Below are 56,145 nucleotides of genomic sequence, written 5' to 3'. Positions count from 1 at the left end.
CGGCCGCCTCGTCCTCCCAGTACCGGATGGTGCCCGGGGAGTCCACCTTCCAGTCGGGCGGCACGTCGAAGGCGAGGTACCGCTTGGCGCTCGTGACCACCTGCCAGTCGTCCGCGACCACGGGATCCGGCATGTTCTGGATGCCCCGCCGCGGATCCCGTGGGTCACCACCGCTGCCCTTCTCGTCCCCGCCGTCCCCGTCCTGGTCCGACGTGGGGCCGGCGGCGGGCTCGGACGTCTCCCCGGTTCGAGGAGCCCTGTCGTCACCGCCACCGAGGAGCACGACGCCAACAGCTGCGGCTGCGGAGACCAGCACCGCGGCGGCGACGATCGCGATCACGGTCCGGGCTCCTCCCCGGCCGTTGGGCGGGGGCCCGGCTGGAGGTTGCCCCCAGCCGGCAGCGGTCTGCTGGTAGGGATTCGCCTGCTGATATCCCGGCTGCTGGTAGGGATTCGACCACTGAGGCTGCTGCTGGCCGTCCCCCGGCTGCGCTCCTGGCTGCATGGCCCAAGAGCTTAGCCGCCGACGACGCTCCGGTGCCGGGAACGGTGAAGTGCACGTGTTCGGCGCCCGGCCCCGTGCGTCCACCCCACGCCCTCAGGCCTGCTGCTCCTGAGCGGCCGCGCCCCCGTCCTGGCCCGCCGCCGCGGAGTCGTCGAAGGACAGGGTATGACCGATGCGGGCCAGCCGTGCGCTGTAGGCATCGATGTGCGTGATGGTGGGGGTGGCGACGGTGAGGTACACGCAGTACTCGCGGGGTGCGGGAACGATCAGTTGGAGCGACGCCACACCGAGCACCGGGGGAGGAGCCTCCCCCGGTGCGCCCCGGAAGGTCATCGACCGGAGGGAGATGGAGGTCACCCCCGGCCCGCAGGGAAGCCTGGTGGCAAGCAGCAGATCCTGTCGGCCCTGGACTCCTTTGGCGTTTTCCCGGTCGACCTCGACGAGTTCCTCGTCCTCGGTGAAGAACGACTTCTTCTTCGCCCGGAAGATCCCCTCGGCGGCGACCAGCGCGCTCTCGTGGCCCGACCGTTGCAGCGAGACCGTCAGGATGCCGATGCTGAGGGAGTCGTTCTCGATACCGGCGCACAGAGCTGTGCGGATGGTGTCGGCATGGGACATCGCGGGGAGGGTGCGGCGCATCTGTTCTGCCGCGTCGTGCAGTTGCTGCTCCTCCGCTCCCGGCATGAGCGTGCTGAGCGCCTCGTACCACTCCTCGGCGGACGAGGCGTCCGGAAGCGGAACGAACTCCGGAGGGACCTCGGCGGTGAAGGCGTAGTCCACCTCGACGGCCTGAAGGTCTCCGCCCGGCTCCGGGCGGAGACCCGGCCGGCCGGTCACGCGGCGACTCCCATGTCTTCGGCTTCCAGGGTGTTGACGAAGGAGTCTCCCGCCCCCGCGAGCATCTGTGAGGTGTCGACGGGAGAGCCGGAGGCATCGCCCGGCGCCCCCTGATCGTCCTCCGAGGGCCGCCACTGGGTCAGCTCACCGATGGGACCGATGATCGGAATGTCCTTCCAGGAGGGGCCGCCGTCGATGACACGATCGGCCTGGCCGACCGCAGCTCCGGCATTCCCCGTACCCAGCCCCAGATAGTCGAGGAAACGGCCGGTGGCGATCAGCATCCAGCCCTTCATCCGGGGGCCGATACTGCGGAAGAAGTTCTTGACGCCGCCGGCGGCGCGGATGGCCCGGCCCGCGGCGAGGGTAGCCATGCCGGCCTTGGCAATCGAGCCGCCGATCAGGCCGATACCGCCCGAGATGAACCCCACCAGGTCAAAGGCCAGGGTCTTCCAGCTGACGCCCTCCGCGCCCCCGGCCATGGCCATGCCGTGGAAGAGCAGGGCCCCGCCGGCAGCGAGGAAGCCGGCCCACACGAGCCAGCCGGCCGGACCGGAGAAGAAGATGACGGCTATCAGACAGATGACGCCGATGATCATCGCGATGTCGGAGAGGAGGTCTCCGATGAGTTTCCAGACGTTGGGGTCGGTGAGGAACTCCACCACTCCGGAGAGAAAGTCCCCCACCTTGTCCCAGAAACCGGGAGCGGCGGGTGCGTCGTCCGCCGCGTTCGCCAGCTGGCGGGCTGTCTCGTCCGCGGCCAGCAGAAACTCGCTGTTGAGGTTCTCGGCACGGGTTCGCACACTGGTGAGGCCCTCGTTGGCGGCGGTGAGCGCCGCCTTGCGCTCCTCCTCGTCATCGTCGTCGTCGGTGAGGTCGTCGAGAGCCGTCTGCGCCGTATTGACGGCCTGCTGAGCGGTGGCGGCTTCCTCCTCCAGCGCATTCGCCCGTGACTTGAAGCCGGCCAGGCTCTCGGACCAGTTCTCCAGCGCGCGAGCGGCGGCGTCCAGGGCGGTGGTGGCACGCTCCAAGTAGGGCGGCACCTCGTCGAACGACTCACTGAAGGCGTCGGCGGAGCGTCCGACCCAGATGCCGTTGGAGGTGCTGATGCCGGCCATGGTGGTATGTGTGGTGGAACTCTGGCCGGCGATGTCCCGGATCGTCCCGGCGATCTCGTCGGTGCCCTCCAGATCTCCGGGTACCGGGTCGAAGCCGAGGTGCGGGTAGGCGTCGCTGCTCATCCCAGCCCGCCCTTCCGCGCGACCGAGCGGCTGCTCCGGCGCGGCACGCGAGGCGCTGTGCTGCGCGGGATACTGACGACGTTCATCCTCTCCCCCATGTCTTTCGTCAACGTGTTGTGCGGGTGGTTCACCTGGTGCGCGCGGCCTGCGGGAAGTTACTCACCGGTCCGGCCGGATCACCAGCGCGATCGCCAGGACGGCGACCGTGGCGGCCGCCAGCCTGAGCACTCCGGAGCCGACATGCCGCCAGTAGAACCTCCGAAGCGCCGATGACCCGTCGGGAAGCCCGCGCAGGACGGCAGCGGGTGACCGGCCTCCCCTCCCCATCAGAACCCACAGTCGCTGCGTGCGCAGTGCCGGGAAGCGCCAGGGCTCTGCGCCCCCCTGCACCAGCCGGTGCTGGATATAGCCCAGTTCGCGCTCCCAGCCCCGCCTGACCGTGCGTGTGACCCGCCGTGGACCCCGCCACTTCAGGGCACACACGCGCAGCACCATGACCCAGCCGGCGGTCAGCACGAGCCCCATGAACATCACCGACCACATCGTGGGGTCGGCCAGCGGGACCACGACCACGAGGACGACGAACGCGACGAACGTCGGCATGGCGACGGCGAAGGTGGCAACCGTCCAACGGGCGTTGCGGAAGGCGGCACGGTGGGCTTGGGCTCGTGCGTCCTGGGCGGAGCCGCTCCGCTCCGCTTCGTCAGCCCCTTCGATCCCGCCGAGCAGCCGGTCTCTCAGGTCCCATGCCCGGCTCGCACCGGTGGCGCTGCCACCGGGCGGCAGGGCGTACAAGTCGGCCGTGACGCGGCTTAGTTCTCGCCGGATCTCGCGATGGTCGGCGCGCAACGGGCCGTAGGGAGCCAGCAGCCGTCGTATCACCGACCAGGCCAGGAACAGCACCAGGCCAAGGCCAGGCACGCCGGGCAGCAGCACCCATCGGTACTCCTCCTCCACTGCCGGCACGGAGACCAGCGGCACCGCGGCGAGTCCGGCCACCAGGGTGACGAGCACCGCGAGCACCAACAGGCCCGGGCCGGTCCGCCGCAGGTGCTCCTGCTCCACCTCCGCCAAGCGGGCATGGAGGGAGCGCATCCGCTCCAGCAGGACGTCCTCCTGTCCAGCCGGGCTCATGCCTGGCCCGCCTGCCGCAGGGCCTCTTCGAGTTCCTTGTCGGTGAGGCCGAACGCCTCGGCGGCATTGTCCGCGTACTCGGCGACTCCCTTCGTCAATTCGGACAGCTTGCCGAACCCGTAGTCCCAGGAGTCCGCGAAGTCCTCGCACGCCCGGGCCAGCGCCTGAGTGCCGACTCTGGTGGCGTCCGCTTCCGCGAGGCTCTTGGAGGCATTGCTCATGTCCTCGCCGCTGCTCTCCAGCTTGCCGGCCAGTTCGCGCACTTCATCGTTCAGAAATCTCAGGAAGGACATGTCAGCGGGCTCCTCCGGGTCCGGGGTCCATGCCTGGGGTGCGCGATGCCGGGGCTCACCGGCCGGTGAACCTCCGGCACCGGACGGCCGAGGGAGGCCCGGCTCACTCCCCGCGGGCGGCAGCTGCCAGATCGATGTCCTGTTCCTCGAAGCCGTCGGCCGCGGTGTGCAGGAAGTTGCCCATCCCCTGCATGCCTTCGAGGACTTGCTTGACTCCGGTGGTGAACTCCTCGTAGGACTCGTGGAACGCCTTGGAGGATGCCGACGTCACGTATCCGTCCTCGACCAGGTTGTCGACGTACGCCTTGAGGTCGTCGAGTTCCTTCTCGATCCGCTCGTGTTCCTCGATCAGATGGTCCCCGGCGTCGTGCATGTCCTGATATGTGACATCGACGCCGTCGCCGCTTCCGCTCATGGCGCGCCCCCTTCGTGAGCTGGGGGACATTCCCCCCAGACGATGCGGATGTGTGTCCCCCCGGCAGCCTGCGGCCACCGGGGCTGCCTCAGCCTAAGTGAGCCGCCCGGAGCGAGGAAGCACTGCCCGGCCCGGTGGTACACCTCTGTGACACAGTGCTGACGAACCGCCACTTGAGACGGCGCGGCCGGTGCATGAGAGTGGGAGGCCGACCGTCCTGTCCGGAGGATTGAGCGTGCGTCTCAGCTTGACCGTAGTCGACCCGCAGCGCGGCATACACGCCGACGCGGTGCTTGACGCCGACCCCGCCACGCCGGTCGGCGACATCGTTCCGGAGCTGACGGCGCTGCTCGGCAGCCGCTTCACTCCCCGGCACGCGGCGTCCACCGCCGGGTTGCCCGGTCCCGATGCCGCGGCCCCGTCCGTCTTCGTCGACGGAGTTCAGGTGGATCCGGCCGTGTCTCTCGGCTCATCGCCGCTGCGTGAGGGCGTGGTGGTGAGCCTGTACCGCGCCGACGGCTGCCCGCCGGGTGAGCCGCACGGTTTCGTGGAGCTCCGGGTGGCCGGCGGCCCGGGTGCCGGCGCGGTGCACCGGCTGGGAGTGGGCCGGGTGGACATCGGCAGCGGGAACCAGGTCCGGGTCCGGATCGCCGATCCCGCTCTGGCCCCCCGCGCTCTGACGTTGCGGGTGAGAGCCGACGGCACGTGCACGGTCACCGTGCACGGAGGGACGACCGTCCTCATCGACGGGGAGGGGTCCGAAGACGCGGAGAGCTCCGAAGAGCCGGTGGACTGGCCCCTGGGCGCTCAGGCGGCTATCGGGGACAGCCTGCTCGAGCTGGCTCCCTACAGCCCTCCGGACGCGGCCCTGCGCCCGTCCGAAGACGGAGCCGGCCTGGACTACAACCGCCCGCCCCGGCTCGTGCCTCCCAAGCACCCCACGCACTTCCGGCTGCCCAAGGAGCCGGAGGAGCCGGACAAACGCCCTGTTCCGTGGATCATGGCCTTCCTGCCGCTGGTCGGCGCCGTCACCATGGCCTTGCTTCTGAACCGCTGGATCTTCCTGATCATGGCGGTTCTGACACCGATCATGCTGTTCTCCAACTACTTCCTGTCGAAGAAGCGCGGCCGGGAGAAGTACGCGGACAAGCTGAAGGCCTACCGGGAGACCAAGGACCGTATCGAGAAGGACGCCAGGGACGCCCTGGCGGTGGAGCGCTTCACCCGCCGGCACGCGGCGCCCGACCCGGGCACCGTGCTCAACGCCGCCACCGGCCCGCGCACCCGGCTGTGGGAGCGCCGGCGCACCGACGAGGACCACCTGCTGCTGCGGGTCGGCACGTGTTCCATCGATTCCGAAGTCGAACTCACCGACCCCGAGCAGGACGACCACAAGCGGAAAGTCCTGTGGAAGGTGCCGGACGCGCCGGTCACCATTCCGCTGCAGCGGCACGGAGTCGTGGGTTTCGCAGCGCCGGGCGACATGGCCAGGGCGCTGGGCCGGTGGGCGGTCGCCCAGCTGGCGGTTCTGCACAGCCCCAATGACGTGCAGGTCTGTGTACTCACCGACGCGGGCGGCCAGGAGAGCTGGGAGTGGCTTCGCTGGCTGCCGCACGTCCGCCCGACCTCCGAGCAGGACACCAACATCATGATCGGGACGGACGCCGAAACGGTGGCGGCCCGTCTGGCCGAGCTCACCGTGATCCTGGACAGCAGGCTGGACGCCGTGAAGAAGGCACGGTCCCGCGGTGTGGAGTTCACCGAACCCGACGTTGTGATCGTCTTCGACGGGTCACGCCGCATGCGTACGCTGCCCGGCGTCATCCGGCTGCTGAAGGAAGGGCCGGCGGTCTCGGTCTACTCGCTCTGTCTGGATCACGAGGAGCGCTTCCTGCCCGGCGAGTGCCAGGCCGTCGCGGTGGCGGAATCCGTGGCCGACACCGGGTCCGGGTCGTGGCGGCAGTTCAGGCCCGGATTCGCTCCCGCCGAACTCACGGCTTTCGGAGCTCCGTCGGCCGGTGCCCCCGGTCCCGGTGCCGCGGGGCCCGGCCACGGAGACATCGCCGCCGCCGGTTCCTGTCCGCGGCTGCGAGTGGAACAGCGGGACACCGACCCGCTGCGTGGGGTGCTCCCCGACCTGGTGACCCCGGTGTGGTGCGGTCTGGTGTCCCGGTCGGTCTCCGCGCTGCGGGACATCAGCGGTGAGGCCGAGGCAATGGGAATCCCCGTGGCCAGCCGGCTCCTCGACGTCCTTGATCTCGAACCTCCCACCGCTGCGGCGGTCATGGCGAGGTGGCGGCAGGCGGAAAGGTCCACCACGGTGGTGCTGGGAGAGTCCTACGACGGGCCCTTCTCGGTTGACCTCCGCAGGGACGGACCGCACGGGCTCATCGCCGGCACCACCGGATCGGGGAAGTCGGAACTGCTGCAGACCATCGTGGCGTCCCTCGCCGTGGCGAACACGCCGGAGAACATGACCTTCGTTCTCATCGACTACAAGGGCGGCTCCGCGTTCAAGGACTGCGTGCAGTTGCCCCACACGGTCGGCATGGTCACCGACCTGGACAACCATCTGGTCGAGCGGGCACTCCGTTCACTGGGAGCCGAGCTCACCCGCCGCGAGCACGTCCTGGCGGCGGTGGGGGCCAAGGACATCGAGGACTACCAGGACCTGCACGGACGCGAGCCGGGCCGTCACCACCCGATGCCCCGTCTGCTCATCGTGATCGACGAGTTCGCGTCCCTGGCCAGGGAACTCCCGGACTTCGTCAAAGGGCTGGTCAACATCGCTCAGCGTGGCCGGTCCCTCGGAATCCACTTGCTGCTCGCCACCCAGCGTCCGTCGGGTGTCGTCTCCCCGGAGATCCGGGCCAACACCAATCTCCGGATCGCCCTGCGGGTCACGGACACCGGCGAATCCAACGACGTTCTCGACGCCCCGGACGCCAGTCTCATCACCAAGGCCACCCCGGGGCGCGCCTACGTGCGCCTCGGCGCCGCGTCCCTGGTGCCGTTCCAGTCCGGCCGGGTCGGCGGCCACCGACCCGGCACGGTGGACCCGGCGGTGTCCAGGCCCTGGGCCGGGCTTCTGGGATGGAAGGAACTCGGGCGGGCGGAGGTGAAGCGACCTGCGGGAACCCAGCGGGAGGACGACGACAACACCGATCTGCGGGTGCTGGTCGACTCGGTCATCAGGGCGGTCGGTGAGCTGGGACTGCCTGCCCAGCCCAGCCCCTGGCTCCCGCCCCTGCCCGAACTGGTGCTTCTGGCCGACCTCCCGGTGCCGCAGGCGGCCGGTGCTCTGCCACCGGCTCCCTTCGGTGTCGAGGATGTTCCCGATCAGCAGGCCCGGCGGCCGCTGGCAGTGGACTTCGCCGCCTTCGGACACCTGCTGGTCGCCGGGGCACCGCGGACCGGAAGGTCTCAGTTGCTTCGGACACTCGCGGGTTCCCTGGCCCGGACGCATTCCAGTGACGATCTCCATCTGTACGGGTTCGACTGCGGTAACGGGGCGCTGAACATCCTGACCAGGCTTCCGCATTGCGGTGCGGTCGTCGGACGGAACCAGGTCGACAGGGCCAAGCGGCTTCTCAAGCGTCTCAGTGACGAGATCGGCAGACGGCAGGAGCTGCTCTCCCGCGACACCCTGGCCGACATCGGGGAACAGCGAGCCGGCGCGCCCCCCGGCGAACGGCTGCCGCACATCGTCGTCCTCGTGGACCGCTGGGAGGGATGGACGCCCACCCTTGGAGAGATCGACAACGGCGCCTTGACGGACGAGATGTTCTTCATCATGCGGGAGGGCGTCAGTGTCGGCGTGCACGTCGTCGTCACCGGGGACCAGAGGGTGATGACCGGGCGCATCAGCAGTCTGAGCGAGGACAAGTTCACTTTCCGTCTCCAGGACCGCACCGATTACGCGGCGGCCGGACTGCGCGCCCGGGAACTGCCGGAGGAGATCGGCCCGGGCCGGATGTTCCGGGCTCAGTCGGGGAGTGAGGTGCAGATAGCCGTTCTGGGGCCGGAACTCACCGGTCAGGGACAGGCGGCGGCGCTGGCCGGGATCGCGGACGAGGCCAGGGAGCGGGATGCGGGCGTGCCTCGCTCCCGCCGGCCGTTCCGGGTGGATGTGCTGCCCGCCAACCTCACCTTCGAGGACGCCTGGGAGATGCGGGACCCGGAGACATCCGGCTCTGCTCTGTGGAGCCTGGTGGGGGTCGGGGGCGACGAACTCACCGCCTACGGCCCGGACATGGCTACCGGCATCCGGTCCTTCGTGGTCGCGGGGCCGGCCAAGTCGGGACGCAGCACTGTCCTCATGCACATGGCGCGATCCTTCCTGCGCAACGGTGTCCGTCTGGTGGTGTCCACTCCTCGTGTGTCGCCGCTGCGGGAACTGGAGGGGGAGACAGGCGTCCTGCACCTTCTCACCGGCACGAAGCTCACCAACGAACAGGTGGCCGAGGCGCTCGGCACCGCTTCGCCGGACGACCCGATCGTCTTCCTCATGGACGACGCGGAGGACCTGCGCCGCTGCAAGGAGGCCGATGACGAACTGCGGGCCGTGGTCATCCGAGGGGCGGAGCGGGGGGTCTCCGTGGTGATCGGCGGGGACGCGGCGGATGTCTGCAGTGGCTTCAGCGGCTGGCAGTCGGAGGTGAAGAAGGCCCGCCGGGGCGTCCTGCTGTCTCCCCAGACCCATCGGCACGGCGAGTTGATCGGCGCCAAGCTGGCCCGCAGCGTCGCGGTGGAGCGCCCGCAGCCGGGGAACGGCATCCTGCATCTGGGGGACGGCCGCCCCATGACGGTCAAGCTGCCCGTCCCGCCCTGACCCGCTGGAAACCGCGGATCGGGCTATCTGTTCGAAGACGTGGCGGTGGGTGATGTCGGGTGATGTCTCCCCCGCCTCACAGAGGAAGAGTGGGTTGTACGTGAAGCTGCCGAAGCAGATGCGTGGACTGGGTGACTCCGCGCAGAAGGTTGGCGAGGCATCCGGTGAGTGGATGCGCACGGCTGTGACCGCGGTGCCGGGGCCTCCCGAGGGGCCGGCGACGGAACAGTGGGAGTTCTCCGTGGGCAGCCTCATCTCCAGCCTTCCGAAGGTGCCGCCTGGTGCCGCCAAGGCTCTGGGAGTCCTCGACCGGCTCGGTTCGGTCCGGTTCGGTCCCGAGTCGGTGGGTTTCGACGGGGAGGAGATCGCCTGGAAGGATGTCCTGCGGATCCAGCAGCACAACGGGGCCGATGTACTGGCGGGGAACTCGATCGAGGCGGAGTTCGAGCGGCTGCGCGGCCTGCTGCCTCCGGTACCGGGACGCAAGTGGGCCGTCGGCAAAGCCGCCGGCGGGTTGACCACCGTGGTGGGGGAGCTGCGTGACCGGGTGCTCAGCGACCCGGGAGGTGCCTACGACATCGCTTGCGAGATCGTCCACCGGGGCCGGTTCGGCCGGGAGAAGAGTCTGCACGCCTGCATGTACAGCACGGCGGTCCTGACGTTGCGACCCGACTTCTCGGCAGGTCTGATCGCCACCGCGCGAGCGCACGGTGTCCAGGTCCTGCCGGCCGAGACCCGGGCGGACGACGCCGCCCGGGCCGAGAGCATGAAGAGCTTGTGGAAGCGAACGCGGGATGCCTCGCCTCAGGGGGATCCGCAGGACGGCTGACCGCGGCCGGGGGCCGTGCGGGGAGTCGCCGGTGCTGTTGCACAGCGGTGACAGCGCTGTCGTTGTTCGGCCGTTCCGGCGGCTGATAGCGTGCCTGCGACTTGACAATCATTCCGCCCTTCTGCATGTGTGCGGACGGGCAGTCAGAATGGCGAGAGAGCGGTATGCGGCGCTCAACCACAGCGGGGGTGGCGGCTTGAGGACCCATGATCGGGCATCTGCGGCTGCAAAGAAGTCGATTGCGGTCGGTCCGGTGGCGGGCGACCGGCTGCCCGCGCCGCCGCGCGAGCGCAAGCCGGCGCTCGCCGCGCTTGCGGCGCTGCTGGTCCTGGTCGGTGCGCTGGGCACGACCGTGCTGGTGATGCAGGCCGGGGACAGGATCGAGGTCATCCGGATCACCGAGCGGGTGCCGCAGGGGCAGCAGATCCCGGAGTCGGCCATGGCGCCCGTTCTGGTCGCCGAGGCCGACGGCGTCAACTACGTGCCCTGGTCGCAGCGGGCCACCGTGCGCGAGGAGTTGCGGGCCGGCACCGACCTGGTGGCGGGAGCCGTCCTGGTCGGCGAGATGCTCACCGGTGAGGAGACCCTGGGCCGCAACGAGGTCATCGTCGGACTCTCCCTGCAGCCCGGCCAGTTCCCCTCCGGGCTGGAGCCCGGCGACAGCGTCGCGGCCTACTGGGTGGGCAAGCCCTCCGGCGGCGAGCAGGAGGACGGCGGGGCCATGCGGTCCGTCCTCGTCGAGCGGGCCCGCGTGGAGGCCATCCACAGCGACGACGGGGCGCTGGGCAACAGCAGCCTTCCGGTCACCTTGCGGGTGAACCGCTCGGACGCGCCGGGGCTGGCCCGGGCCGCCTCCGACGGGGACGTGACCCTGGTCATCGTCCCCGCCGGGGACACCGGCAGCGACGACTAGCCGGTACGGACGAGCTGAGGGGCAGCACACAGATGGCGCTGATCGCACTGGCCGCGGACAAGGGGTCCCCCGGTGTCACCACCGCGGCGGTCGCCCTGGCCGCGCTGTGGCCGCGGCGGGCCCTGCTCGCCGAGACCGACCCGGCCGGCGGTGACCTGATCTACCGTTCGGTGGGCATCGACCACCGGCCGCTGGATCCCGGCACGGGCATCCTGTCGCTGGCCGCCACCGCCCGCCGCGGCATCGCCGCCGAGCAGCTGTGGGACCACGCGCAGCGGCTCTCGGGCGGACTGGACGTGCTGGTCGGGCTGGCCGCCGCCGAGCAGGCCGCCGGTCTCACCGGACAATGGGGGGCGCTGGGGAAGGCGTTCGGCGAACTCGCCCGCTCCCCGCACCAGGAGGCCGCCGCCGACGTGCTGGCCGACTGCGGGCGGCTCGGCCCCGATTCCCCCGCGCAGGCGCTGCTGCCGCACGCCGCGCTGGTGCTGCTGCTGACCCGCACCCAGCCGGAGAACATCGCCCACGTCCGGGACCGCGCCGCCGCCCTGCACTCCCGGCTGCACGGCCAGCAGCGAGGCGCCCAGCCCGGCCGGACCGCGGTCGGGGTGCTGCTGGTCGCCGACGCGCAGCGCGGCGCCAAGGTGGCCGCCCAGGTCGACGAGATGCTGATCGCTTCGGGAAGCGGCGCCAGGGTGGCCGGCGTGCTCGCCGACGATCCCGCCGGCGCCGAGCAGCTGGCCGGGCGCCGCCGCGGCCGGCTGGACAAGTCGCTGCTGGTCCGGTCCGCGCGCAGGGTCGTCGCCGATCTGCACCAGAACTACCGCGCCGAGCTGAGTCCTTCGGGCGGGGCCGGCCAGGACCGGGTGCAGCCTCCCGCCCCGGGTGCGCCCGGGACGCCCGGTGCCCCGGCCCCGCCCGGCGGCGCGCCGCCGCCCGCCGGCTACGGTCCGCCCGCGCCGTCGCCGACGGTGCCGCCCCAGCACCGCCGTCCGCCCGCGCAGCCCCACGGACCGGGCGGCGCGCGATGAGCGAGGTCAATCACCAGCTGGTGAAGCGGTTCCGCCAGGAGGCGGGCGACCGGATAGCCGAGCAGCGCCGCATCGACGCGGCCGGCGGCGTCCGCCCGATGACGGCCGAGGACGAACGGCACTACGCCCGGGCGGTCATCGCCCAGGTGCTGGAGGAGTACGTCAGGGCGGAGATATCCGAGGGCCGGGCCCCGCTGGACGCGCAGTCGGAGGAGGCGTACGCGTCCGCCGTGCACGCCGCGCTGTTCGGCGTCGGCCGGCTCCAGCCGCTGCTGGACGACCCCGAGGTCGAGAACATCGACATCAACGGCTGCGACCAGGTCTTCATCGGCTACGCCGACGGCCGGGAGGTCCGCGGCGATCCGGTCGCGGAGAGCGACGAGGAACTGGTCGAACTGATCCAGATCCTCGGCGCCTACTCGGGCCTGTCCTCGCGTCCCTTCGACTCCGCCAACCCGCAGCTGGACCTGCGGCTGCCCGACGGCTCCCGGCTGTCGGCCGTGATGGACGTGACCCGCCGCCCGGCGCTGTCCATCCGCCGGGCCCGGCTCGGGAAGGTCTTCCTCGCCGACCTCGTCGGCAACGGCACCCTCACCCCTGAGCTGGGCAGCTTCCTGTCCGCCGCGGTGCGGGCCCGCAAGAACATCATGATCGCCGGCTCCACCAACGCCGGGAAGACGACGCTGCTGCGTGCCCTGGCCAACGAGATCCCGCCCGAGGAGCGGCTGATCACCGTGGAGCGGGCGCTGGAGCTGGGCCTGGACCAGTTCTCCGAACTCCACCCCAACGTGGTGGCGTTCGAGGAGCGGCTGCCCAACTCCGAGGGCCACGGGGCGATCAGCATGGCCGAGCTGGTCCGGCGCTCGCTGCGGATGAACCCCTCCCGGGTGATCGTCGGCGAGGTGCTGGGGGACGAGATCGTCACCATGCTCAACGCCATGTCGCAGGGCAACGACGGCTCGCTGTCCACGATCCACGCCAACAGCAGCCAGGAGGTGTTCAACCGCATCTCCACCTACGCGCTGCAGGCCGCCGAACGGCTGCCGATCGAGGCCAGCCAGATGCTGATCGCGGGCGCGGTCAACTTCGTCGTCTTCATCGAGCGGCGCAACACCTACGCCCAGGGCGGGAAGCTGCACCGGCTGGTCAGTTCGGTGCGGGAGGTCAACGGCGTGGACGGCAGGGTGCTGTCCAGCGAGGTGTTCGCCGAAGGGCCCGACGGGGTGCCGCGCCCGCACGCGGCGCTGAGCTGCGCGGCCGAGCTGGCGCAGCACGGCTACCGGGGAAGCTGGGGGTGAGCCGCCGATGCCGCAGATGACCGGGCTGTTCTCGCCGACCGTGCTGTACGCGCTGCTGAGCGGCGTGGCGGTGGGAGGCGGGCTGGCCCTGCTGATCGCCGCCGTCCGCGGTTTCCCGCCGCGCACCGCCGAGGAGCGGGCCCGGGCCGCCCGGCGCGCCTCGGACCTGGCCCGGTTCGTGGGCCGCCGCGGCACCCTGGCCGTCGCCGCGGGGCTCGTGGTGCTGCTGTACACCCGCTGGCCGGTCGCCGCGCTGGCCACCGTGCTGCTGGTGTTCACCTGGGACCGTCTGTTCGGCGGGGCCGCCGAGGAGCGGGCGGCGATGCGGCGGGTGGAGGCGCTGGCGGGCTGGACGGAGTCGCTGCGCGACACGATCGCCGGTGCCGTGGGCCTGGAGCAGGCCATTCCGGCCTCCGCCCGGGCCGCCGCCCCGGCGCTGCGCGGACCGCTGGAGAACCTGGTGGACCGGCTGCGCTCCCGGATGCCGCTCCCGGAGGCGTTGCAGGAGTTCGCCGAGGAACTGGACGACTCCTCCGCCGACATCATCATCGCCTCGCTGATTCTCAACGCCCGGCTGCGCGGCCCCGGTCTGCGCGAGGTGCTGGGCGCGCTGGCCAAGTCCGCCCGTGAGGAAGTGGACATGCGGCAGCGGGTGATGGCGCAGCGGGCCGCCACCCGGCGCAGCGTGCAGATCGTCGTGGGGGTGAGCGTGGCGTTCCCGCTCGGACTGGCCTTCTTCAACCCGTCCTTCGTCGAGCCCTACGGCTCGACGCTGGGCCAGGCCGTCCTCCTCGTGGTGTGCCTGCTGTTCGGCCTCGGCTTCTGGTGGATGCGCAAGCTGGCCCGCATCGAGGTGCCCGAGCGCTTCATGGCCCGCACCGAGGTGTCCGAGCAGTTGCGGCCGCGTGCGGAAGGGGCGGGAATCGAGCAGCCGGGAGAGGGGGTTCGCGGATGAGTACGACGCTGACGACGACGGTGGTGTTCGGCGCGGTTCTCGGACTGGGGGTCTTCGCCCTGGTCCGGGCGCTGGCACCGACCCGGCGCGGGCCGGTGTCCACGGTCGCCCGGATCGACGCGCTGCGTTCGCGGGGGGCGAGCCATGTGCCGGCCCCGCAGACGGGCCGTGCCGTGGCGGAGCAGGCGGGCCCGGCGGGCGGGCTCTCGGGTGCCCTGGCCCGGGTGCAGGCCAGGACCGGTGCGCGGGTGGCGGAGTTCTATCTGCTCAAGGGGTGGGAGCAGCGGTCGCTGCGGGCCGACCTGGCGCTGCTGGACCGCACCTGGGAGCAGTTCCTGGCCACGAAGGTGCTGCTGGCGGCCACCGGCCTGTTCTTCGGGCCGTTCCTCTTCTCGCTGGCCTGGATGCTGGGATTCGGCAGCAGCCCGGTGGTGCCGGTGTGGCTGGCGCTGGTGTTCGCGGCGCTGTTCTTCTTCCTGCCCGACCTGGAGGTGCGGCGCGACGCGGCGGCCAGGCGGCGGGACTTCCGGCGGGTGGTGGCGGCCTACCTGGATCTGGTGGCGATGAGCCTGGCGGGCGGGCGCGGGCTTCCGGAGGCGCTGAAGGCGGCCTCGGAGGTCAGTGACGGCTGGGCGCTGCGGCGCATCCGCACGGCGCTCGCCGACGCCCGGATCACCGGGCTCAGCCAGTGGCAGGCGCTGGGACGGCTCGGCGACCAGGTGGGCGTCGACGAACTGAAGGACCTGTCCACCTCCCTGGCCCTGGTGGCCGACGACGGCGCCAAGGTGCGGGCGTCGCTGTCCGCGCGGGCGGAGACGATGCGGCACCGGGAGCTGGCCGAGATCGAGGGGAGCGCGGGGGAGAAATCGCAGTCGATGCTGATCGCACAGCTCCTGCTGTGCATGGGGTTTCTGGTGTTTCTCATCTTTCCGGCCGGCATGCGGGTCTTCCAGGTCTGAGCTTCCGGCATCCGGCATCCGGCATTCGATCCAAGGGGTACGCACATGTTCCGGTTCCTGACGGACAGCCATCCGTCCACCCAGTTCCTCGCCGCCTTCCTGCGCGGACGTGTCCAGCGGGCCCGCTCCGGTGAGCTGGACCGCGGGGCGTCCGCCATCGAGTGGGTCATCATCGCCGCGGTGGTGGTCGGCATCGTCGCCGGTGTCGCGGCCGTCATCATGAACGCGCTGGGAAGCCGTGCGGAGAGCGTCAGTGACTGCATCGAGGGCGTCCGGGGCGCCAACTCGGGCTGCTAGTGCTGCGTTCACTGACGCGGGAGGTGCGCCGCAGGACGGGCCGGGGGTCCGACCGCGGCGGCGTCGTCCTGCCCGGTCCGGGGCGGGGCGACGCCGGCGGCACGGCGATCGAGTTCGTCTTCCTCACCCCGGTGATGTTCTTCATGATCTTCGGCGCGGTGCAGTTCGCGCTGTACTCCTTCGCCGATCACGTCGCGCAGGCGGCCGCCCAGGCCGGTGCGCGCACCGCCCGGGCCGAGGCCGACGCCGATCCGGCCGGGTGGCAGGGCAAGGCGCGGCAGAAGGCCGGCGACTACATCACGCAGCTCGGACCGGGCCTGTTCACCTCGCAGCCGCAGATCCTGGTGCAGCAGCCGGCGGCCGACACCGTCCGGGTCGAGGTGCGGGGCAGTGTCCCGGTGATCCTGCCGGGGATGTCCCTGACGGTGCGGGCGAGCTCCCAGGGCCCGGTGGAACGCTTCGTACCGGACGGAGGCTGACCGGCTCATGCGCACGACGGGGGAGCGGGGGCCGCTTCGCGGAGCCCGGGGCGAGGGCGGCTTGTCCTCGATCGAGGTGGTGTTCCTCGCCCCGCTGATCATCACCTTCATCCTGGTGCTGGTCGCCTTCGGCCAACTGGTCTCGGGGCGCGGAGCGGTGGACGGTGCCGCCCGGGACGCCGCCCGCGCCGGATCGCTGGAGCGCAGCCAGGGCGCGGCCATGGCCTCCGCGCGCCGGGTGGCGAACGGGCAGCTCGACGACATCTGTGTCTCCGGGACGGTCACGGTCTCGTCGAGCGGCGGGGCCTTCGAACCGGGCGGGCTGTTCGGGGTCGAGGTCAGCTGCCGGGTCCGCGGTCTGGACCTGCTGGGTCTGAACGTCGCCACCCGGCTTACCGGCAGCTCCAGTTCACCCATCGACCCGTACCGGAGGGCAGGATGAGAAGGCTCGCGGCGGCTGCCGCCCGCCCGCGGCGGGCACTCTTCCGGCGGCCCTTGACGGACCGCGGATCGGGCGCGATCGTGGTGGTCTTCTTCGCCCTGGTGGTGCTCGGACTGGCCGCGTTCGTCGTCGACGGGGGCCTGTCCATCGCCCAGCGCGAACGGGCCGCGGACATCGCCGAACAGGCCGCCCGCTACGCCGTGCAGGACCTCGACGAGGAGGCGTTGCGGGCCGGGGTGACCCCCGTCCCCGTCAACATCGGCAACTGCGCGAACCGGGTCGCCGAGTACGCCGCCTCGGTGGAGCTGACCAGTGCCTCGGTGTCCCGCAGCAGCTGCACCCCGCTCGCGGCCAACAGGGTCCTGGTGGACATCGAGGTGACCTACCGCCCGGTCTTCAGCGGCATGTTCTACAGCCGGCCGCTCACCGTCAGCGGGACCGCGACCGCCGAGGCCCGCACCGGATGACCCGACGACGGCACGCCTCACCCACAGGAGCAGATGTCATGGCGCGCACCACGACCCCCAGCCCCGGGAACCGTACGCCCGTGCCGGTGAAGACCGGACGCGGCCCGGGCGACATCCTGCGTGCCCTCGGGGCGTTCCTCGCCCTGGCGGTGCTGGTGGCCGGAGTGCCGCTGTCGCTGGCGTACTTCATCGGCTGGCCGCTGCCCTCCTCGATGCCGGGGCTGGACGCGCTGCGCCAGGAGATCGGCACCGAGGTGTTCATCAATGTGCTGGCCGTCCTGGTGTGGGTGGCCTGGGCGCAGTTCACCGCCTGCGTGCTGGTGGAGATCCGCGCCGCGGTCTCCGGCGTCGGACTGCCGCGCCGCGTGCCGGGAGCCGGCCCCAGCCAGCTGCTGGCCCGTCAGCTCGTCGGCGCGCTGCTGCTGCTCGGCTCGACCGCCGCCGGGTTCGCTCCCGGCCTCGGACAGCTCGGCGCCGCGTTCCACCAGCCGCCCGCGGTGGTCGCCGAGGCGGCGCAGGAGGACGGCGGGACGGGCCAGGACGGTTCCGTGCTGCGGGCCGACCGGAACACCGGCGGGGAGGGGACCGCGGCGGAGGCCGCCGAGGCCGCGGAGACGGCGGATTCCGCGGGGGCGGCGGACACCGCGGAGGCCACGAAGTACTACCGCATCCAGCCGCCCGAGGGCCGGCACCACGACACGCTGTGGGGGATCTCCGAGCGCCACCTGGGCGACGGCCTGCGCTACAAGGAGATCTACCAGCTCAACAAGGACCGCGTGCAGCCCGACGGCTCCCGGCTCACCGAGGCCAGCCTGATCCGGCCCGGCTGGATCCTGGAGATGCCCGCCGACGCCGAGGGCGGCGAACTCGTCCAGATGCCCGACGACCTGGTGGAGCTCACCGAGGACGAGGTGGCCGAACTGGAGGAGTACCGCGGCACCGGCGACACCGAGTGGCCCGACCCGGAGCCCGCAGGCGATGCCGGCGGTGACACCGGAGGCGAGGAGGACGCCGGCACCGGCCATGCCGACCTCACCCGTCCGGAGGGCGAGGAGCCGGCCGACGGCACCGTGCCGGCCTACGACACCGAGCCCGCGGAGGACACCGAGGCTCCGGCCGGCTCCGCCTTCGGCCTGTCCGACGCCCTGATGGGCGCCCCGCTGCTGGCCGCCGGGCTGCTGGCCGCGCTGGGCCGCAGCCGCCGCCAGGCGCTGTGGCAGTCGGCCGCCGGGGTACTGGCCGGCCGGGGCGTCGGGGACGGACTGGAGCCGGAGGGGAACGCCGCCGACGCCCGCGACGCGCTGCTCATCGGCGCGGACCCGTCGGCCGTCGCCTTCCTCGACGGCGCGCTGCGCCGGCTGTCCGCCGCCCTGGACGACGAGGGACGCACCCTGCCCGCCGTGTACGCCGCCTGGCTGGGCGAGGACGAACTGCACCTTCAGCTGGCCGCGCCGGCCGGCCGCCCGCCCGCCCCCTGGCAGCCGGGCAGCGGCGACACCTACTGGACGCTGAGCCGCTCGCAGCTGACCGGCCGGACGGGCCCGGAGGACGCCGAGGCTCCCTACCCCGGCCTGGTGAGCCTCGGCATGCGGGACGGCATGCGGCTGCTGCTCAACCTGGAGGCCGTTCCCGGCATCGTGACGGTGGCGGGCGCGGCGCGCGACCGCGACGCGGTGCTGTCCTCGATCGCCGCCGAACTGGCCACCAGCGGCTGGTCGGACCGCATGACGGTGACCCTGGTCGGTTTCGGTGCCGACCTGACGGCGCTGGCCCCCACCCGGGTCCGCCACCTGGAGGACACCGCGGCGCTGCTGGAGGTCATGGAGACCGAGACCGCGCTGCGCCGCGGCGCCCTCGAACACGCCGGTCAGGACAGTGTCCTGACCGGCCGCACGGGCCCGGCCCGCCGGCGCCAGTGGGCCCCGCACCTGGTGGTCGTCGGCTCCCCGCTCGCGGAGGACGAGGCGGAGCGGCTGGCCGGACTCGCCGCGGTCTCCGCCCCGCTGGGCATCGGCTACCTGGTCTCCTCCGGCGGAACCGGCCTGCCCGGGGTGGCCTGGGAGTTCGAGGTGACCGGGGACGGGCTGCTGAAGGAGCCCGACATGGATCTGGAGCTGACCGCCCAGCTGCTTCCGGCCGCCCAGCGGGCCGCCGTGGTCGAGCTGTTCGCCGAGGTGACCCGGGAACCGGGCGACAACGGTGAGATCACCGGCCCGGCGTTCCGCGTCGACCTGACCGAGCGCGGCAAGCCCGAGGTCTACGTCCGGATGATGGGCGGCTACGAGATCACCGGCCTGCCCGAGCCCGGCAGTGAGCGCGCCGGGCAGCTCCGCGAGGCGCTGGCGCTGCTGCTCCTGCACCGCCGGGGCGTGCACCCGCGGGTGCTGGGCTCGGCGCTGTGGCCGCGCGGCGGTCCCGAGGACGTGCGGGACGCCCTGATCGCCCGGCTGCGCGAGTGGCTGGGCCGTGACGCCGGCGGCGCGCAGCGGCTGGTCACCGGCGAGGACGGCCGTCTCACGCTGTCCCCCCGCGTGGTCTCCGACTGGGACGTGCTGTGCACGCTGCACCACCGCGCCGTCCACGAGGCCCGGGGCGTCCCCGCGGCCGAGCGCGTGCGGCAGCTCACCGACGCGCTGGCCCTGGCCCGCGGCCCGCTGCTGGAGGGCTGCCGGGCCGAGGGAAGGTTCGGCTGGCTGGATCACGAGATCGTCGACGCCCAGTACCCGCTGCTGGTGGCCGAGACCGCCCTGACCCTGTCCTCGGCGCAACTGGCCGCGGGCGAAGGGGAGAAGGCGTACACGGCGATCCGTTCCGCGCTGGCCGCCGCGCCCGCCGACGAGCGGCTGTGGAACGAACTGCTGCGCTCCGCGCAGGCGACCGGCCGCCCCGAGTGGCTCTCCGGCGCCGCGACCTGGCTGGTGGCCCACCATCACGGCCTCTACGGGGACCAGCCGCTGCCCGCCCAGACCGAGGCGCTGCTCGACGAGCTCCTCCCGCAGTGGCGCACGGTCACGACGGTGGGCTGACCGCCTCCCCCTCCGGCCGGGCCCGGCCGGACCAGCCGGGGCCCCGCAGCACGCGGCCGGGCGCCTCACCGGTGGCCCGGCCGTCCTCGAGGACGAGCCGCCCGGCGACGACGGTGTGCAGGACGCCGGTGGCCGTCTGCCAGGGGCGGTCGTAGGTGGCCCGGTCGGTGACGGCGTCCGGGTCGAACACGGCCAGGTCGGCGACGGCGCCCGGGCGCAGCACGCCCCGGTCCCTGCTGCGCAGCCGGGCGGCCGGCAGCGAGGTCATCCTGCGTACCGCCTCGGGGAGTTCCAGCACCCGCTCGTCGCGCGCGTAGCGGCCCAGCACCCGGGCGAAGGTGCCCAGGCTGCGCGGGTGGGGCAGGCCGCGCCCGGGGCAGCCCAGCACCCAGCCGTCGCTGGCCACCGCCACCGCCGGATGCCGCATCACCCGGCGCACGTCGTCCTCGGACATCGAGTGGTGCACGATGCCGGCCTGGCCGCGCTGTGCCCACAGGATGTCGAGCACCGCTTGCCCGGCCGGCACGCCCAGTTCGGCGGCGATCTGGGCCACCGAACGGCCCACGTACGCCCGGAACGGGCCCTGCGGGGTGTCGGCCAGCACGATGCGGTCCGGTGCGAAGCCCGCGCCCTCCTCGGCGGCCAGCTCCGCGGCCAGCCGCCGGTACTGCTCCGGGTCGGCGATCCGGGCCAGCAGCCCGGCCACCCCGCCGTCCATCGCCCGGCCCGGCAGCACGCTGGTCAGCGTGGTGCTCGACGCGCTGTAGGGGTACTGGTCGGCGGCCACGTCCAGGCCCTCCGCGCGCGCCTCCTCGATCGCCTTCAACGCGCCTTCCACCGCGCCCCAGTTGCGCCGTCCGGAGGACTTCAGGTGGGAGATCTGGAGCCGTACCCCGGTTCGCCGGGCGACGTCGAGCGCCTCCCGCACGGCCTCGCCCAGGCGGTCTCCCTCGTCGCGCAGGTGGGTGGAGTACAGCAGTCCGGCTGCCGCCGCCCGGCCGGCCAGGCCCGTCAGCTCGGCGCTGCCGGCGTAGGCGCCCGGCGGGTAGATCAGCCCGCTGGACAGGCCGACCGCGCCGTCGGCCACGGCCTGCCGCAGCAGGTCCCGCATCAGGGCCAGCTCCTGGACCGTCGGTGCCCGGTCGGCGGTGCCCATGGCGGCGGTGCGCAGCGCGCCGTGCCCGACCTGGAGCGCGACGTTGACGGCGAGCGGAAGCCGGTCCACGGCGGTGGCGAACTCCCCGGCGGTGGACCAGTTCCAGTCCAGGCCGTCGGCCAGGAAGCCGCTGAGCGCGATGAGTTCGTGAGCGTGCTCGGGCACCACGGGGAAGGGCGAGAAGCCGCAGTTGCCGGTGACCAGCGTGGTGACGCCCTGGGTGATCTGGGTGAGGGCGCCGGGGTTCGCCATGACGGTGAAGTCGGCGTGCGAGTGCAGGTCGATGAAGCCCGGGCACACCACGGCACCGGAGACGTCCAGCACCCGACGGGCAGGTATGCCCGGATCCCGGCCCACCGCGAGAACCCTGCCGCCGGAAACGGCGACGTCCTCGCGGCGACCGGGCGACCCGGTGCCGTCGAGGACAGTTCCGCCGCGGAGGACGAGGTCGGCCGGCATCGCCCCCCACTGTGCGGTCCCCCGGGGGGATAATTCAAGAAGCGGGAGCCGGGCCCAGGACGGCGAACGCGGCCCCCTGGTTGTCCGCGAGGACGGCGTGGCGCCCGTAGGGGCTGTCCTGCGGGTCCTCCAGGAGTCTGCCGCCGAGCCGCTGGGCGGTGCGCACGGTGGCGTCGCAGTCCTCCACCGAGAAGTAGATGCGTACGTGCGCGGGCATGTCGGCCGGCAGCGGGTCGGCGATCCGGCACCGGCCCAGTACGGCGTGCTCGTCGTCCACCGGCTGCCCGGAGGGCGCCCACACGCGGAAGTCGTAGGTGGGGTCGTCGGAGTCCTTGCCTTCGAGATGGAAGACGTCGGCGTAGAAGCGGTCCACCTTCTCCTTCTCGTGGGTGTACACCTCGGCCCAGGAGAAGCTGCCGGGCCTGCCCTGGAGTTCGAAGCCGGGGAACTCACCGGCCTGCCACAGGCCGATCACCGCGCCGCCCGGGTCGGCGATCACCGCCATGGTGCCGATGTCCGCGATGGGCATGGGCTCCGTCATGATCTGGCCGCCGCCGGCCCGGACGCGCTCCACGGTGGCCTCGATGTCGGGGACCGACAGGTACACGCCCCAGGCGGTGGGCGCCGGCTCCGGTTGCGGCATCACCGCGGCGACGGCCTTGTCGTCGCGGCTTGCCGAGGTGTAACCCCCGACGTTGGGATCGGGTTCTTCGAACATCCAGCCCATGAGCTCGCTGTAGAACGCCCGGGCGGCGTCGGGGTCGGGAACCATGACGTCGGCCCAGCAGGGCGCGCCTTCCGGAAAATAGGTCTTCACGGTCATATATCGGACATTACGCCGATCCGGTGAGTGTCGCACCCGGAGGCGCGCCCGGGGTCAGGCCGCCCCGGAGGGGTCGGCCGCGGCCAGGAACTGGGTGGCGGCCAGCTCCGCGTACAGCGGATCGGCGGCCACCAGATCACTGTGGCTGCCCACCGCCCGCACCCGCCCCGCGTCCATCACCACGATGCGGTCGGCCGCCGTCACCGTGGACAGCCGGTGCGCCACGACCAGGACCGTGGTGCGGCTCGCCACCTCCGCGACGGTGTCGCGCAGCGCCGACTCGTTGACCGCGTCGAGCTGCGAGGTCGCCTCGTCCAGCAGCAGCAGCCGGGGCCGGCGCAGCAGCGCACGGGCGATCGCCACCCGCTGCCGCTCGCCGCCGGACAGCTTGGTGCCGCGGTGGCCGACGAGGGTGTCCAGACCCTCGGGCAGCCGCCCGATCAGGTCCTCCAGGCGGGTGGTGCGCAGCACCTCGGCCAGCGCGTCCTCGCCCGCGTCCGGCGCGCCCAGCAGCAGGTTCTCCCGCAGCGACCCGGACAGCACCGGCGAGTCCTGCTCCACGTACCCGATGGCGGCCCGCAGTTGGGGTATCTCCCAGTCCCGCACGTCCTTGCCGTCCAGCAGGATGCGCCCGGAGTCCGGCTCGTAGAACCGCTCGACCAGGGAGAACACCGTGGTCTTGCCCGCCCCCGACGGGCCGACGAAGGCCGTCATGCCGCGCGGCGGGACCGTGAAGCCGACCCCGTGGTGCACCGGCGGAAGGTCCTCGGCGTACCGGAACCGGACGTCGTCGAACTCCAGCGAGGCGGGCGCGGCGTCCGGTCCGGGCAGCGCGGCCGGTGCGTGCGCGGGCTCGACGGGAAGCCGCTCGGCCTCCTGGATGCGGGCGATCGCGGCGGCCCCTGCCTGATACCGGGTGACGGCGGCCACCACCTGCTGCAGCGGCGCCATGAGGTAGAACACGTACAGCAGGAACGCCACCAGCGTGCCGACGTCGATCGAGCCGGTGGCGACCCGCGCCCCGCCGAACCCCAGCACGGTGATGAACGCGAGCTGCATCGCCAGGCCCGCCGTATTGCCGGCCAGCGCGCTCCACTTGGCGGCCCGCACGCTCTCCCGCCAGGACGCCTCGGCCGCCGCGTGCACGGCGGTCTCCTCGCGGTGCTCCGCGCCGGACGCCTTGACGGTGCGCAGCGCGCCCAGCACCCGCTCCAGCGAGGCGCCCATCAGACCGACCGACTCCTGGGCCCGCTTCGTGGCCCGGTTGATGTGCGGCACGATCACGCCGATGACCACACCCGCCAGCACGACCACGCCCAGCGTCACGCCCAGCAGCGGCAGGTCGACGACGCCCATCATCACCAGCGTCGCCACCAGGGTGAGCCCTCCGGTGCCCAGCCCCACCAGGGAGTCGGTGGTGACCGAGCGCAGCAGCGTGGTGTCCGAGGTGATCCGGGCCATCAGATCGCCCGGCTCGCTGCGGTCCACCGAGGAGATCCGCAGCCGCAGCAGGAACGAGGACAGCGCCCGCCGGGCGCCGAGCACCACGGACTCGGCGGTGCGCTGCAGCACGTAACCGCCCAGGGCGCCGAGCGCCGCGTTGGCCAGGACCAGCCCGCTCATCAGCAGCAGCGCGCCGGTGATCGACTCGTCCCGCGAAAGGTTCTCGATGAGCTGCCGGGCCACCAGCGGCAGCGCCAGCCCGGTGGCCCCGGTGACCAGGGACAGCAGCCCGCCGGCCACCAGCGCTGCCCGGTAGGGGCGGGCGTAGCCCAGCAGCACCCGCCAGGCCGGCGGTGCCTCCGCCTCCCCGGCCGGCTCCGCCCGCGGCTCCTCGTGCGCCGGCCTCTCCGCGCCGTCCGGCCCGGACCCCGGACGGTCCGCCACCGACTGCCCCCTGCTCGTCATGCCGTCTCCTCGCCTCGTGCCCCTGTGACGCAGGACGCTACCCCCAGGTTGAGACACCCGGCCGGGCGGCGGGGGAGCGGGGCGCGCGGGGTGGTCAGGAGAGGTCCGCCAGGGCGGTCTCCACGGCGCGGTGGAAGGTGGGATAGGCGTAGATCATGGACCGCAGTGTGTCCACCGGGACCTCTCCCTGGACGGCCACCGCCAGGCCGTACAGCACCTCGCCGCCGGCCGGGCCCACCGAGGTCGCCCCGACCAGCACGCCCCGGTCGGCGTCCTCCACGACCTTGATCAGGCCCCGGTTGCCCTCCTGGTGGATCCAGCCGCGGGCGGCGGCGGACACGTCGGCCGTCCCGGTGCGTACCGTCAGGCCCCGGTCGCGGGCCGCCTGTTCGGTCAGGCCGACCGAGCCGACCTCGGGGTCGGTGAACGTCACGTGCGGCAGCGCCCGGTAGTCGGCCACCGGCCCGTCCCCGCCGAGGATGCCGCGGACCGCGATGTCCGCCTGGTACATGGCCACATGGGTGAAGGGGCCCTTGCCGGTGATGTCGCCGACGCCCCACAGGGCCGGCGCCGCCAGCATCCGCTCGTCGACCGCCAGCGTCGTGGCCTCCGGGTCCAGGCCCACCGACTCCACCCCGAGGGCCGCCAGGTCCACCGCGCGCCCGGTGGCCACCAGCAGGCACCCGGCGGTCAGTTCCGTGCCGTTGTCCAGCGTGACGGTGAAGACGCCGTCGTCGTGGGCGACGCCGCCGGCCCGGCTGCCGGTGTGCAGTGCCACGCCCTCGGCCCGCAGCGCCTCCTCGACCAGCCGGCTGCTCTCGGGCTCCTCGCCCGGCAGCAGCCGGTCGCGGCCCTCCACCACCGTGACGTCGGTGCCGAAACGGGCGAAGGCCTGCGCGAACTCCACGCCGACCGGCCCGCCGCCCATCACGATCATCGACGCGGGGGCCTCCTGTGCCTCGACGGCCTCCCGGTTCGTCCAGAACGGAGTGCCCGCCAGGCCCGGCACGGGCGGGACCCGCGGGGCGGACCCGGTGGCCAGGACCACCCCGAGGCGGGCGCCGAACTCCTGCTTCCCGCCCGTCTCGTCGGTCGCCAGCACCCGGCCGGGGCCGTCCAGCCGGCCGTGGCTCCGCACGAACCTCCCGCCGGCGGCGGTGAAGCGCTCGACGGCGGCGGTGTCGTCCCAGTCGTGGGTGGCCTCCTTGCGGATCCGGGCGGCCACCGGGGCGAAGTCGGCGCGGACCTCCGCCGAGCCGGCCATCGCCGGAATCCGGCGGCCCTCGGCGAGCAGGCCGGCGGCGCGGACCATCATCTTGGTCGGGACACAGGCCCAGTAGGGGCACTCGCCGCCCAGCAGCCGGGCCTCGACGCCCACCACGTCCATCCCGGCCGCGGCCAGTTCCCCGGCGACCCGCTCCCCGGCGGGCCCCATGCCCACTATGATCACGTCGCAGCTCTGTGTCACCGTTCGGCCTCCTTGTCCGGGATCGCCAGGCTAGAGCCTTCCCGTCCGGTTCGCCTCCGGGACACGGCGACGGAGGACCGGGGTCAGCCGGCCCCCGTCTCCGGCAGATGGCGCCGCACCCACACCGCGAGCAGGTCCGCCACCCAGCCGGGATCCTCCCTGCCGCTGAGCAGATGATCGGCGCCGTCCAGCGCCACGAACGACTTGGGATGCCGGGCGGCCTCGAAGATCAGCCGCGCGTTGTCGACGTCCACCAGTTCGTCCTGCGGGGAGTGCAGCACCAGCAGCGGCACCCCCAGACCGCCGATCCGGTCCCGCTGCGGCTGGTCGGCGATGTCGTCCAGGAACTGCCGGCGGATCAGGAACGTCCGCCCGGCCAGCCGTACCTCGGCCTCGCCGCGCTCACGGATCTCCGCCGTCGCCTCCGACAGCAGATGCTCCACGTGGCCGGGGTCGGCGGGCGCGGCCACCGTCGCCACCGCCCGCACCCCCTCGATGCGCTCCGCCGCGGCCAGCACCGCCGCCCCGCCCAGCGAGTGCCCGATCAGCAGCGACGGCGCCCGGTACTCCTGCCGCAGCGCGTCGGCCGCCAGCACCAGGTCCTCCACGTTGGAGCTGAAGTTCGTGTGCGCGAAGTCCCCGCCGGACCGGCCCAGCCCCGTGAAGTCGAAGCGCAGCACCCCGATGCCCCGCGCGGCCAGCCCGCGCGCGATGCGGGTGGCGGCCGGCAGGTCCTTCCCGCAGGTGAAGCAGTGGGCGAACAGCGCGTAGGCGACCGGTTCGCGGTCGGCGGGCAGCTCCAGCCGGGCGGCCAGGCAGTCGCCGTGGGCCCCCGCGAAGCTCAGCTTCCGGCTGTGCGGTGACGTTCGCATGACGCGAGCCTACGGGACGGCCCCGACTGCCCCGGTGCGATGATCGACAGGTGGCCGGTCCGCCGCCCGGCGGCCGCGCACCCGACCGGAAGGGCCCTCGGTGGAGCTGACCGACGTGACGTCCCTGGGCAGCTTCTTCGCCCTGCGCACCACCGCGCCCCCGCCCACCGCCGTACCCCTGGCCCGCCTCTACGCCGGGGACACCGGGCCGCTGCGCCGCCGCATCGACCTCGTCGCCGCCGGGACCGGCGCCGGCGAGCGGCGGGTCGCGGCGTCCGTGGCCCAGCTCGGCCTGGCCTCCCGGCTGTGGTCGCCGGCGCTCGGCGCGGCCGCCCTGCTGGGCGCCGTCCCCCGGCTCGACCCCGCCCGGCTGCACTGGGACCCGCGTGCCGCGACCGGGGACGACCTGTGGCTGCCCGGGGCGCACGCCCTGCCCGGCCCCGCCGGCGGCCCGCGGCGGACCGCCGGACTGGCCGGACAGCTCCACGAGGAGGTGTACCGGACCCACCTGGAGCCGCTGGCCGGGGTCCTGCGCGCGGAGGTACCGGTCTCCGCGGGCCTGCTGCGCGGCAACGCCGCCTCCGCGCTGGCCGGCGCGCAGCGGCAGCTCGCCCACACGCCGGGAGCGGACCGGGCGCGGGAGCTGGTGGCCGCCCTGCTGGCCATGCCCGGCCTGCGGAACACCGGCTCCCTCACCGGCACGGGCTTCCGCCGCTGCTCGTGCTGCCTGTACTACCGCGTTCCCGGGGGTGGCGTCTGCGGCGACTGCGTCTTCCCCCGCCCGCCGGCCGCCCGGGGCGCTCGGCCGGACGGTTGACGGCGGCCCGGCCGGGTACTGCGGACCGGACCGCGCACGCACAGACACACCACGCCGGAGGCGACATGACCGTGCCCGAGGAGAACCGTCCGAAGACCGGCAAGGCCAGCGAGGCCGGCCCCGACCCCGCCGCGCCGCACACCGAGCGGGACCGCCGGGCCGCCCGTTCGGACCGGCCCGAGGGCCTGTCGGACCTCGGCCACGAACTCATGGACGAGATGGAGGCCGCCGACATCGACCGGGAGGACCTCACCGGCCGCTGACCGGCATCCCCTCCGCCACGCCCCCGGTGCCACCGCGGTCGCCGCACCGGGGGCGTTTCACCGGGAAACGATCCGGGAACACGCCGATATGCGCATTTCACGGATCTTCTCCCTGTTCTCCGCGATTGCCCCGCCCGCCCCCCGCACCGACGAGCCCGGCAGAGTACTGACCGCCGTGGAACGGCTCGAATCCGACACCCGGCTCGACCCGCTGCTGCCGCCCATCCGCCGCCGGGTGCGGCGGATCCCGCGGGGCGGACGCGACCTCCTGCACGGCCGCCAGCTGGGCCACCCCTTCCACCCCATCGCGGTCCAGGTGCCCATCGGAGCCTGGCTGTCCGCCGCGGCCCTGGACCTGATGCCCGGCGAGCACCGCGCCGCCGACGCCCTGGTCGGCGTGGGCCTGGCCGGGGCCGCGCCGGCCGCGATCAGCGGCTGGGCGGACTGGGCCGAACTCCACAAGCCGCACATGCGCGTCGGACTCGTGCACGCCGTGCTCAACGTCACCGCCGTCGCCCTGTACGGCGGATCGCTGGCCGCCCGGATCGGCGGCCGGCGCCGGCTGGGCCGCACGCTGAGCTTCACCGGGCTGACCCTGGTCGGCGTCAGCGGCTCCCTCGGCGGCCACCTGGCGTACCGGCAGGCCGCCGGGGCCAACCACGCCGAGCAGGTCCCCTACATCGTCGAGCCCGGCTGGCACGAACTGGGCTCGATGTCGCAGTTCCCCGTCGGAGAGCCGGTGCGCCGCACCGTGGGCGAGGTCCCCGTGGTGGTCGTCGCGGAGAACCCGCAGACCGCGCACGTCCTCGCCGACCGGTGCAGCCACCTGGCCGGACCGCTCTCCCAGGGCAAGGTGGCCGACGGCTGCGTCGAGTGCCCCTGGCACGGCAGCACCTTCCGGCTGTCCGACGGCTACAACGTGAAGGGCCCCGCCACCGCACCCCAGCCCGTCTTCCAGACCCGCGTGGTGAGCGGCATGCTGGAGGCCCGGTTCACCCCGCACGGCGCCCAGGCCCGGACCAGCGGCACCGGCGGCACCGGCGACGGGCAGGCCGCCGAGGAGTGAGCCCGGCGCCGCTCAGCCCGCCGGCACCCCGGCGGACACCAGCAGCGCCACGTTCATCACCGCCACCAGCAGCACCGCGTGGAACGCTGCCCTGGATCCGGGCCTGCGGCCCAGCAGCAGGCCCGTGCCGACGGTCAGCACCGCCGCCGGCAGCGCCAGCAGCCGCACATCCGACAGGGCGCCGGGCGGGCCCAGCACCAGCAGCCCCGTGGCGGCCAGCACCAGAACGGCGGCCGCCGCGCGGCTGCGGGCCGCGCCCAGCCGGTGCGGCAGCCCGCGCACGCCCACCGCCGCGTCGTCGGCCAGATCCGGCAGCGCGTTCACGAAGTGCGCCGCACAGCCGAGCACCGCCCCGGCCGTCACCAGCCACCACGGCGGCACCGGCTGCCCGGGCAGTGCCAGGACCACGAAGGCCGGCAGCAGCCCGAACGACACCGCGTAGGGCACCACCGACCACCTCGTCGCCTTCAGCCCCAGGTCGTAGGCCCAGGCCGAGACCAGCGCCAGAATGTGCGCGGCTGCCGCGAGCGGCCCGGCGAGCAGCGACAGCACCACCGCCGCCAGCGCGGCGGCCACCACCGCGGCCCGCATCAGCGGCACCCCCAGCCGGCCCTCGGCCACCGGCTTCCCGGCCCGGCCCGTCCGGGCGTCCCGCCCGGCGTCGGCCAGGTCGTTGAGCCAGCCCACCGACAACTGCCCGGCCAGCACCGCGGCGGTGACCGTCACCATCCCGCCCGTCCCGTGTCCCGAGCCGGCCGCCAGCCCGGCGGCGACCGAGGTGACCGCCAGCACCGGCAGCGGATGTGAGGCCGCCACCAGATCCCGTGCCGTGTCCGCCAACTGCCGCATGGTCAGCGAGTGTGCCAGCCTGGCCCCATGCCACGCCCGCACCGACCCGCCCCGCCGCCCCTGCCGCCCAACGACCCCCGGCTCTACGAGAGGCTGGCCGACCAGTGGTGGCGCCCGCGCGGCGCGTTCGCCGCGCTGCACTGGCTGGCCGCCGCCCGCGCCCGCCTGGTCCCGCCCGCGGGGCGCGACGGCGCGGTGCTGGTCGACCTCGCGTGCGGCGGCGGTCTGACGGCCCCCCACTTGATGGGCCTCGGCTACCGGCACATCGGCGTCGACCTGTCGGCCAGCGCCCTCGCCCAGGCGGCCGCCCACGGCGTGCGGCCGGTGCGCGCCGACGTCCTGCGGGTCCCGCTCGCCGACGGCTGCGCGGACGTGGTGCTCGCCGGGGAGATCCTGGAACACGTCCCCGACCTGCCGCGAGCCGTCGCCGAAGCCTGCCGGCTACTGCGTCCGGGTGGTCTTCTGGTGCTCGACGCGCTCGCCGCGACGGCCATCTGCAGAGTCCTCGCGATCACCGTCGCCGAACGGATCCCGGGCCTCGCGCCGCGCGGCGTGCACGACCCCGCGCTCCTGGTGGACCGCCGACAGCTCGTCACGGAGTGCGCCCGGCACGGTGTACGGGTGGGGCTGTGGGGTATTCGTCCGTCGATGACCGACCTCCTGGCATGGTCCGCCGGATGGAAGAAGGCGGTCCGGATGGTTCCGGCACCGACCACCGCCGTGCTGTTCCAGGGGAGAGGCCGCAAGGAGATGTGAGTGACCCTGCCGACCGCGTCCGCCGCCCAGCACCGCGACAGCCGTCCGGACCCGCCCGCCGACCCCGCCCGGGCCCTGGCCCGCGCCCGTGACCTCGCCCCCCGCTTCGCCGCCCGCGCCGGGCACCACGACGCCTCGGGCTCCTTCCCCGCCGACGACTTCGCCGACCTGCGCGCCCACGGCCTGCTCGGCCTGCTGGCCCCGGCCCGGCTCGGCGGCTGCGGCGCGACCTTCGCCGACTATGCCGCCGTCGCCACCGAACTCGGCGCCGGCGCCGGAGCCACCGCCCTGATCTTCAACATGCACGCCTCGGTGACCGGCGCCCTCGCCCACACCCCCGACGACCTGGTACGGCAGCTCGGCGCCCCCGACAGCTTCTTCGCCGCCCGCGACCGGGTCCTGGCCCGCGCCGCCGAAGGAGCCCTGTACGCCGTCGCGATGAGCGAACGCGGCGCAGGCTCCCGGCTGTCGCAGATCACCACCGCCTATCACCGCACCGGCTCCGGATACCGCGTCACCGGCGCCAAGACCTTCGTCTCCGGCGCCGGACACGCCGACGCCTACCTCGTGGCCGCCCGGGACGCCGGCTCGGACGAACCGAGGATCTCCTACTTCCTGGTTCCCGCCGGCGAGGGCGTCCGCGTCGAGCACACCTGGGACTCCCTGGGCATGCGCGCCACCGGCAGCCACGACCTCCACCTCGACGCCGAGGTCGGCCCGGACGCGCTGCTGGGCGGCCTCGAAGGGCTCGCCGTGCTCCTTGCCCAGGTCATGCCGCAGTGGCTGGTCGCCTCCTACTCCGCCGTCTACGTCGGCGTCGCCCGCGCGGCCCTCCAGGAGGCCGTCAGCCACCTGCGCGACCGCGGGCTGCACACCCTGCCGGCCGTCCGGGCCCGCGTCGGCCGCGCCGACGCCGCCGTCGCCGCCGCGGGACTGGTCGTCGCCGAGGCCGCCCGGCGCGTCACCGAGCAGCCCGGCACCCCGGAGACCAACCGGTGGGTCTGGCGGGCCAAGCTCACCGCCGGCGACACCGCCGCCGAGGTCGCCTCCTCCGTCCTGGAGGCCGCCGGTGCCTCCGCCACCCGCCGGGGCCACCCCCTCGAACGCCTCTACCGCGACGCCCGCTGCGGCGCCCTGCAGCCCGCCACCTCCGACGTGTGCGCCGACTGGCTGGGCACCGCCGCCCTCCAGGACGACCCCGACCGGGACGCGCAGGTACCCCGGTGGTGAGCTGCGCGATCACCGCGGTCGGCACCGCGACGCCCCCCGGCGTGGACCACGAGGACCTGTGGAACGGCTTCTTCGCCGGTCACTTCGCCGGCAGCCGCATCGCCGGCCGCATCTTCTCCGGCGCCGGCGTCCGGCGCCGCCACACCGTCGCCGACCCCCGCCACGAGGACATCTCCGGCTGGACCACCGCCGCCCGCATGCGCCGCTACGCCGAACAGGCGCCCCCGCTGGGGCACCGCGCCGTCACCCGGGCGCTGGCCGGCGCCGGCCTCGCCCCCGAGGACGTCGGCCTGCTCACCGTCGCCTCCTGCACCGGCTACAGCACCCCCGGGCTGGACATCGAACTGGCGGCCTCCCTGGGGCTGCGCCCCGACGCCCAGCGCCTCCTGGTGGGCCACATGGGCTGCTACGCGGCGCTCCCCGCGCTGCGCGGCACCGCCGACTACGTGCGCACCCACCGGCGGCCCGCCGTGCTGCTGTGCCTGGAACTGACCTCGCTGCACCTCCAGCCGCCCACCACGGACCCCCAGCAGGTCGTCTGCCACGCCCTGTTCGGCGACGCCGCGGCGGCCGTCGTCCTGCAACCCGGCCCGCCCGGCGGCGGCCCCGGGCCCGCCGCCGCGCCCGGCCTGGGCGTCGTGGACACCGCCTCGCTCACCGACCCGTCCGGCCGCGACGAGATGACCTGGACCGTCACCGACCACGGCTTCCGGATGGGACTGACCGCGCGGGTACCGGACATCCTGGCCAAGCACGTCCGCCCGGCCGTCGAGGACCTGCTGCACCGCAACGGCCTGGCCCTGCCCGACGTGGCCGGCTGGGCGGTGCACCCCGGCGGACCCCGCATCCTGGACACCGTCGAGACCGAACTCGCCCTGCCGGCAGAGGCCCTGGGCCCCTCCCGGGCCGTCCTCGCCGAGCTGGGCAACTGCTCCTCGCCGACCGTGCTGCTCATCCTCGACCGGCTGCTGCGGAACGGAGCACCGCCGCCCGGTTCCCCGGTGGTGGCCATGGCCTTCGGCCCCGGCCTGACCCTGTGCGCCACCCTGCTGCGCACCACCGGGCCCGGCGGGCCGCCCCTCACTGCTCCGGCAGGCCCGTGAGCATCTCCACCTCGCCGGGGGCGAACGGCGCGTTGCCGTGCCACTCCACGAGCAGCACCGTGGCGTCGTCCTCCAGGCGCCCCTGGTGGTACTCCACCACGCTGCGCAGCAGCCGCCGCAGCGTCTCCGGGGCGGACAGACCGTCGGCGTGCTGCCGGACCACGAAATCGGTGAACCGCTCCAGACCGAACTCCTGCCCCGAGGCGTCCCGGGCCTCGATCAACCCGTCGGTGTAGAACAGCAGCCGGTCGCCGGGCTCCAGCCGCCGGCTGCACGGCACCGGCGGCAGGCCCAGATCGGTGCCCAGCGGGGGAGCGGGCGGGCAGGCCAGCTCACCCGTCACCCGCCCGCCCCGGATCAGGACAGGCGGGTGATGGCCGTGGTTGACCCAGGTGATCACGCCGGTGCGGGTGTCGAGGTCGGCGAGCACGGCGGTGGCGAAGCGCATCGGGCCGAGCTGGGCGACCAGCGTGTTCTCGATCGCCTCGGCGGTCTCGGCCAGATCCGCACCGCGCCGCCGGTGCGCCCGGCAGGCGGCCACCGCGAGGTTGGCGGTGAGCCCGGCGGTGGTGTCGTGCCCCATCGCGTCGAACACGGCCAGATGGAGGATGTCACCGGACGTGCTGTAGTCGAAGGCGTCCCCGCCCAGCTGGTAGGCCGGCTCCAGCATCGCCGAGATCACCACCCGGGCGTCGGCGAACGTGCGCGGCGGCATCAGGTTCCACTGCATCTCCGCCGCCGGGGACATCGGCCGGGTGCGGATCATCCGGGCGTGGGCGTCGGAGTGGCCCGTCTTGGCGACCACGATCAGCGCCACCAGCGCCGCCAGGCACTGCACCTGCTCCCGGGTCCGGTCGGCGTCGTCGCCGGTGGTCACCCGCAGCATGCCCAGCCGCTCGGTGCCGTCCAGCAGCGGCACCCACCAGTGGTAGCCGGACCGGCCGCCCGGGAGCGGCACCGGCTGGATGCGGCCGTGCTGGAACGCCCGCCCGGCCACCGTCCCGTCGATGCGCAGCTCCGTCTCCTCCCCGGATGTCTCCCGCCGGCCGTCCTCGCCCGCGCCGGTCAGCAGCCGCAGCACCGTCTGCTGGAGGTCGCACAGATAGATCCGGGCATCCGTGAACCCGCCCTCCGCCGCCCGCTCGGCCAGCCGCTGCGGGAGCTGTTCGAGCGTCAGCAGGTGACTGTCGAGCAGCAGCCGGCCGAGCATGTTCCCGGAGCGGGGAGAGACATCCATGCCCGGTTTTCCCTTCTCGCGACGATACGCCCAGTATCCCGCCCGGTCGCCCCGGGGGGCCGCCCCGGCGCGTGTGACCCCTTTATGTAGATCGAATCTCTGTAGATCGCGTCTACCTGAACGCTCGGTCGGGAGCGTGCTTCCCGGCCGGTGTGCGAGAAGGTTCAGACCTTTACTCGGGAATCCCTTGACGTCCCGATCTCCGTCCGTAGGGTTGAGAGCGCTCTCAGCTCCGGAGGGTCTCCGCCCTCCGGGCCGTCGGCGGCTGCCTGCCGCCGGTGTGCCTCGCCTGAGTAGCCGACACCCCCACAGCCCTCCCCACAGGGCTTGTCATACGGCGCCCGAACCTCGCGTGCCCCCACACCGAACGATTCACGAGGAGGAGAACCGTGCGTGCCATGAAGAAGCTGCTGGCGACGCTGGCCGCCGCCGCGGTCGCCGGCGCGGGCTTCACCGCCGCCGGCGTGCTGTCCAGCGCCGGGGCCTCGATACCCGACACCATCCCGCTCACCCTGGAGAACAACTCCGGCCGCGGGGAGCAGATCTACGTCTACAACCTCGGCACCGACCTGGCCAGCGGCCGGCAGGGCTGGGCGGACGAGAACGGAACCTTCCACCCCTGGCCCGAGGGCGGCGACCCGCCCGTCCCCGCCCCCGACGCCGCGATCGAGGGCCCGGCCGCCGGGGAGTCCATGACGCTGCGGCTGCCCAAGTTCTCCGGCCGCGTCTACTACTCCTACGGCGAGAAGCTCGACTTCAGGCTCACCACCGGCGGACTCGTCCAGCCCGCCGTGCAGAACCCGAGCGACCCCAACCGGGACACCCTGTTCAACTGGACCGAGTACACGCTCAACGACTCCGGGCTGTGGATCAACAGCACCCAGGTGGACATGTTCTCCGCCCCCTACTCGGTCGGCGTCCAGGGCTCCGACGGCACGACGAAGACCACCGGCACGCTCAAGCCCGGTGCCTACAACCGGTTCTTCGACGAGCTGCGGAACCAGCCCGGCTGGTCCGGCCTGATCCACACCCGCGCCGACGGCACCGTGCTGCGCGCGCTTTCCCCGGGCCACGGCATCGGCACCGGCGACATCGCCGCCGACGCGATGGACGCCTACGCCGACCGCGTCTGGGACCACTACCGCGGCGCGACGCTGACCGTCACCCCCTTCACGCACCAGCCGGACCTGAAGTACCACGGCACGGTCACCGGTGACGTCATGAACTTCACCGACGCCTCCGGCTCGGTCGTCACCAGCTTCGAGAAGCCCGACAGCGACAGCATCTTCGGCTGCCACAAGCAGCTCGACGCTCCCAACGACGAGGTCCGCGGCCCGCTGGCCCGCACCCTGTGCGCCGGCTTCCACCGCACCACGCTGCTCACCAACTCCGAGCAGCCCGACAGCACCTCGGACGGCTTCTACCAGGACCCGGACACCAACCACTACGCCCGGCTGGTCCACGAGGCCATGGCCGACGGCAAGGCCTACGCCTTCGCCTTCGACGACGTCGGCGCCCACGAGTCGCTCGTCCACGACGGCGACCCGCAGCACGCCTACATCACCCTCCAGCCCTTCGACTGACCCGGCCGGGGCAACCCCTCGCCCCTGAACGGTCCCGGTTCCGGCCCGCCCCGCGCGGGGCGGAACCGGCGCGTTTGGCCGAGCACCCGGGGACGTGCCAGGACAGTCGGCACGACTGTCTCGGGTGAGCAGCCACGGCAGAGAGTTCCAGGGGGAGTTGAGGACACAGCACGCGAGCAGGGCTCCGGACGCATGCCTCTTGCCGCCGGTGGTTCAACTGCGCGCGGCAAAGCCTGTGAAGGCGGCCCACTGCGGAGCGCCGAAGGACAGGACCGGACCCGTCGTGTCCTTGGAGTCGCGGACATGAAAGGTGCCGGGACAGGTGGCGACCTCGACGCACTGGCCCCCTTCGCTGCCGCTGTAGCTGCTGGTGTGCCAGTGGACGGCGACCTCGACGCACTCGCCGACGTCCCCCGCGCTGTAGCTGCTCTTGTGCCACGTCAGCTGTCGCCGACGGTCTTCGCGTGCTTCGCCGTTCATCAATCTCACTCCCAAGTGTCTTCGTGAGCGGGTCAACGAGCTGCGTGCGAACCCCGTCCGGTGCGCCGAGGTTGCCGGGCGGTCCGGAGTGAGGGCAGCGCATGGGGGTTGTGCCATGGGAGGCGCCCCGGCGGTTGGTGCCGGGGCGCCGTGTGCTGCCGGTGGTTCAGCTGCGTGCGGCGAAGTCCACGAAAGTCGTCCACTCAGCCGCGCCGAACGACAGGATTGGGCCCGTCGTGTCCTTGGAGTCGCGCACGTGCAGAGTCTTGGGAGAGGCGGCAACCTCGATGCATTCGCCGCCCTCGGCGCCGCTGTAGCTGCTCTTGCCCCAGACGAGCTGGTGTGCAGCCGGTGCGGTCTCTTCCATGCTCATAGTTCTCCTAGCAGCTTCTCGATGAAGATCAGCGACTCACGCGGGGTGAGCGCCTGTGCTCGGATGATCCCATAGCGTGAGGCGATGGCGCGTACTTCCTGTCTTTCCGTAACGAGGATGCTACGGCCTTGCCCTTCCATGTAAGCGATTTGCTCGCCACTCTCCGGGATCAGTAGTGTGAACGGCCCGTCGACACCCGCGTTGTCCTCGCGGTGTGTGGGCATCACCTGGATCTCCACGTGCCGCTTCTGTCCGAACAGCAGGAGCTGTTCCAACTGTCCCCGCATCACTCTTGCGCCGCCGAATCGGCGGTAGAGCATCACTTCTTCGATGACGAAGCTCATCAGCGGGGCCGGATGCCGGGAGAAGATCTCCTGACGCGCCAATCGTGCCGAGACGCGTTGCTCAATGGTCTCCTCGTCCAGAACTGGGCGTCGCATTGCCAGGATGGCTCGCGAGTAGTCCTCGGTCTGCAGAAGACCAGGAACGACGTGGCTGGCGTACACGTGAAGTTCAGCGGCCTCCGCCTCAGCTCTCGCCGCCCCCCGGAAGAACGCCGGGTACCGGACCCGGGCGATCTCCCCCTTCATCGCCATCAGAACCCCGCCAGCGTTCAGGACGTGGTCCACCCGGTCGACGAACTCCGGCTTGGGGATGCGCTTGCCCTGCTCCACCGCCCCGATCTGATCCTCCCCGTACCCGACCTCCCTCCCCAGCTCCACCTGCGTGAGCCCGGCCCGCTCCCGGAAGATCTTCACCTGCCTGCCGAAGCTACGCAGAAACGACCCGGAGTCCCCGCCCTCCGGAAGTTCCGGCCGTCCCGAACTCGCCATCTCCTGCCGCCTTTCCGCCTCCGGCCGCCGTGCTCGGCCGACACTCCCGACATCGCACTCCCCGTGCCCGCGCAGCTACCATCAGTGCTCTCGTTGGTGCTGGCCAGGCTAAACACCGGCCGCAAGGCTTGTCCGCATGACGACCGAAAATCCCCCCTCACGGCTGACGGCGCTTCCGGGTTGCTCGTGCGCCCCTGACCGTTTCGCGATGTGGTTCTCCTCCACGCCGCGCGGTGCGCGTCTGGCCCGGCGGCTGGTGTCGCACCGGCTGTCCGAGTGGGGGCACCCCTACACCGGCACGGTCAACGAGACCGTGACGCTCATCGCGGCCGAGCTGGCCGCCAACGCGGTGAGTCACGGCCGCCTGCCCGACCGGGACTTCCACCTGCATCTGTCGCTGCCGCACGGGCTCATCCGGGTCGAGGTCACCGACAGCCGGATCTGGACCAAGCCCGCTCTGGGCCGGTCCGTCCCTGTCCCCGACCCCGACGCGGAGTCGGGCCGTGGCCTGCTGCTCGTCTCGCTGCTGTCCCACCGCTGGGGTGTGATCCCGCGCCCCGACGGCGAGCCCGGCAAGATCGTCTGGGCGGAGGTGAAACCGGACTGATCCCCCTTACGGTTCCGCCCTCTCGGTTCCCCCTTCACCGGGCCTCCCTCACCGGGGCGGCCGCACTGTCACCCGTGCCCACGGCCCGTACGGCCCTCCCGCCAGCGCCTGCCGCACCGCCGCGACGACCGCGCCCGGGTCGGTGCGGAGCTGGCGGGGGGACGCGTGCAGCACCTTCAGCCCTACCGCCTCGATGCGGTTGTGGCGTGCCATGGTGCGTTCCCACCCGTCCTGCGAGGTGTGGTGAGCCACCGAGTCCACCTCCAGCAGCACCCCCGCCCGGGGCCAGTACGCGTCCGGGTCGGCGAGCCACTGCCCGTCCAGGTGCAGACGGACGTTCCACAGCGCGAGCGGCAGCCCGGCTGCCGTCAGGGCGCGGCGGGCCCGGCTCTCCGCCGGGGAGCGGACGCCCGCGCCGAGGTCGGCCAGCGCCTCGCGCAGCCACCCCGGCGCGGCCCGGCGTCCCTCGCGCAGCTCCGCCGCGATCGCCGCCGGGGCGACGCCCCGGGCCTGCACCGCCTCGTACACCGCCGCCTCCGGCCCCGGCCCGCCGCCCGGCTCGCCGCCGCTCACCGCGTCGGCGACGGCGCGGGCCAGCGGGGCGACGGGCAGGCCGGCGTTCATCCGCACCCGGGGCGGCATCCGCCGGGTGCGGTGGACGACGACCTCACCGCCGGACCACCCCGCGCGCCGGGTCTGCGTCTTGGCGGCGCGCGGCACCAGGATGTTGACGCGTCTCAGGTTCTCCGGCGCGGGCACCGCCGTCAGGCGGTGGAGGGCGAGCGCCGTCCTGCCGGTGAGGGCAGCCCGTCCCCGCACCTCGCCGTAGAGCACCGCCGCCCAGCAGCGCTGCTCCCAGCTGAGCGGTCCGCTGTGCAGCACGACGGTCCGGGGCAGCGGTCGCTGCCACGGGCCGCCGGGGCGGCAGCGGTGCCGGGCGGTGCTCTCGGCCACGCCGTGCGCGCGGAGCTGTGCCGGGGTGAGGACGTCGCACTGGGCCCGGGCCGCTGCGGTGAGCGCGGCCTCGCCGGATCGCTGCTGCATGCCCCAACCCTTCCCCCCACCACCTCGCATCATGACTGAGCGTGAGGGGTGATGTGGACCGGGCCCTGAAGCGTCGACGAGCTCGCGGTTCCAGGGCCCGGTCCCGGTCAGAAGAGGCCCGCCAGGTCGCGGACGGTGGCGGTGCCGGAGCGGATGACGAGGACGCCCCGCTCGTCGGCGGCCTCCTCGGAGCGGGACTTGAGGTCCTCGACATCCGTGCCGTCCGGCCACCTGGTCCCCGTCTCGGACCACCGCACCCCTTCGAGGCTCACCCCGGTGAGGTCGGTGTCCCGCAGGTCGGACGAGGTGAAGTCGTCCAGGAACGTGGTCACCGTGCTGTCGTCCAGATCGGGGAGCGGCTGCCCCAGAGCCGCGCCGATGGCCAGCCGCACCTCGGTGGAGCAGACCCGGCCCATGCTGCGGGCCCGGTCGCGGGCCTGACCCAGGTCGCGGGTGAGGGTGCGGGTCAGGGTGCGGGCGAAGTCCAGGTCCACGTCCCGGTCCAGTGCGAGGGCGCGCGCGTGGGCCTGGCTGAGGTCACGGACCAGTTCGGAGCGGAGGGCCCGTGCGAGGGCGAGGCCGTACTCGCCGACGAGGCCGAGCACCTCCTCGGGGTCGAAGCCGCGCGAGCGGGCCAGGCCCAGGTCGAGGTCGGTGGCCAGGGTGCGGACCAGCTCGCGGACCCGCTGGTAGCGCGCGTTGTCCAGGGTGCGGGTGAGGTCGCGGGACCTGGCGTAGGCGAGCAGCAGGGTGTGTTCGAGGTGGCGTGCGTGTTCGCGCAGCCGGCACGCCGCGAGCACGCCGGGGTGGCGGCGCAGGGTGATGCGGTCGTGCGAGCTGACGGACAGCAGGAAGCGCGTGACGTCCGCGGAGTCGGGGAGGGAGGCGAGGGCTGCCGGGTCAGGCGGTCCCGGGAGGTCTTCCGCCGGTATGGAGGGGGCGGGAAGGACGGCCGAGAGGCCGGCCTCGATGTCCAGGTGGCCGGCGAGGTCGTCGGTGAAGGAGTCGTGGCGGGACTGGAGCAGGACGTCGCGGAGCCCGGCCTCGATGTCCAGTAAGCCGCCGAGCTCTGCGAGGAAGCTCTCGTGGTGCCGGGCGAGCCGGCGGGCCGGGGTCTCGTTCCGGCCCCGGGGCCGAGGGCGGTGAGTCACTGTCCCTCCTCTCGTTGCTTCAGGTGCCGGGCGGCGGCGCGGCGGGCCTTCATCAGGTTGGCCCGCACGGCCTCGGGGGTCATGCGCAGTTCGCGGGCGATCTCCGCGGGCGTGTAACCGTCGAGGGTCCAGGCCAGCACCTGCCGCTGCCGGGGCGGGAGGCGGCGCAGCACGCGCAGGGTCTCCTGGTGCTCCTCCCATTGCGCGGTGCTGTCAGGGTGGGGCAGCAGAGGGCTGGGTTCGGGCAGGGAGCCGACGGGGTGTTCGCGGACATCGGAGATCCTGCGGACGAGTGCCCGGGAGGCGACGGTGCGGACCCATGCGGCCGGATTCTCCAGGTCGGGCCAGCGGCGGTATGCCTTGGTCATGGTCTCCTGGGCGATGTCCGCGGCCGTGGCGGCGCCGGCACCGAGCCACATGAGGAAGCCTGCTAAGCGGCTGATGTCCGCGCGGTAGAAGGCCGAGAATTCCTCGTCCGTCGCGAGGCGGGCTTGTCTTCGCTCGTGGCGTGCGGCCTCACCGGTCGAGGGAGCGGTCAGTGCGGGACGGTCGGTGCCGTCCCCGAAGTCCTGGTCGGTCACGCTGCCTGCTTCTCCTCTGCGTTCTCCGGGCGGGTGATCGTCATGCGCACCCGGTGGCCGTCGGGGAACTCCTCGTCGAGTTCCAGCCGCCCTCCCCTGCCGATCGCCGCGGCGACTCCGCTCACGTGACGCCGCCGGGTGAGCTCCTGACGGGCACGCCACCGCAGCCGCAGCCATATGGCCAGCAGGGCCGACAACTTGACGATGAAAACCCAGGCGATGGTGACGACGGCCGTTGCCGTGTCCATGTACGCACCCTTTCTCGCGCACGGGCCGGAGCCGGAGAGGGCCCGTTTCCCAGTACGAGCCTCGAACGGCCCTCCGCGTGAACCCGTGCCCCAGGATTCTTCCGCGGTCCGCCGGGCGGGGCCGGAATCGGACGTGGCACGGACCGCGGCTACTGTGCAGCAGTGCGGAGGGTGTGCCGGAGGAACAGTGGGCGGAGACGGGGGCAGCCGGGCAGTCGCCCGGTGCGGTCACGGGGGGTGCCGCCTCCCTACCCCTTCTTGACAAGGTGATCTTGAGAGTGGCCTTCGGGGGAAGGACTCGTCGAACGTCCCGCACCTGGATTCATCCGCGATACCGGGCCCGGAAATCGCGGACTCCTCGCGGGTTCAGGGCCCAGTACCGGGAGCAATGGTTCGCCCAGCGGTTCGCCGACCCGCGGGGAGCCCGGGACGTGCTCGCGGAACCGGTGCGGTTCCACGTTCGCGCCGGATGAGGCCGGGGGCCGACGCCGGGTGACGGTCTGTCACAGGGGTGGGGGAGGGGTCCAGGAGGTGTCGGCGGCCCAGGACTCGGCGACGGTGACGATCAGGTCGACCACCGGGTCCTTGACGTCGGTGTAGAGGCCGGGGTCGCCGACCGCGTCGGCCAGCAGGCTCTTGAAGCGCGCGTAGGCGGGGACGGCCTCGGGGTGGGCCCGGAACCAGTCGCGGAACAGCAGGGCGAGCCGCTCGTTGGGCGCGTCGATGACCCGGGCGTGCAGGTTGACGTCGCCGCCCGGGTGGGCGCGGCGGGTCCATACGCGCTTTCTCCACAGTTCCGGGGGGTCCTCGCGCCCGGCGGGTACGTGGTCCTGCTCGAAGACGGTCCGCGCGAAGCCGCGCTCGGCCAGGGGCCGGTCGAAGGCGCGCGCCGCCTCCCGCAGCTCCCGCACGCTGATCTGGAGGTCCAGGACCGGCTTGGCCGCCATGCCGGGGATCGCCGTGCTGCCGATGTGCTCCACGCGCAGGGCGCGAGGGGCGAGGGCCTGGCGCAGCTCGTGCGCCAGCGCGCTGCCCCGGGTCTGCCAGGCGGGGTCGTGGCGGGCGACGACGGGCGGGGAGACGGATTCCCTGGGCATGTCACCCAGTGTAGTCGCGAGGATCGGCTGCGGCATCCGGCGCGGCGTCAGTGCCGGGTGCGGGCCGCGCGCAGGTCGGCCTCGATACGGGCCACGGTGGCCAGCAGCGGGGGGAGCAGGGTGCGGCGGAGGGAATCGACCGTGTCGCGGCCGGCGTGCGCCGGTATGTTGACCGCCGCCACGACGGTGCCCTCCCGGTCCCGGACGGGAGCCGCCACCGAGCGCAGTCCGAGCTCAAGCTCCTGGTCGACGATCGCGTAGCCCTGCTTGCGGACCAGCCGCAGCTCGTCGCGAAGGCGCTCCGGTGTGGTGATGGTGTGCGGGGTGATCGCGCGCAGCTGAGCGTCCCGCAGCCGCCGTTCGATCTCCTCGTCGGGCAGGTGGGCGACCAGCACCCGGCCGACGGAGGTCGCCAGGGCGGGGAAGCGGGTGCCGACGGTGATCGAGACGGTCATGATCCTGCTGGTCATGACCCGGCCGACGTAGACGATGTCCTCGCCGTCCAGCACGCAGACCGAGGAGGATTCGCGGACCTCGGCGACCAGGCGTTCCAGGTGGGGTTCGGCGATGTCGGGCAGCGAGAGGCTGGAGAGGTAGGCGTAGCCGAGCTCCAGGACGCGAGGGCTGAGCCGGAAGAGCCTGCCGTCGGTGTGCACGTAGCCCAGGTCGACGAGGGTGAGCAGGAACCGGCGGGCGGCGGCCCGGGTCAGGTCGCAGGCCCGCGCCACCTCGCTGAGCGTCAGCTCGGGGTCGCGGGCGGTGAACGCGCGGATGACGGCCAGTCCCCGCTCGAAGGACTGGACGAAGTGCGGCTCGCGTATCCGGTCGCTCATGAAACGACGTCCCCGTAAGTGTGTGTGATGAGCACAGGTGTGCGGAGGGGACGTTACGGCGGAGTAAGTGTCGAGGTCAATCCGAGACCGCAGAACTGTTGACCGCCGGGCAGGCGCCTCCCTATGTTCTCGGTGAGAACTTCCGTGCGACCAGCGAACGCTTCCGCGCTCCGCTTTCTCGCTCCCGCACCTCCTAGGGGTTTCCATGCGCCGTCCGCTCGTCGGCCTCGTTGCCGCCGCTCTCCTGGTATCCGTCACCGCGGCCTGCGGTTCCTCCGACTCCGCGGAGCCCGCGGACTCCTCGGGCGACGGGGACACCACCACCATCGACCTCGCGGTCATCCCGATCGTCGATGTCGCCCCCATCTACCTCGGCGTGGAGCAGGGCTTCTACGAGGAGCAGGGCATCGAGCTCAACCTCGTCACCGCCCAGGGCGGGGCGGCCATCGTGCCGGGCGTCACCAGCGGCCAGTACCAGTTCGGCTTCTCCAACGTGACCTCCCTGATGCTCGCGCAGAGCAACAACGTGCCGGTCAAGGCCGTGGCCAACGGCGTCGCCTCCACCGGCGAGGACGGCGCGGACTTCGGCGGCATCGTCGTGAAGGGGGACAGCCCGCTGGAGTCGGCCGCGGACCTGGAGGGCAAGAAGGTCGCGGTCAACACCCTCAAGAACATCGGCGACACCTCGGTGCGCGAGTCCGTCCGCAAGGCCGGCGGCGACCCGGACGCCGTCGAGTTCGTGGAGATGGCCTTCGACCAGATGCCCGCGGCACTGGACCAGGGGCAGATCGACGCCGCCTGGGTGGTCGAGCCCGCGCTGGCCGTGGTCAAGAGCCAGGGCGGCCGGGTCATCGCCTCCAACTTCGTGGACCTCGCCCCCGACCTCACCGTCGCGGTGTACTTCGCCTCCGCCGAGTACGCGGAGAAGAACCCGGAACTGGTGGCGAAGTTCCAGGAGGCCACCAAGGCGTCCCTCGCCTACGCCAACAACAACCCGGACGAGGTCCGCGAGATCCTCTCCTCCTACACCAAGATCCCCGCCGACCTGCTGTCGGAGATCACCCTGCCCAAGTGGCCCACCGAGCCCAACCGCGCCTCCCTGGACACCCTTGCCGAACTGGGCGCGAACGACGGCCTCTTCAGCACCGAGCCCGACCTGGACGCGCTGCTGCCGTGACCGCACCCACCCCCGTCCCCGATAACGCCGCGAGCCCGGCCGGACCCCGGCCGGGCGCGGTCAACGCCGCGCTCGGCCTGGCCGGCCTGGCCGGCTTCCTGATCCTGCTGGAAGTGCTGCCCCGCGTGGGTGTCGTGTCGGCCGACTACCTCCCGCCGGCCAGCCGCATCATCGGCGCCCTCGGTGAGGAACTGGCCGACGCGGCCTTCTGGTCCGCCCTCGGCGACACCCTCACCGGCTGGGCGCTCGGACTGCTCATCGCCGTGGCCGCCGGCATCACCGTCGGGGTGGTCCTCACCGTCGTGCCCAGGCTGAGCGACGTGACCGCCTCGACCATCGAGTTCCTGCGGCCCATCCCCTCGGTCGCGCTGATCCCGCTCGCCGTGCTCCTGTACGGCAGCGACCTGCGCTCCACCCTGCTGCTGGTCGTCTACGCCGCCTTCTGGCAGGTGCTCATCCAGGTGCTGTACGGGGCGCACGACGTCGACCCGGTCGCCGACCAGACGGCCCGCAGCTACGGCCTGGGCCCCTGGGCCCGCGTCCGCCACGTGGTGTGGCCCACCGCCCTGCCCTATGTCATGACCGGCGTGCGGCTGGCCGCCGCCGTCGCCCTGATCCTCGCCATCACGGCCGAACTGATCATCGGCACACCCGGTCTGGGCGCCCGCATCGCCGTCGCCCAGACCTCGCAGGCGGTGCCCGAGATGTACGCGCTGGTGATGGTGACCGGAATACTCGGCCTGCTGATCAACCTCGGTGCCCGGGCCGTCGAACGCCGGGCACTGAAGTGGCATCAGTCCGTACGCGGGGAGGCCGCGGCATGAGACGCGCACTGCGCAACCTGTTCTACGCCCTCGCGCTGCCGACGGTGCTGGTCGCCGTCTGGTGGTTCGCCTCCGACGGCAGCGGCAGCGTTTTCTTCCCGCCGCTGCGCACCATCCTGGAGGCGTTCGGCGCGGTGTGGACCGGCGACCGGCTGACCGGTGACGTGCTGCCCAGCGTGCTGCGGCTGGCCGGCGGCTACCTGACCGCCGTCGTGCTCGGGGTCGGCCTCGGCGTCCTCATCGGTTCCTACCGCTCCGTCCGAGCCATCACCGAACCCGTCCTGGAGTTCCTGCGGGCGGTGCCGCCGCCCGTGATGGTGCCGGTCATCATGCTGTTCGCCGGCATCGGCGACACCATGAAGATCGTCGTCATCGCCGTCGGCTGCGTCTGGCCCATCCTCCTCAACACCGTCGAGGGCGTCCGCGCCGTCGACTCGGTGCTGTCCGAGACCACCCGCTCCTACGGCCTGCGCGGTGCCGCCCGGCTGCGCCACCTGGTACTGCCCTCCGCCGGACCGCAGATCTTCGCCGGGCTCCGGCAGGCGCTGTCCATCGGCATCATCCTCATGGTGATCAGCGAGATGTTCGCCGCGAGCAACGGTCTGGGCTTCACCATCGTGCAGTTCCAGCGCAGCTTCGCCATCCCCGAGATGTGGAGCGGCGTCATCCTGCTGGGTCTCCTCGGCTTTCTGCTCTCCCTGCTGTTCAAGATGGCCGAACGCCGGGCGCTGGCCTGGTACCACGGCCTGCGCAAGTCTCTGCGGTCATGACGAAAGGACGTCCCATGCTCGACGTGCGAGGCCTCCGGAAGGTCTACGACGGCCACGGCCGTCAGGTGGAGGCCGTCCGGGACCTCACCTTCACCCTCGAACCGGGCGACCTGACCTGCCTGGTCGGACCGTCCGGCTGCGGCAAGACCACGTTGCTCAAGTGCATCGCCGGACTGCTGACGCCCTCGGGGGGCGAAGTCCTGCTGGACGGCGCCAGGGTCACCGGGCCCAGGCCCGGCATGGCCGTGGTCTTCCAGGAGTACGGGCGCAGCCTGTTCCCCTGGATGCGCGTCCGGGAGAACGTCGAACTGCCGTTGAAGCAGAAGAAGTCGCTGAGCAAGCAGCGCCGCCGCGAACTCGTCGAGGACGCGCTGGACGCGGTCGGGCTCTCCGAGGCCGGCACCGCATACCCGTGGCAGCTCTCCGGCGGCATGCAGCAGCGGGTGGCCATCGCCCGCGCGCTGGCCTACGAGCCCGAAGTACTGCTGATGGACGAGCCGTTCGCCGCGGTCGACGCCCAGACCCGGGCCGGTCTGGAGGACCTGGTGCGCCGGCTGTGGCGGGACCGGGGGATGACCATCCTGTTCGTCACCCACGACATCGACGAGGCGGTCTACCTCGGCCAGCGGGTCGTCACACTGTCCGCCTCGCCGACCGTCGTCCAGGACCAGCTGACCGTGGACCTGCCCGACGAGCGGGACCAGCTGCACACCCGCAGCGACCCCCGGTTCGTCGAACTGCGCACCCACGTCTACGAGCAGATCCAGAACGCCAGGCCCGGCGGCGGCCCCGCGGTGAGCCCTGCCGCCTCCTGACGCCGCGCGTACCCCCGGCCCCGGCCCCGGNCCCGGCCCCGGACCCGGCCCGCCGCGGTCCGGGGCCGGGGCCGGTCCGGGAGTCAGGAGCACCGGGCGCGCTGTCCTGATGGTGAAGGAGGGGGCTCGGCCGGGCGGAAGGGCTACGCGCGTCGCGCCCCCGGCCGTCATCCCTTGTCGGTGTCGTACTGCTCCAGCCACTTGTCGATGAGGGCGGCCATCTCCCGCTGCATGAACCCGTAGAAGTGCTGCATCTCGTCGAGGCGGCGACCCGGCGTGCTGTCCTTTCCGGCCACCTTGATGCCTTCGGAGGCCGCGTCCCACATGCTGCTCAGCAGGGCGTTCTGATTGCCCATCAGGGTCGCCCACGCGTGTTCCCGGAAGCGGTAGTGGTCGCGGCGGCTGCCGGGGGCGGGCACTCTCTCGATGATCCCGGTGGGAATGAGCTGCTTGACCGCGCCGGAGACCGCGCCGGAGCTGATCCGGAGCTCCTCGCACAGGTCCGCGGCGGTCATGGCCTCCTGGCGGCTGAAGAGGAGGGCGGTCATCACCCGCGCGGTGGTCTTCTGCATGCCGCTCTCGGAGAGGGTGAGCGCGAGTTTCTCGGCGGCTTCGCGGAGCTGGGCGTCCTTTTCGTCCATGGATGTCCTCCTCGGTGGCTGATGTTCATCATACCCATGGGGAGTTCAACTCTGAGTGTTCAATAATCTCTGAAAACTTGCTATGTTGCTGGCATGGAGAACGTCATCGAGTTGCGCGAGCTCACCAAGACCTACGGGTCCCGTCGTGGTCTGGCCGGCCTGAGTCTGGAGGTGCGCCGCGGCGAGGTCTTCGGCTTCCTCGGGCCCAACGGCGCCGGCAAGTCGACCACCATCCGGCTGCTCCTCGACCTGATCAGGCCGACCGGAGGCAGCGCCGAGGTACTGGGCCTCGACCCGCGTAAGGACGGTGTCGCCCTGCGCCGCCGGGTCGGCTACCTGGCGGGCGACTTCGTCTGTGACGGCCGGCAGAACGTCCGGAGCTACCTGCGGTTTCTCGCCGCACTCCGCGGCGGGGTGCCGCAGACCCGGATCGACGACCTGGCCGAACGTCTCGGGCTGGACCAGACCACCAGGATCAAGAAACTGTCCAAGGGCAACCGGCAGAAGGTCGGGCTCGTGCAGGCGTTCATGCACGAGCCGGAGCTGCTCATCCTCGACGAGCCCAGCTCCGGACTCGATCCGCTCGTTCAGCAGACCTTCCTCGACATGGTGACCGAGGCCGCGGCCGCGGGCCAGACCGTGTTCATGTCCAGTCACATCATGAGCGAGGTCGAGGCCGTCGCCGGGCGGGTGGGCATCATCCGCAACGGGCAACTGGTGGCCCTCGACACGGTGGCCAAGCTTCGCAGCGGGACCGTCCGGGACATCGAGGTCACCTTTGCCACGGCGGTGTCTCCCGGCGCCTTCTCGGACGTGCCGGGTGCCGACCGCCTGAGCCTGGACGAGACCGGGACGGTTCTGGCCGGACAGCTCGTCGGCAGCCCGGACGCGCTGATCAAGGCCATCGCTCTGCACACCGTCACGAGTCTGCGGGCCACCGAGCCGGCCCTCGAAGAGCTCTTCCATTCGTACTACGAGGGGGCCGATGCCTCGCCGCGGCCCGAGTCGGCGGCCGCTTCCTGATACCCCGCCGCTCCACCGCCCCCGATTCCCTGTTGAAAGGACCCTCAGTTGAGCGCCGCCGTCTTCACCAAGTACCTGTCCGACAGCCGCCGCGGCCTGATCGGCTGGGCAGTCGGCACCGCGATGGTCGGCATCGTCTATGCCAGTACCTATGAGTCGCAGAAGGAGAACACGGCGAGCCTGCCCGAGGCGCTGCGCCAGAGTCTGAACATCGACGCCACGGCCGCCGGTTACCTGCACGCGAGCGTCTTCGGGATCATTCTCCCGCTTCTGGCGGTGATCTACGGTGTCACGGCGGGGGCCCGCGCCGTCGCGGGCGACGAGGAGTCCGGGCAGCTCGACCTCGTGCTGGCCCATCCCCTCACCCGGACGTCCTTGGTGCTGCAGCGCTTCTGGGCGCTGACGGTGGGAGCCTTCGGTATCGCCGGGCTCGTCTGGCTCGGCCTTCTGGCGATCCGGGACAGTGCGCAGCTGAGCAGTATCTCGCCGGTGCAGTTCCTCGCCCAGTGCGTCAACCTGGCTCTCGTCGGTGTCCTCTTCGGCGCACTGGCGCTCGGCGTCGGTTCCGTGGTGGGCAGGCGCACCGTCGTCCTGGTCGTCAGCGCGGTCGTCGGTGTTGTCACCTACATGGCGGGCACGTTCGCCGGACAGCTCGATGCGGACTGGCTCGCGTGGATCTCCCCCTTCCACTACTACATCGGCGGGGAGCCGCTGAAGAACGGCTTCCAGTGGGGGGACATGACCGTGCTGGTGGTCGCCTCCGCGGTGCTCGTCGTGGTGGGGCTGGCGCGCTTCAACCGCCGGGACATCAACGTCTGAGCCGTCCGTGCCGGGAGCCGGACGGCCCCGGTTTCTGGGGTCGGTGCTGGGGGCCTCCCGGGTGTGGCCCGGGAGCCGGGGCCGGATGCTGCCATGGCCGAGTACCGACCCGCCAGGCGAGAGGGTGATGGGATGTCCGATCTGGACGCAGGTGTTCCTCCACAGCCGAATGTGAACGATCCCGCGATCTACGACTGGTACCGGCTGATGCGGGACGAGCATCCGGTGCACAGAGATCCGCTGACGGGCTGGTGGGTGGTGTACCGGTATGCCGACGCCCGGCACGTGCTGACCAACCCCGGCACCTTCTCCTCGGAGATGCACCGGATGGGATTCCCCGAGTCCGGGCTCGAAAGTCTCCCGCAGATGGACCCGCCGAGGCACACACGCGTACGGCAGATTCTGAGTACGGCGTTCACTCCTGGCTCGATCGCCGCGTACGAGCCGCAGATCATCCGCGTCACCAACGAGATCGTCGACGAGCTCGCCGGCCGCGAGCACGTCGACCTGGTGGCGGAACTCGCGTACACCGTGCCGATCGCGGTGATTCTGGAGATCCTCGGTCTCCCGGCCGAGGACCGGGTCCTCTTCTATGACTGGGCACGCAAGGTCATGAGTGTCACGCCGGAGGAGATGGCCCAGGAAGGCTACCTGGAAGCACTCGGTGAGCTCCAGCAGGAGGCGATCTCCTACCTGCGGGCGAAGGTCCGCGAGCGCAAGGGCGGGACCGGCGACGACATGCTGACCAGGCTCGCCAACGCCGAACTCGACGGAGAACGGCTGACCGAGGACGAGACGGTCAACTTCGCGAACGTCATGTTCGCGGGCGGTCACATCAGCACGACCATGACGATCGCGAACTCGGTGGATCTGCTGGATCTCCATCCCGATGCCCGGGAGGCCGTCCGCGCCGACCGCACGCTGATCCCCTCTGCGGTCGAGGAGGTGCTGCGGCACCGGCCTCCGATCACCACCGGGCTCAGGGCCTCCACCCGGGAGGTGGAGATCGCGGGCGTCACCGTTCCCGAGAACCAGCACGTGGCGGCCAGCTTCTGCTCCGCCAACCGCGACGAGCGCCAGTTCCCGGACCCCGAGGCGTTCGACGTGCAACGGCAGAGTGAGGGCCGCCACTTCGGCTTCGGCTTCGGAACCCACCACTGCATCGGGAACGCCCTCGGCCGGCTGGAGACACGGCTGGTGCTGAACGTGCTCTTCGACCGCTTCCAGCAGATCACGGTCGACCGGGACGGCGACATCGCCTGGGCCGTGCCCCCTCAGATGGTCGGGTTCGAACGGCTGCCGGTGCATCTCAAGCCCGCCTGACCCCCTCCGGCGGCGCCTCTCCGCCCCCTACGGCAGATCCCGGCCGTAGGGGGCGGAGCCGTGCCGGGCGCCGGCCCAAGATCGAACACCACGCACACGCGGTCGAAACGCCGATCGCTGGCAGCTTCCTGACGAGTGAGCATGTGGCTGCTCTTTGTGCGGGTCTGCTATTTTCTGACTGCCTACGGCCGCGAGTGCCCGGCCGGGGAAAACGCATTCACTCAGCCGTCCCGTCGTACTGCAAGTCTTCCGAACTGCACATTCCTTTTCCGATCCCCTCCAGATAGACCTCGAATTAACTTTTGCGGCTCCCTGTTCGAGAGGACGTGTGGTGTATCAGAGTTGCTCGCTTCTGGAACGCGAGGAAGAGACCGGCATTATTGCGTCGGCTCTGCGCCGGGTGCGGTCCGGCAGTGGCGCGATGGTCATGTTCGAAGGCTCCGAAGGGCTGGGAAAGACGAGCCTGCTCCAGGTGATCCGGGCCGGTGCGGAGGCCGAAGGGTTCGTCGTTCTCCAGGCACGGGGAAACGCACTCGAGCAGACATTCCGGTGGGGAATGGTCCGGCAGCTCTTCGAGCGTATGCTGTGCTCGGAGGCTTCCGCGGTGAAGGACAAGGCGCTCGTCGGTCCCGCGGCTCTGGTGGGCGGACTCTTCGACTATTCACAGCCCGTGGGAACCGGGCTCTCCGGCGACTGCGACGACAACCTCTACGCCAACGTGCACGGCCTGTACTGGCTGTGCAGAAATATCTCCGAGGAGCAGCCGGTGCTGCTCCTCATGGACGACGCGCACTGGGCGGACGCGGAGTCACTGAGATTCGTCAACTACCTGGCCAACCGGCTCGAGGGCAGCGGTGTGCTGCTGGCGCTCGCTCACGCGCGGTCCGGGCCGGCGGAAACCCGCGATCTCCTCATGTCGCTGTATGCCCTGCCACTCGTCTCGCACGCGCCTCTGGCGCCGCTGAGCCAGGACGCCGTGGGGCGGAGGATCGCCGAGCGGCTGGGCAGTGAGCCCCACGAGCGGTTCGCCGCGGAGTGCCTGAGGACCACGGGCGGCAATCCGCTGCATCTCACCGAACTGCTCGAGGAGATGAGACGACGCGGGGAGGCACCCGACGAGTCCGCGATCGAACGGCTCGCCCTCCTGACGCCCGCTCGCCTCGCCCGGCACGTCCTGCGGCAGATGGGAGACCTGCCGGTGCGCACAATGGCACTGGCGACGGCCGTCGCCGTACTCGGAGCGGACGCCCAGCCACAGCACTGTGCGGCTGTCGCACGACTTGAGGAGGCGGAGGCGGCCGAGCGGGCCGGCAGACTGAGAGACGCCGGAATCCTGCGCCCGGGGGTGCCGTACGCCTTCCGGCATCCCCTGGCAGGGCAGGTCATCTACGCCGATATGCCGGCTCACGCCCGCAGCACGGCGCACCGCAGGGCCGCGCGGTCTCTGCACATCGCCGAAGCCGGTGCGGTCGCCGTCGCCGAGCACGTGTGCAGAACGGAGACGAGCCTGGAACCCTGGATGGTCGACGTACTGAGCTCCGCCGCGCACGACGAGGCACGGAGCGGCCGGCCCGGCACGGCCGTCCGGTACCTGCGGCGTGCCCTGGCAGAACCGCCCCCGCCGTCGCTGCGCGCCGGGCTGCTGGCCGGGCTCGGCTCCGCCGAACTGAGGCTCCGTGCCCCGGCGGCTCTCGACCACCTCCGGCAGGCACTGCGGCACTCCTCGGACCAGGCCGACGGTCCGCGGGTGCGCCTGGAACTGGGGCTTGCGCTCGCCGCTTCCGGCCGCTTCGAGGAGTCGCTCGCCGCGTTCGCCCGGGCGGCGGACAGCGAGGCGACCGGCCCCGGCGCGGCATCGGCCGCCGGCCACGCGCGGGCCGTCGCCTCGGTGATGACCCGCCTGGCTCCGAAGCGAGCGGGACGATACCCGGCGGGCGCGCCCGGAGACGGTCCGCCGCACCGGGCTCATGCCGCGTTCGAGGCGCTGATCCGCGGGGTGGAGGCCGACCGCGTGGCGCGCCTCGCGACCGCTGTCCGCGGTTTACCACTGCCCCTCCATGACACGGAGATCACCGACGCGGCCATCGTGGCCTGGACGCTGGCCCAGTGCGACCGCCTGCACCGGGCGGAACACATCCTGACCCGACTGGTACGCGAGGCAACGGAGAGGGGGTGGCTGCTGGCCGCCGCCACCGCGGAAAGTCTCCGGGCCGGAGTCGTTCTGGACGCCGGCCGGGTGCGGGAGGCCGAGGCAGTGGCCCGCGGCGTCCTGGGGGACCACGACAGCCGGTGTCTGAGGCCTGTCGCCGTACCGCTGGCCGCCGCCACCCTCGTGCACTGTCTCATCGAGACCGAGCGGCTGGAGGAGGCCAGTGACTTCCTGAAGACCGCCGGTCTGGCCGCCTGTCTGCCCGAAGCGGCGCACTTCGTACCCCTGCGCATGGCCAGGGCTCGCCTCCGGATCCACCAGGACCAGCCCGAGGCCGGACTGCTGGAACTGCGGGAGTGCCGGGAGCGGGCAGGCCGTGAGGGATGGGACTTCCCACCCGCGGCCTGTGCGTATCTGCCTGACGCCGCCCGGGCAGTGGCGCTCACCAGCGGGGCGAAGGCCGCCAGGGCGGTAGCCCGCGAGGAGATGCCGCGTGCGCGCGGCTTCGGCGCGGCCAGACCGCTCGCGGTCGCCCTGCGCACGTACGGCGAACGGACGGGGGGAGAGGAAGGACTGCGGCATCTCCGCGAGGCCGGCCGCCTTCTCGCGGCATCTCCGTACCGCCTGGAACGAGGCCGCACACTGGTGGCCCTCGGCTCCGCGCTCCGCCGTGGCGGCCATCGCAGTGATGCGCGCAAGCACCTGACGGACGGGCTGGAGATCGCCCGCACGAGCGGAGCGTCCGCTCTGGAGAACAGCGCCCGCGAGGAACTGCGTCTCGCGGGTGCCCGGCCGGGCAGGGCCCGGGTCAGCAGCCCGGCCGCCCTGACCCCCGCCGAGGAACGCGTCGCGCAGAAGGCAGCGGTGGGTCTGAGCAACAGGGAGATCTCCCAGGCACTGTTCGTCACGGTGAAGACCGTCGAGTGGCACCTGAGCCAGACCTACGCGAAGCTCGGCATCGGCAGGCGGGCCGAACTCCCCCGGGCACTGGCCGGCCACGGCCTGGCCGCCGACTGACGCGACGACGAGGCGGCGTCCGCCCCGGCGGACGCCCTGCCCGCTCGCACGTACTGGGGTTCCTGCTGGGGGTACTCCGGGGGCGCGCGCGGCATCGGACAGGACAGTCTGACCGGCGGATCGCACCGCGGTGCGGCAGTCGGAGCACTGCCGCACCTCGTACCGGAGAGGCGGGATCAGTGACCGGCAGCGCCAGCACCGACAAGCGATACGACACCCTCACCCCGGCGGAGCGCCGCTTCGTGGACGAGGTCGCCCGGCACTACCACGAGGCACACGGTGTCACCGGGGAGAAGGCCCGGGCGATGGCCTGGATGATGATCAGCGATCCCGTCGAGCAGACGATGGACCAGATCTGCGCGGCCGTGGACGCGACCCCGGAGGACATCGAGCAGCTCATCGAGCAGCTCATCCTGGCCGGGCTCTACGCGCGGACCGGGGAACCGGGAGAGGAGGCGCGGTACCGCCTCGTCGACGACGGCTACGCCAAGGCCGTGTCGGACACCTTCGCGAGCTGGCCGGAGTACCACCGGATCTTCGCCTACGGGCTGGAAGTGCTCGCGGACGCGAGCGCGGAGCGCCGCCGGCGGATCGCGGAGATCGAGGAACTCTTCGGTCACATCGTCCCGGACCTCGCCGACATGGCGAAGCGCTGGGAGGAACACCGGCAGAACGTCTCCGCCTGACCAGCACGGACCGAGAAGGGAACGCACATGACGGCCGGTACAGCTCCCGCGCGCCTGACCGAGGGTGAGAAGGCGTTCGTCGAGAAGGTCGCCCACTACTACTTCGTGAACGACGGAATGCCGCACGACCGCGGCAGGGTCGTCGGCTACATGATGATCTGCGATCCACCCGTGCAGAGGCCCGGTGACATCGAGAAAGCACTGGGTGTGCCCCGCGAGGCCATCGACCGCATCGTGGACCAGCTGACACCGGAGAACGACCCGGTGAGCGTGTTCGAGCGCACCGGCGAGCTGAGCGGGGAGTACTCGGTCCGTCTCCGGGAGAACAGCTGGGGGCCGAAGGTCCGGGGGATCTTCGCCGAGTTCCCCGACTTCCACGGCATCGCCTCCCGGGGACTCGAGGAGCTCAGAGCCGAGGGAGCCTCCGAGGAACGCCTGGTGCGGCTGGCGAACATGGAGAGATTCCTCGGGTTCGTCAGCGCCGAGATGCCGGCCATCCTCGCACGCTACGAGCAGCGCAAGGCCCGCGAGGCGGACGGCTCCCGGAACTGAACGGTGACCGCGAAGAGGAGGTGACTCGTCCATGCTGCTTGCGCCCGCTTCCGGCCGGCCGCCCGCGGACACGGCCCTGATCGCGCCCGAGGCGCTGGGCAGTCCCGCCTTCCGGGCGGACCACGGCACTCGGTACGCCTACGCCGCCGGGTCCATGTACAAGGCGGTGGCCTCCGAGGACATGGTCGTCCGGATGGGCAGGGCCGGCCTGCTGTCCTACTTCGGTACCGGAGGGCTGCGGGCCGAGCGGGTGGTCGCCGCGATCAGGCGCTTCGAGCGTGACATCCCGGAGGGCCCCTACGGGTTCAACCTGCTGGCCAGTCATGAGAACCCGGCCCGGGAGGAGGACCAGGTCCGGTTGCTGCTGAGGCATCGGGTGCGCCGGGTGGAGGCCGCCTCGTTCATCCGGCCCACCCGGGCCCTGGTCCGCTACCGGCTCAGCGGGCTGCGGCCGGCGCGTGACGGCTCGGTGCACATACCCCACCGGGTGATGGCCAAGGTCTCCCGGCCGGAGGTCGCCCAGTGTTTCCTGGAGCCCGCTCCCCGAGCCCTGGTCGAGGCCCTGGTCCTCGACGGGAGCATCACGGAGGAGGAGGCCGCGCTGGGCGGGCGCGTGCCCATGGCGGACGATCTGTGCGCCGAGGCGGACTCGGGTGGCCACACGGACCAGCGGCAGCTCGTCGTCCTGCTGCCGGACACCGTCCGGCAGCGGGACCGGGTGAGCCGCGACTTCCCGGCGGCTGCCGCGGTGCGGGTGGGCGCGGCGGGAGGACTCGGCGTGCCGGAGGCGGTGGCCGCGGCCTTCGTGCTGGGGGCCGATTTCGTCCTGACGGGCAGCATCAACCAGTGCACGGCGGAATGCGGCACCAGCGAGCGCGTCAAGGACATGCTCCAGGCCGCCGGGGCACACGACATGGCCGTGGTCCCGGCCGGCGACATGCTGGAGACGGGCGCCCGGGCCCAGGTACTGCGCCGCGGGCTGTTCTATCCGGCGCGGGCCAACAGGCTCTACGAGCTGTACCAGCGCCACGACAGCCTGGACGATCTCGACGAGCGCACGGCCGACCAGCTGCAGCGGCGGTACTTCCGGCGGAGTTTCGACGAGGTCTGGGAGGAGACCCGCGCCTATTACGCCGAAGCCAACCCGGCTGCCCTGGAGCTGGCGGAGCGCGATCCGAAGCACAAGATGCTCCTGGTGTTCAAGGCCTACTTCGTCCAGTCGATCAGGCTGGCCATGAGCGGCGCCGAGGAACACCAGGTGGACTACCAGATCAACTGCGGACCCGCACTCGGCGCACTCAACGCCCGCCTGCGCGGCACCCCCTGGGAGGACTGGCGCAGCCGCCACGTCGACGATCTCGGCGACATGCTGATGCGTGGCGCGGCACAGGTACTGAGCGACCGGCTGGAGGCCATGACCTCCCTGACGCGTGACCGGAGACAGCAGTGACGACCGTCCATCTCTTCCCGGGCCAGGGCTCGCAGCGTGTCGGCATGGGGGAGCGGCTGCTGGCCGCCTATCCCAATCTGGTCCGGCAGGCCGACTCGGCGCTCGGGTACTCC

Annotated in this window: 55 protein-coding genes (2 of these 55 only partly in view); 32 read left to right on the top strand and 23 right to left on the bottom strand. The window is 72.3% G+C overall.

All coding sequences use genetic code 11. From position 1 onward, the window contains the following. The 6 genes from ABD299_RS05955 to ABD299_RS05930 form a co-directional block, all read right to left on the bottom strand. On the bottom strand, window positions 1-505 hold the 5' portion of the coding sequence (locus tag ABD299_RS05955) for a DUF8017 domain-containing protein (protein ID WP_344259442.1). Its footprint begins 446 nt before the window's first position; the window shows 505 of its 951 coding nt (coding positions 1-505); it begins with the start codon at window positions 503-505; its stop codon lies off the left edge, out of view. A 93-nt stretch (window positions 506-598) separates the two neighbouring features. Beyond that, window positions 599-1,342 carry a hypothetical protein gene (locus tag ABD299_RS05950; protein WP_344259441.1) on the bottom strand — a complete coding sequence of 248 codons (744 nt, stop codon included), beginning with the start codon at window positions 1,340-1,342 and terminating at the stop codon, window positions 599-601. Further along, window positions 1,339-2,583, bottom strand: a complete 1,245-nt coding sequence (locus ABD299_RS05945; protein ID WP_344259440.1) for a WXG100 family type VII secretion target — start codon at window positions 2,581-2,583, stop codon at window positions 1,339-1,341. The genes ABD299_RS05950 and ABD299_RS05945 overlap by 4 nt, the downstream gene beginning before the upstream one ends. A gap of 159 nt (window positions 2,584-2,742) precedes the next feature. Continuing rightward, the gene (locus ABD299_RS05940; RefSeq protein ID WP_344259439.1) at window positions 2,743-3,717 is read right to left on the bottom strand and encodes a hypothetical protein; all 975 of its coding nucleotides are present in this window, start codon (window positions 3,715-3,717) and stop codon (window positions 2,743-2,745) included. After that, window positions 3,714-4,010: a hypothetical protein gene (locus ABD299_RS05935; protein WP_344259438.1), complete on the bottom strand. Its 297-nt coding sequence runs from the start codon at window positions 4,008-4,010 to the stop codon at window positions 3,714-3,716. The genes ABD299_RS05940 and ABD299_RS05935 overlap by 4 nt, the downstream gene beginning before the upstream one ends. A 103-nt stretch (window positions 4,011-4,113) precedes the next feature. After that, window positions 4,114-4,425, bottom strand: a complete 312-nt coding sequence (locus tag ABD299_RS05930; protein ID WP_344259437.1) for a WXG100 family type VII secretion target — start codon at window positions 4,423-4,425, stop codon at window positions 4,114-4,116. Between the two features lie 235 nt (window positions 4,426-4,660). On the opposite strand from ABD299_RS05930, the gene ABD299_RS05925 reads away from it, so the two are divergent. The 12 genes from ABD299_RS05925 (at window position 4,661) to ABD299_RS05870 (ending at window position 19,949) form a co-directional block, all read left to right on the top strand. Continuing rightward, entirely contained in the window at window positions 4,661-9,256 is a 4,596-nt protein-coding gene (locus ABD299_RS05925) for an FtsK/SpoIIIE domain-containing protein (protein ID WP_344259436.1), read from the top strand. 100 nt (window positions 9,257-9,356) lie between these two features. Continuing rightward, a complete protein-coding gene (locus tag ABD299_RS05920) occupies window positions 9,357-10,085 on the top strand; it encodes a hypothetical protein (protein ID WP_344259435.1) in 729 nt (242 codons plus the stop codon). Between the two features lie 253 nt (window positions 10,086-10,338). Next, the gene (locus ABD299_RS05915) at window positions 10,339-10,998 is read left to right on the top strand and encodes a hypothetical protein (RefSeq protein ID WP_344259434.1); all 660 of its coding nucleotides are present in this window, start codon (window positions 10,339-10,341) and stop codon (window positions 10,996-10,998) included. Window positions 10,999-11,030: 32 nt separating this feature from the next. Beyond that, window positions 11,031-12,026 (top strand): hypothetical protein, encoded by a 996-nt coding sequence (locus tag ABD299_RS05910; RefSeq protein WP_344259433.1) that lies wholly within the window; start codon window positions 11,031-11,033, stop codon window positions 12,024-12,026. Continuing rightward, a complete protein-coding gene (locus ABD299_RS05905; RefSeq protein ID WP_344259432.1) occupies window positions 12,023-13,324 on the top strand; it encodes a TadA family conjugal transfer-associated ATPase in 1,302 nt (433 codons plus the stop codon). Before ABD299_RS05910 ends, ABD299_RS05905 begins: the two co-directional genes overlap by 4 nt. Window positions 13,325-13,340: 16 nt before the next feature. Further along, on the top strand, window positions 13,341-14,279 hold the full coding sequence (locus tag ABD299_RS05900) for a type II secretion system F family protein (protein ID WP_344259808.1): 939 nt from the start codon (window positions 13,341-13,343) through the stop codon (window positions 14,277-14,279). Further along, window positions 14,276-15,238: a type II secretion system F family protein gene (locus tag ABD299_RS05895; RefSeq protein WP_344259431.1), complete on the top strand. Its 963-nt coding sequence runs from the start codon at window positions 14,276-14,278 to the stop codon at window positions 15,236-15,238. The genes ABD299_RS05900 and ABD299_RS05895 overlap by 4 nt, the downstream gene beginning before the upstream one ends. A gap of 45 nt (window positions 15,239-15,283) precedes the next feature. Next, window positions 15,284-15,535 (top strand): hypothetical protein, encoded by a 252-nt coding sequence (locus ABD299_RS05890; RefSeq protein WP_344259430.1) that lies wholly within the window; start codon window positions 15,284-15,286, stop codon window positions 15,533-15,535. A 23-nt stretch (window positions 15,536-15,558) separates the two neighbouring features. Beyond that, window positions 15,559-16,014 carry a TadE family protein gene (locus ABD299_RS05885; protein ID WP_344259429.1) on the top strand — a complete coding sequence of 152 codons (456 nt, stop codon included), beginning with the start codon at window positions 15,559-15,561 and terminating at the stop codon, window positions 16,012-16,014. Between the two features lie 7 nt (window positions 16,015-16,021). Further along, the gene (locus ABD299_RS05880; protein WP_344259428.1) at window positions 16,022-16,456 is read left to right on the top strand and encodes a TadE/TadG family type IV pilus assembly protein; all 435 of its coding nucleotides are present in this window, start codon (window positions 16,022-16,024) and stop codon (window positions 16,454-16,456) included. After that, complete coding sequence (locus ABD299_RS05875; RefSeq protein ID WP_344259427.1) at window positions 16,453-16,923, top strand: pilus assembly protein TadG-related protein; 471 nt, start codon at window positions 16,453-16,455, stop codon at window positions 16,921-16,923. Before ABD299_RS05880 ends, ABD299_RS05875 begins: the two co-directional genes overlap by 4 nt. 38 nt (window positions 16,924-16,961) lie before the next feature. Next, complete coding sequence (locus ABD299_RS05870) at window positions 16,962-19,949, top strand: AfsR/SARP family transcriptional regulator (protein WP_344259426.1); 2,988 nt, start codon at window positions 16,962-16,964, stop codon at window positions 19,947-19,949. Here the strand turns inward: ABD299_RS05870 and ABD299_RS05865 are convergent. The 5 genes from ABD299_RS05865 to ABD299_RS05845 form a co-directional block, all read right to left on the bottom strand. Beyond that, window positions 19,933-21,564: an N-acyl-D-amino-acid deacylase family protein gene (locus ABD299_RS05865; protein ID WP_344259425.1), complete on the bottom strand. Its 1,632-nt coding sequence runs from the start codon at window positions 21,562-21,564 to the stop codon at window positions 19,933-19,935. The genes ABD299_RS05870 and ABD299_RS05865 overlap by 17 nt on opposite strands. Before the next feature lie 34 nt (window positions 21,565-21,598). Next, window positions 21,599-22,387: a VOC family protein gene (locus ABD299_RS05860; protein ID WP_344259424.1), complete on the bottom strand. Its 789-nt coding sequence runs from the start codon at window positions 22,385-22,387 to the stop codon at window positions 21,599-21,601. 54 nt (window positions 22,388-22,441) lie between these two features. After that, window positions 22,442-24,295 (bottom strand): ABC transporter ATP-binding protein, encoded by a 1,854-nt coding sequence (locus ABD299_RS05855; protein WP_344259423.1) that lies wholly within the window; start codon window positions 24,293-24,295, stop codon window positions 22,442-22,444. 94 nt (window positions 24,296-24,389) lie between these two features. After that, a complete protein-coding gene (locus ABD299_RS05850) occupies window positions 24,390-25,763 on the bottom strand; it encodes a dihydrolipoyl dehydrogenase family protein (RefSeq protein WP_344259422.1) in 1,374 nt (457 codons plus the stop codon). A gap of 83 nt (window positions 25,764-25,846) precedes the next feature. After that, window positions 25,847-26,635 carry an alpha/beta hydrolase family protein gene (locus ABD299_RS05845; protein WP_344259421.1) on the bottom strand — a complete coding sequence of 263 codons (789 nt, stop codon included), beginning with the start codon at window positions 26,633-26,635 and terminating at the stop codon, window positions 25,847-25,849. Between the two features lie 100 nt (window positions 26,636-26,735). On the opposite strand from ABD299_RS05845, the gene ABD299_RS05840 reads away from it, so the two are divergent. From ABD299_RS05840 to ABD299_RS05830, 3 genes are all read left to right on the top strand, one after another. Beyond that, window positions 26,736-27,452: a (2Fe-2S)-binding protein gene (locus ABD299_RS05840; RefSeq protein WP_344259420.1), complete on the top strand. Its 717-nt coding sequence runs from the start codon at window positions 26,736-26,738 to the stop codon at window positions 27,450-27,452. Window positions 27,453-27,517: 65 nt separating this feature from the next. After that, entirely contained in the window at window positions 27,518-27,715 is a 198-nt protein-coding gene (locus tag ABD299_RS05835; protein ID WP_344259419.1) for a hypothetical protein, read from the top strand. Window positions 27,716-27,803: 88 nt separating this feature from the next. Further along, window positions 27,804-28,781: a Rieske (2Fe-2S) protein gene (locus tag ABD299_RS05830; protein WP_344259418.1), complete on the top strand. Its 978-nt coding sequence runs from the start codon at window positions 27,804-27,806 to the stop codon at window positions 28,779-28,781. Window positions 28,782-28,793: 12 nt separating this feature from the next. Here ABD299_RS05830 and ABD299_RS05825 read toward each other — a convergent pair whose 3' ends face one another. Next, window positions 28,794-29,630: a UbiA family prenyltransferase gene (locus ABD299_RS05825; protein WP_344259417.1), complete on the bottom strand. Its 837-nt coding sequence runs from the start codon at window positions 29,628-29,630 to the stop codon at window positions 28,794-28,796. 27 nt (window positions 29,631-29,657) lie between these two features. On the opposite strand from ABD299_RS05825, the gene ABD299_RS05820 reads away from it, so the two are divergent. From ABD299_RS05820 to ABD299_RS05810, 3 genes are read left to right on the top strand one after another with little or no spacing between them, the layout of a single operon-like run. Beyond that, window positions 29,658-30,386: a methyltransferase domain-containing protein gene (locus tag ABD299_RS05820; RefSeq protein ID WP_344259416.1), complete on the top strand. Its 729-nt coding sequence runs from the start codon at window positions 29,658-29,660 to the stop codon at window positions 30,384-30,386. After that, window positions 30,387-31,616 (top strand): acyl-CoA dehydrogenase family protein, encoded by a 1,230-nt coding sequence (locus tag ABD299_RS05815; RefSeq protein ID WP_344259415.1) that lies wholly within the window; start codon window positions 30,387-30,389, stop codon window positions 31,614-31,616. After that, on the top strand, window positions 31,613-32,719 hold the full coding sequence (locus ABD299_RS05810; RefSeq protein ID WP_344259414.1) for a type III polyketide synthase: 1,107 nt from the start codon (window positions 31,613-31,615) through the stop codon (window positions 32,717-32,719). The genes ABD299_RS05815 and ABD299_RS05810 overlap by 4 nt, the downstream gene beginning before the upstream one ends. Here the strand turns inward: ABD299_RS05810 and ABD299_RS05805 are convergent. Beyond that, entirely contained in the window at window positions 32,697-33,956 is a 1,260-nt protein-coding gene (locus tag ABD299_RS05805) for a PP2C family protein-serine/threonine phosphatase (RefSeq protein ID WP_344259413.1), read from the bottom strand. The genes ABD299_RS05810 and ABD299_RS05805 overlap by 23 nt on opposite strands. 398 nt (window positions 33,957-34,354) lie before the next feature. Between ABD299_RS05805 and ABD299_RS05800 the strand changes: the two genes are divergently transcribed. Beyond that, window positions 34,355-35,539, top strand: coding sequence for a glycoside hydrolase family 64 protein (locus tag ABD299_RS05800; RefSeq protein WP_344259807.1), 1,185 nt, complete (start codon window positions 34,355-34,357; stop codon window positions 35,537-35,539). Between the two features lie 213 nt (window positions 35,540-35,752). Here the strand turns inward: ABD299_RS05800 and ABD299_RS05795 are convergent, their stop codons facing one another. The 3 genes from ABD299_RS05795 to ABD299_RS05785 form a co-directional block, all read right to left on the bottom strand. Continuing rightward, window positions 35,753-36,019: a DUF397 domain-containing protein gene (locus tag ABD299_RS05795; RefSeq protein WP_344259412.1), complete on the bottom strand. Its 267-nt coding sequence runs from the start codon at window positions 36,017-36,019 to the stop codon at window positions 35,753-35,755. A gap of 166 nt (window positions 36,020-36,185) precedes the next feature. Beyond that, window positions 36,186-36,386, bottom strand: coding sequence for a DUF397 domain-containing protein (locus ABD299_RS05790; protein WP_425581259.1), 201 nt, complete (start codon window positions 36,384-36,386; stop codon window positions 36,186-36,188). A gap of 2 nt (window positions 36,387-36,388) precedes the next feature. Beyond that, window positions 36,389-37,225: a helix-turn-helix domain-containing protein gene (locus tag ABD299_RS05785; protein ID WP_344259410.1), complete on the bottom strand. Its 837-nt coding sequence runs from the start codon at window positions 37,223-37,225 to the stop codon at window positions 36,389-36,391. Window positions 37,226-37,433: 208 nt separating this feature from the next. Here ABD299_RS05785 and ABD299_RS05780 point away from each other — a divergent pair, with 208 nt between their 5' ends. Beyond that, a complete protein-coding gene (locus ABD299_RS05780) occupies window positions 37,434-37,832 on the top strand; it encodes an ATP-binding protein (RefSeq protein ID WP_344259409.1) in 399 nt (132 codons plus the stop codon). A 48-nt stretch (window positions 37,833-37,880) separates the two neighbouring features. Here the strand turns inward: ABD299_RS05780 and ABD299_RS05775 are convergent, their stop codons facing one another. From ABD299_RS05775 to ABD299_RS05750, 6 genes are all read right to left on the bottom strand, one after another. Further along, window positions 37,881-38,876 carry a hypothetical protein gene (locus tag ABD299_RS05775; RefSeq protein ID WP_344259408.1) on the bottom strand — a complete coding sequence of 332 codons (996 nt, stop codon included), beginning with the start codon at window positions 38,874-38,876 and terminating at the stop codon, window positions 37,881-37,883. Between the two features lie 107 nt (window positions 38,877-38,983). Then, entirely contained in the window at window positions 38,984-40,027 is a 1,044-nt protein-coding gene (locus ABD299_RS05770; protein ID WP_344259407.1) for a hypothetical protein, read from the bottom strand. Then, window positions 40,024-40,608, bottom strand: a complete 585-nt coding sequence (locus tag ABD299_RS05765; protein ID WP_344259406.1) for a sigma-70 family RNA polymerase sigma factor — start codon at window positions 40,606-40,608, stop codon at window positions 40,024-40,026. The genes ABD299_RS05770 and ABD299_RS05765 overlap by 4 nt, the downstream gene beginning before the upstream one ends. Further along, a complete protein-coding gene (locus ABD299_RS05760; RefSeq protein WP_344259405.1) occupies window positions 40,605-40,856 on the bottom strand; it encodes a hypothetical protein in 252 nt (83 codons plus the stop codon). Before ABD299_RS05760 ends, ABD299_RS05765 begins: the two co-directional genes overlap by 4 nt. A 503-nt stretch (window positions 40,857-41,359) precedes the next feature. Beyond that, complete coding sequence (locus ABD299_RS05755; RefSeq protein WP_344259404.1) at window positions 41,360-41,953, bottom strand: GrpB family protein; 594 nt, start codon at window positions 41,951-41,953, stop codon at window positions 41,360-41,362. Between the two features lie 47 nt (window positions 41,954-42,000). Further along, entirely contained in the window at window positions 42,001-42,786 is a 786-nt protein-coding gene (locus ABD299_RS05750) for an IclR family transcriptional regulator domain-containing protein (RefSeq protein WP_344259403.1), read from the bottom strand. A gap of 205 nt (window positions 42,787-42,991) precedes the next feature. Between ABD299_RS05750 and ABD299_RS05745 the strand changes: the two genes are divergently transcribed. The 4 genes from ABD299_RS05745 to ABD299_RS05730 all read left to right on the top strand — a co-directional run bounded on the left by ABD299_RS05745 (window position 42,992) and on the right by ABD299_RS05730 (window position 46,372). Next, window positions 42,992-43,963 carry an ABC transporter substrate-binding protein gene (locus ABD299_RS05745; RefSeq protein ID WP_344259402.1) on the top strand — a complete coding sequence of 324 codons (972 nt, stop codon included), beginning with the start codon at window positions 42,992-42,994 and terminating at the stop codon, window positions 43,961-43,963. A gap of 77 nt (window positions 43,964-44,040) precedes the next feature. Continuing rightward, on the top strand, window positions 44,041-44,787 hold the full coding sequence (locus ABD299_RS05740; protein WP_344259806.1) for an ABC transporter permease: 747 nt from the start codon (window positions 44,041-44,043) through the stop codon (window positions 44,785-44,787). After that, window positions 44,784-45,557, top strand: a complete 774-nt coding sequence (locus ABD299_RS05735) for an ABC transporter permease (protein WP_344259401.1) — start codon at window positions 44,784-44,786, stop codon at window positions 45,555-45,557. The genes ABD299_RS05740 and ABD299_RS05735 overlap by 4 nt, the downstream gene beginning before the upstream one ends. Before the next feature lie 14 nt (window positions 45,558-45,571). Continuing rightward, window positions 45,572-46,372, top strand: coding sequence for an ABC transporter ATP-binding protein (locus tag ABD299_RS05730; protein WP_344259400.1), 801 nt, complete (start codon window positions 45,572-45,574; stop codon window positions 46,370-46,372). A gap of 167 nt (window positions 46,373-46,539) precedes the next feature. Here ABD299_RS05730 and ABD299_RS05725 read toward each other — a convergent pair whose 3' ends face one another. Beyond that, window positions 46,540-47,013 (bottom strand): GbsR/MarR family transcriptional regulator, encoded by a 474-nt coding sequence (locus tag ABD299_RS05725; protein WP_344259399.1) that lies wholly within the window; start codon window positions 47,011-47,013, stop codon window positions 46,540-46,542. 93 nt (window positions 47,014-47,106) lie between these two features. Between ABD299_RS05725 and ABD299_RS05720 the strand changes: the two genes are divergently transcribed. The 8 genes from ABD299_RS05720 to fabD all read left to right on the top strand — a co-directional run. Then, window positions 47,107-48,036: an ABC transporter ATP-binding protein gene (locus ABD299_RS05720; RefSeq protein WP_344259398.1), complete on the top strand. Its 930-nt coding sequence runs from the start codon at window positions 47,107-47,109 to the stop codon at window positions 48,034-48,036. Window positions 48,037-48,084: 48 nt separating this feature from the next. Further along, window positions 48,085-48,855, top strand: coding sequence for an ABC transporter permease subunit (locus ABD299_RS05715; RefSeq protein WP_344259397.1), 771 nt, complete (start codon window positions 48,085-48,087; stop codon window positions 48,853-48,855). A gap of 171 nt (window positions 48,856-49,026) precedes the next feature. After that, a complete protein-coding gene (locus tag ABD299_RS05710; RefSeq protein WP_344259396.1) occupies window positions 49,027-50,178 on the top strand; it encodes a cytochrome P450 in 1,152 nt (383 codons plus the stop codon). Window positions 50,179-50,506: 328 nt separating this feature from the next. Next, entirely contained in the window at window positions 50,507-53,344 is a 2,838-nt protein-coding gene (locus ABD299_RS05705) for a helix-turn-helix transcriptional regulator (RefSeq protein WP_344259395.1), read from the top strand. Between the two features lie 179 nt (window positions 53,345-53,523). Next, entirely contained in the window at window positions 53,524-54,030 is a 507-nt protein-coding gene (locus ABD299_RS05700) for a hypothetical protein (protein WP_344259394.1), read from the top strand. Window positions 54,031-54,057: 27 nt separating this feature from the next. Then, window positions 54,058-54,582, top strand: a complete 525-nt coding sequence (locus ABD299_RS05695; protein ID WP_344259393.1) for a hypothetical protein — start codon at window positions 54,058-54,060, stop codon at window positions 54,580-54,582. A 31-nt stretch (window positions 54,583-54,613) separates the two neighbouring features. Beyond that, window positions 54,614-56,032 (top strand): PfaD family polyunsaturated fatty acid/polyketide biosynthesis protein, encoded by a 1,419-nt coding sequence (locus tag ABD299_RS05690; RefSeq protein ID WP_344259392.1) that lies wholly within the window; start codon window positions 54,614-54,616, stop codon window positions 56,030-56,032. Beyond that, window positions 56,029-56,145, top strand: the beginning of a protein-coding gene (gene fabD / locus ABD299_RS05685; protein ID WP_344259391.1) for an ACP S-malonyltransferase. 750 nt of this gene lie beyond the right edge of the window; only the first 117 of its 867 coding nucleotides appear in the window; it begins with the start codon at window positions 56,029-56,031; its stop codon lies off the right edge, out of view. Before ABD299_RS05690 ends, fabD begins: the two co-directional genes overlap by 4 nt.

It is taken from the genome of Streptomyces sodiiphilus (assembly GCF_039529215.1).
Classification (GTDB): domain Bacteria; phylum Actinomycetota; class Actinomycetes; order Streptomycetales; family Streptomycetaceae; genus Streptomyces; species Streptomyces sodiiphilus.
This window is presented reverse-complemented; position numbering and strand designations above follow the sequence as displayed.

Coding starts and splice junctions, on each gene's coding strand:
- ABD299_RS05945 (WP_344259440.1), bottom strand. CDS start 2,583: ATGAGCAGCGACGCCTACCCGCACCTCGGCTTCGACCCGGTACCCGGA.
- ABD299_RS05940 (WP_344259439.1), bottom strand. CDS start 3,717: ATGAGCCCGGCTGGACAGGAGGACGTCCTGCTGGAGCGGATGCGCTCC.
- ABD299_RS05935 (WP_344259438.1), bottom strand. CDS start 4,010: ATGTCCTTCCTGAGATTTCTGAACGATGAAGTGCGCGAACTGGCCGGC.
- ABD299_RS05930 (WP_344259437.1), bottom strand. CDS start 4,425: ATGAGCGGAAGCGGCGACGGCGTCGATGTCACATATCAGGACATGCAC.
- ABD299_RS05910 (WP_344259433.1), top strand. CDS start 11,031: ATGGCGCTGATCGCACTGGCCGCGGACAAGGGGTCCCCCGGTGTCACC.
- ABD299_RS05905 (WP_344259432.1), top strand. CDS start 12,023: ATGAGCGAGGTCAATCACCAGCTGGTGAAGCGGTTCCGCCAGGAGGCG.
- ABD299_RS05900 (WP_344259808.1), top strand. CDS start 13,341: ATGACCGGGCTGTTCTCGCCGACCGTGCTGTACGCGCTGCTGAGCGGC.
- ABD299_RS05895 (WP_344259431.1), top strand. CDS start 14,276: ATGAGTACGACGCTGACGACGACGGTGGTGTTCGGCGCGGTTCTCGGA.
- ABD299_RS05890 (WP_344259430.1), top strand. CDS start 15,284: ATGTTCCGGTTCCTGACGGACAGCCATCCGTCCACCCAGTTCCTCGCC.
- ABD299_RS05880 (WP_344259428.1), top strand. CDS start 16,022: ATGCGCACGACGGGGGAGCGGGGGCCGCTTCGCGGAGCCCGGGGCGAG.
- ABD299_RS05875 (WP_344259427.1), top strand. CDS start 16,453: ATGAGAAGGCTCGCGGCGGCTGCCGCCCGCCCGCGGCGGGCACTCTTC.
- ABD299_RS05870 (WP_344259426.1), top strand. CDS start 16,962: ATGGCGCGCACCACGACCCCCAGCCCCGGGAACCGTACGCCCGTGCCG.
- ABD299_RS05865 (WP_344259425.1), bottom strand. CDS start 21,564: ATGCCGGCCGACCTCGTCCTCCGCGGCGGAACTGTCCTCGACGGCACC.
- ABD299_RS05860 (WP_344259424.1), bottom strand. CDS start 22,387: ATGACCGTGAAGACCTATTTTCCGGAAGGCGCGCCCTGCTGGGCCGAC.
- ABD299_RS05855 (WP_344259423.1), bottom strand. CDS start 24,295: ATGACGAGCAGGGGGCAGTCGGTGGCGGACCGTCCGGGGTCCGGGCCG.
- ABD299_RS05845 (WP_344259421.1), bottom strand. CDS start 26,635: ATGCGAACGTCACCGCACAGCCGGAAGCTGAGCTTCGCGGGGGCCCAC.
- ABD299_RS05835 (WP_344259419.1), top strand. CDS start 27,518: ATGACCGTGCCCGAGGAGAACCGTCCGAAGACCGGCAAGGCCAGCGAG.
- ABD299_RS05830 (WP_344259418.1), top strand. CDS start 27,804: ATGCGCATTTCACGGATCTTCTCCCTGTTCTCCGCGATTGCCCCGCCC.
- ABD299_RS05825 (WP_344259417.1), bottom strand. CDS start 29,630: ATGCGGCAGTTGGCGGACACGGCACGGGATCTGGTGGCGGCCTCACAT.
- ABD299_RS05820 (WP_344259416.1), top strand. CDS start 29,658: ATGCCACGCCCGCACCGACCCGCCCCGCCGCCCCTGCCGCCCAACGAC.
- ABD299_RS05805 (WP_344259413.1), bottom strand. CDS start 33,956: ATGGATGTCTCTCCCCGCTCCGGGAACATGCTCGGCCGGCTGCTGCTC.
- ABD299_RS05800 (WP_344259807.1), top strand. CDS start 34,355: ATGAAGAAGCTGCTGGCGACGCTGGCCGCCGCCGCGGTCGCCGGCGCG.
- ABD299_RS05795 (WP_344259412.1), bottom strand. CDS start 36,019: ATGAACGGCGAAGCACGCGAAGACCGTCGGCGACAGCTGACGTGGCAC.
- ABD299_RS05790 (WP_425581259.1), bottom strand. CDS start 36,386: ATGGAAGAGACCGCACCGGCTGCACACCAGCTCGTCTGGGGCAAGAGC.
- ABD299_RS05785 (WP_344259410.1), bottom strand. CDS start 37,225: ATGGCGAGTTCGGGACGGCCGGAACTTCCGGAGGGCGGGGACTCCGGG.
- ABD299_RS05780 (WP_344259409.1), top strand. CDS start 37,434: ATGTGGTTCTCCTCCACGCCGCGCGGTGCGCGTCTGGCCCGGCGGCTG.
- ABD299_RS05775 (WP_344259408.1), bottom strand. CDS start 38,876: ATGCAGCAGCGATCCGGCGAGGCCGCGCTCACCGCAGCGGCCCGGGCC.
- ABD299_RS05760 (WP_344259405.1), bottom strand. CDS start 40,856: ATGGACACGGCAACGGCCGTCGTCACCATCGCCTGGGTTTTCATCGTC.
- ABD299_RS05755 (WP_344259404.1), bottom strand. CDS start 41,953: ATGCCCAGGGAATCCGTCTCCCCGCCCGTCGTCGCCCGCCACGACCCC.
- ABD299_RS05750 (WP_344259403.1), bottom strand. CDS start 42,786: ATGAGCGACCGGATACGCGAGCCGCACTTCGTCCAGTCCTTCGAGCGG.
- ABD299_RS05745 (WP_344259402.1), top strand. CDS start 42,992: ATGCGCCGTCCGCTCGTCGGCCTCGTTGCCGCCGCTCTCCTGGTATCC.
- ABD299_RS05735 (WP_344259401.1), top strand. CDS start 44,784: ATGAGACGCGCACTGCGCAACCTGTTCTACGCCCTCGCGCTGCCGACG.
- ABD299_RS05730 (WP_344259400.1), top strand. CDS start 45,572: ATGCTCGACGTGCGAGGCCTCCGGAAGGTCTACGACGGCCACGGCCGT.
- ABD299_RS05725 (WP_344259399.1), bottom strand. CDS start 47,013: ATGGACGAAAAGGACGCCCAGCTCCGCGAAGCCGCCGAGAAACTCGCG.
- ABD299_RS05720 (WP_344259398.1), top strand. CDS start 47,107: ATGGAGAACGTCATCGAGTTGCGCGAGCTCACCAAGACCTACGGGTCC.
- ABD299_RS05695 (WP_344259393.1), top strand. CDS start 54,058: ATGACGGCCGGTACAGCTCCCGCGCGCCTGACCGAGGGTGAGAAGGCG.
- ABD299_RS05690 (WP_344259392.1), top strand. CDS start 54,614: ATGCTGCTTGCGCCCGCTTCCGGCCGGCCGCCCGCGGACACGGCCCTG.